Below are 43,238 nucleotides of genomic sequence, written 5' to 3' on the forward strand. Positions count from 1 at the left end.
CCAGCGCCAGCCGAGCGCGACGAGCGCCGGCACGGTGCCGATCATCACCGCCTTGTCGTAGTAATCCATGTGCGCGTGGTAGTGCACGAGCGCGTAGCCCGCGCCCGCCACGAGCGCCAGTGCGAACAGCCAGTCGAACAGCGACAGGCGCGCGAGGAACGGACGCTCGTCGAACAACGGCGACGAAACCGGCGCCTGGGCCGACGCCGCACGGGAAGAGGAAACTTGCGTGAGATCCATGATGTTACCGGGTGGAATTCTCGGAATCGGAACCGCTGCCGGCAGGCGGGCGGGCCGTCGAAGCCGCACCTGCGGGTGCGGCGTCGCGAGGTGCGGCGCGCAAGGCGACGCCGGCCGCGTCGCGCGTCTGCACGAATTCTTTCTCGAAATCGAAGGTCTTGCGGGCCGTGGACATTGCCATCACCACATTGACGCCCGAACCGGCGTCCTTCAGCCAGAACCAGAGGCGCCGCTCGCGCACGTAGAACATCGAGAAGATGCCGGCGACCAGCAGCAGGCTGCCAAGATACACCAGATTCTTGCCGGGCGCGCGCGTCAACTGAAATACCGAAGCTTGCACCTGCTTGAAGGAGTCAAGCTGCAAATAGACCGGCGATCCATACAAAAAGCTGTCGGATAGCGCATTGATCGCGTTCTGCACGAAGCGGATCGTTTCGGCGCCCTGCTGGGCGGCCGGCTCACCGGCGCGCTCGCGCGCGATCTGCCAGACTTCCCACATCGAGCCTTCGAGCATGCGCAGCAGCAGGCTCGCCGCCTTCTCCTGCTCGGCCTTCGGCACCGAGCGGTCGATGAACGTCGCCACCGCCTGGAAGCCGCCGACCGGCTGGCCGTCGGCGCCGCGGCCGACGCTGTCGTCGCTCGCGGCAAAAAGGGTCAGCACCTTCGATGCACTGGCCTGCAGGCGGGGGCGCAGCGACGCGTCGGTGCCCGGCAGCGAACGCTGCGCGAAGCGCGCGGCGGCCTCGACGCGTACGGCCGGATCCTGCAGCGCGGCGCGCAGGCGCATCCATTCGCCGATCGAATCCTGGCTGTCGGCCGGGATCCGCATGTAGCGGAACGGATCGTTCGGACTCGCGCGCACGCCGGCGAGGAACACACGCTCGCCGTTCATGTCGACGGGCAGCATGTAGTTGTTGAATTCGCGCGCCTGGCCGTCCTTGCCGCGGATCTTGTACTGCACCGACGGGCCGATGTTGTGGAGCTGCGTCGGCTTCGACGTCTTCGCGCCCGAGCCGAGCCGCTCGTCGAACGCTTCCTTCAGCGAGCTCGTCGTCGCGACGCCGCGCACGTCCGGCTTGCCGTTCGCGTCGGCCATGTTCTCGACGTTGATCGCACGGAAATCGGAGAACTCGATCGTGTCGCCGTCGGCGCCCGGCACCTGCAGCGGCGCCGAACTGCCGATCGTGCCCTTCACGGGGACGGTCGTCGCATTACCGCCCGTCATCGGGTAGGCCGTCATCTGCATCTGCGAGCCGCCGTCCTGGAAGCTCGACTGGTAGATCGACACGCCCTTGTACGTGAACGGCTTGTTGACCTCGACGCGCGCCGGGATCTTCCTGCCGGTCTCGCGATCGATCACGACGATGTCGCTCGCGAACAGCTTCGGCATGCCCGTCGTGTAGTAGTCGACGATGAACTTGTCGAGCTGGATCGAGAACGGCAGGTCCTGGATCAGCGAGCCGCTCGGCTGGTTCAGGATCGCGGTCGACACGAACTGGCCTTCGGGCACCCACGCGTAGCCGCGGAACGTCGGGTTCGACGCGGACAGGCGATGGTCGGGCGAGATCTCGCTGATCGTCGCGCTCGTGTTGACCGGGCTCTTGCCGAACATCCACATCTGGAATTTGATCGGCAGGTTGCTGTCGAGCAGGCCGCCGATACAGATCACGACGATCGCGAGGTGGGCGGAGATGTAGCCCCACTTGGTCATCGCGCCGCGCTTCGCGGAGATCAGCGTCGCGCCGTCGGTTTCTCGCACGACGTGCTTGTAGCCGGCCTTGGTGACGAACGCGGCGAGCGTCGCCGCGACGGTCGCACGCGTGCCGGAAGCCGCGTACTCGGCCTTGTGATGGAACGCGCGCAGGCTGCCTTCGCGGACTTTGTCCTTCCAGCTCTTCGCATCGGCGAGCATCTTCGGCGCGTTGCGGATCACGCACAGCGAGATCGACACGACGAGGAAGATCAGGATCAGCATGAACCACCACGCGCTGTACACGGTGTACAGGCTGAGCGAGCGGAAGATGTCCGCCCAGAACGGCCCGAACTGGTTCACGTAGTTCGGATACGGATCGTCCTGGGTCAGGACCGTGCCGATGATGCTCGCGATCGACAGCACTACCAGCAGCGCAATGGCGAAGCGCATCGAGCTCAGCAGCTCGACCGCGCGCTTCGACGCACCCTGACCCGACTTCGACTGCAACCCCGACGTGGTAACGCTCATTCAAACTCCGACTAAGGGGAAACAGCCCCCGCACTCACTATATTCGTTCGGGGGGCGCAGCCCCCCATCGCCTGCAAGCCTCTTCATCCCGGCTCGCCCCGGCGAGTGCCAACAAAAAAGGGCAAGGCGGCCGCAACGGTGCGGCGCCCCACCCTTTTCTTGTTCTGACTCCGGCCGCCCTTGGGGCGACCGGTCATGCCATTCGCGACCGGTTGGTCAACGCAGGCCCGCGATGTAATCCGCGACGGCCTTGATCTCGTTGTCCGACAGGCGCGTGGCGATCTGATGCATCGCCTCGTTGTTGTTGCGCGCGCCGGCACCCTGCTGGAACGCGGTCAACTGCGCGACCGTGTAATCGGCCCACTGCCCCGACAGACGCGGATACTGGACCGGCATCCCCTGGCCCGTCGGCCCGTGGCAGCTCGCGCAGGCAGGGACGCCCTTCTCCGCGATGCCGCCGCGATAGATCTTCTGGCCGACCGGCACGGTCGCCGCTTCGCGTGCGGTACCGAGCTTCGTCGTCTGCGACCCGTAGTACGCGGCGACGTTGCGCATGTCGTCCGCGCTCAGCGCGCTCGCGAATCCGACCATCACCGCGTTGTTGCGCACCGGCCCCTTCGCGCCCGGCTGCGCCTTGAAGTCGTTCAACTGCTTGACCAGATATTCGGGATGCTGGCCGGCCAGCTTCGGGAAACTGCCCGACGCGCTATTGCCGTCGGCGCCGTGACACGACGCGCAGACCTGCCCGGCAATCGCCTTGCCGCGATCGAGATCCGGCTTTGCCGCATCCGCCGCGTTTGCCTCCGCTACGAAACCTACGAACCCTGCTGCAACCTGAAGCACCATCAGAGACTTGCACAGTCGATTCATTCGCACACCCTGTTTCGTCTTGTGGGAATTTGAGGTTCTGCAAAAAACGACGGCGACCAGTCTACCGCAGAAGCCACATAAAAGCGCGAGGCAGGCGCCGCGTGGCCTTCGGTAAAACCGCCGTATTGTACAATATCGTGTTGAAAGCTCCCGCGCCTATCGGGGCTACCCCGCCTCCACCAAGCGGCTCGCGCCGCCCGTCCTTCCGGTTCCCATGGCCTTTCTGCTCCATCAAGCCCGCTTCTACACGACCGTCAACCATCTGCGCGACCTGCCGCCGACGGTCCAGCCGGAAATCGCGTTCGCGGGCCGCTCGAATGCCGGCAAGTCGACGGCGATCAACGTGCTGTGCAACCAGAAGCGGCTGGCCTTCGCGTCGAAGACGCCCGGCCGCACGCAGCACATCAACTACTTCTCCGTCGGCCCGGCCGCCGAGCCCGTCGCGAACCTCGTCGACCTGCCCGGCTACGGCTACGCGGAAGTGCCCGGCGCCGCCAAGGCGCACTGGGAGATGCTGCTGTCGTCCTACCTCGCGACGCGTTCGCAGCTCTGCGGCCTGATCCTGATGATGGATTCACGCCGTCCGCTGACCGATCTCGATCGCCGCATGATCGAGTGGTTCGCGCCGACCGGCAAGCCGATCCATACCCTGCTGACCAAGTGCGACAAATTGACGCGCCAGGAAAGCATCAATGCGCTGCGGACCACGCAAAAGGGGCTCGATGCGTATCGCGACCAAGGCGTCCAGGGAAAGCTGACGGTCCAGTTGTTCTCCGCGCTGAAGCGCACGGGGCTGGATGAAGCGCACGAGCTGATCGAGAGCTGGCTGCGGCCGTCGGTCGCCGACGAAAAAAGCGAGCCTGTAGCACAATGATCGGGCAACGCGCGGCCGGGATCGGCGGCGCGCACCTGACGGCGCCTGCGGATTCGGCCGGCTCATAAAAAAACCCGCCGTTGAACGGCGGGTCAAACAGCCTAATCGAAAAACGACAGGCACCCGCTCAGGGAGGAGAAGCGGGGAGTTGCACGCGAGGCGTGCCGCTCGATCGCTATCATATACCAACGCTCCCAAAAATCACCTAAGGGTTCCGTAAGGTCTTACCGCCCTGATTTCTGCCAAATCGCCATGAGCTTCCATCCGCTTCATCGTCCGCGCCGGATGCGCCGCGACGACTTCTCCCGCCGCCTGATGCGCGAAAACCGCCTGACCACCGACGACCTGATCTATCCGGTGTTCGTCGTCGAAGGCACCAACCAGCGGCAGCCGGTGCCGTCGATGCCCGGCGTCGAGCGCGTATCGGTCGATCTGCTGATGCACGTCGCCGAACAATGCGTCGAACTCGGCGTGCCCGTGCTGTCGCTGTTCCCGGCGATCGACCCGTCGGTGAAGACGCCCGACGGCCGCGAGGCAGCCAATCCGGAAGGCCTGATTCCGCGCGCGGTGCGCGAGCTGAAGAAGCGCTTCCCCGAGCTCGGCGTGCTGACCGACGTCGCACTCGATCCGTACACGAGCCACGGCCAGGACGGCGTGCTCGACGAGAACGGCTACGTGATCAACGACGACACGATCGAGATCCTGATCGATCAGGCGCGCGCGCAGGCAGAAGCCGGCGTCGACATCGTCGCGCCGTCGGACATGATGGACGGCCGTATCGGCGCGATTCGAGAAATGCTGGAAAGCGACGGCCACATCCACACGCGGATCATGGCCTACTCGGCGAAGTTCGCGTCGGCATTCTACGGTCCGTTCCGTGACGCGGTCGGCTCGGCATCCAACCTGGGCAAGGGCAACAAGATGACCTACCAGATGGACCCGGCGAACAGCGACGAAGCGCTGCGCGAAGTGCGCCTCGACATCGACGAAGGCGCCGACATGGTGATGGTCAAGCCCGGCATGCCGTATCTCGACATCGTGCGCCGCGTGAAGGACGAATTCCGCTTCCCGACCTACGTGTACCAGGTCAGCGGCGAATACGCGATGCTGAAGGCCGCTGCGATGAACGGCTGGCTCGACCACGACAAGGTCGTGCTCGAATCGCTGCTCGCGTTCAAGCGGGCGGGCGCCGACGGCGTGCTCACGTACTTCGCGCTCGACGCCGCGCGCCTGCTGAAAGCGCAGCGCTGATCGCGCGCCGGCAGGCTCGAACGCAAAACGGCGGGACACCTCGGTGTTCCGCCGTTTTTACGTTTACCGCCGATCGGGGTCGTCTAGCCCCGGGCCTTCGTCAGCTCATACCGTCGGGACGGCAGCGCGATCGAGGCTGCGCAGGAACGTCTCGGCCGCCTGGTAGCCGACGACGCGCCCGATCTCGTTGCCGCTGCGATCGAAGAAGATGATGCCCGGCGGCCCGAACAGGTTGAAGCGCTTGAGCAGCGCCTGGTCGTCCGGATTGTTCGCCGTGACGTCCGCGCGCACGAGGTGAAGCTTCGCGAGGCGCGCCTGCACACGGGCATCGGTGAACGTCAGATGCTCCATCTCCTTGCAGCTCACACACCAGTCGGCGTAGAAATCGAGCATCACGGGCTGGCCCGACGTCTTCAGCAGCGTGTCGAGCTCACCGCTCGAGCGCACCGCTGCAAACGCAGGGCCGTCCTGCGCGCCGGCTGCACCGGCCGTCCCAGCCCCGCCGGCGGCCACCGTGCGCGCGGCCAGCACGGCCAGCGGCTTCACGGGATCCGTCGAGCCGGCAGCCAGGCCGACGAGCAGTGTCGCGGCCCAGATCGCGAGCGCGGCACCCACGCCTCGGCCCAGGCGGCGCCAGATCGAAGCGGCGCCGGCATTCGGCGTGAACAGGCCGAGCGCCGCGGCGGCGATCAGCAGCCACAGTGCGGCGAGCACCATCTTCAGGCCGCCCGCCAGCACCGGCCACACGATCCACAGCGCGGCCGCAAGCAGCACGATGCCGAAGAACACCTTCACGCCGTCCATCCATGCGCCTGCGCGCGGCAGGACTGTCCCGGCACCGACGCCGACGACCAGCAGCGGTACGCCGAGCCCCAACCCCATTGCGAATAGCGCCGCACCGCCGAGCAGTGCATTGCCGGTATGCGCGATGAAGGCGAGCACCGCGAACAGCGGCGCCGTCATGCATGCGCCGACGACCAGCGCGGACAACGCACCCATCGCCGCGACCGCGACGAAGTGGCCGCCCTGGCGCGTGCTCGATGCTTCGGCCGCGCCGTTTTGCCAGCGTGCCGGCAACGCGATGTCCTTGCCTGAGATCAGCGACACCGCGAACGCAGTCAGCAGCACGCCGAACGCGCCGAGCACCCACGGGTTCTGCAGCCACGCGCCGAGGCTCTGGCCGACCAGCGCCGCGGCGATGCCGAGCACCGTGTAGACGAGCGCCATGCCGACCACATAGGTCAGCGACAGTGCGAAACCGCGTGCATGGGTCGCGCGCGTGCCCTGGCCGATGATGATCGCGGACACGATCGGAATCATCGGGTACGAGCAGGGCAGGAGGCTCAGCACGACGCCCGCGACGAAATACAGCGCGATGATCGTGAAGAAGCCGTGCCCTTCGAGCAGCGACTGCGCGAAATCGGCGCTCGTGACCTTGTCGAACCAGCTGCCCGCGGCTGCCATGTCGCCGCCGGACGACGTTGCGGCGCCGAGCGCGGCGCCGTCGACCTTCATCACGTGCTCGGCCGGCGGATAGCAGATCCCTTCGTCCGCGCACCCCTGCGACGTCACCGCGAGCTCGAACGGCCCGGCCGCCTGCTTCACCGGCACGTGGATGATGACTTCGTCGCGATAGGTCTCGACGTTCTTCTGGAACGTCTGGTCGAACTTCACGTGACCGGCCGGGAATTGCGGTTCGCCGAGCGTCGCCTGCCCGCTCTTCACCGCGAACGCGAACCGCTCGCGGTACATGTAGTAGCCGTTGGCGACCTTGAAGCGAACGTCCACCTGTCCCGGCGATTCGCTCGCGCTGAATTTGAACGCGACCGACGGATCGAGGAAATCGTCGGCCGCGCGCGCGACCGACAGGCCGCCCAGCAGCATGACCGCGAACGACACCAGGACTGCAAGGAACCGCAGCGCGCGCACGCGCACGGAAAGCGCCATACCGTTAAACATGAAATAGACGTTGAGTTTCGCTGGTCACCCACTGGCCGTACGCGGCGGATGCCGTCGTTTGCCACGAGACGATTTCGGGCGTCTCGTACGGATGATGCGCGAGAATAAATCGCTCCAGTTCGAGCGCCCGCACGGGGCTCGTCTTGAACAGCAACTGGATCTCGTCGGCCGTTTCGACCTTGCCCTGCCAGTGATAACGCGACTTGATCGCACCGAGCTCGGACACGCACGCGGCCAGCCGCGCGTCGAGCGCACCGTCGGACAGCGCCGCGGCCGTCGCCGCATCAGGCACCGTCGTCAGCATCAGCACCACTATCATCCGCGCCCTCCTGGCTGGTCTGGCGGCTCCTGCCGGCGCGGATTGCCTATCCTCGGATCACACCGGCTGCCCGTATCGTAGCGCAGCCCGCGCAATGCTGCCGGCGCCGGCCTGCGACAATCGATCGCAGCCGGCATCTCAAAAACAAAAAGGGCCAAGCAATCGCTCGGCCCTTTTCAGATACTGCAGCGTACCGGAAGCTTACTCGGCTTCTTGCACGTTTTCCGTTTCGTCGACTTCCGGACGGTCGAGCAGTTCGACCAGTGCCATCGGTGCGTTGTCGCCCACGCGGAAGCCGAACTTCAGCACGCGCAGGTAGCCGCCCGGACGGTTCGCGAAACGCGGACCGAGGACGTCGAACAGCTTCGCGACCGAGTCACGATCGCGCAGGCGGTTGAACGCCAGGCGACGGTTTGCCAGCGACGGCTTCTTGCCGAGCGTGATCAGCGGCTCGACGACTTTACGGAGTTCCTTCGCCTTCGGCAGCGTCGTCTTGATGACTTCGTGCTCGATCAGCGAGTTGGACATGTTACGGAGCATAGCCAGACGGTGGCTGCTCGTGCGGTTCAGTTTCCGCAGACCATGACGATGGCGCATTTCAGTTTCCTTGATTCAAAGTTTTGGTCCAGCTCTTCTATCGCACCTCAGAGGGTGCACGGGCCGGTAACGAAAAAAAGCAAGATGCGGATTTTAAAGGAAAATCCGCATCTTTGCCAACTACAGCAACAACCGGGCTTACTTGTCGAGACCAGCCGGCGGCCAGTTCTCGAGCTTCATGCCCAGCGTGAGACCGCGCGAAGCGAGCACTTCCTTGATCTCGTTGAGCGACTTGCGACCGAGGTTCGGCGTCTTCAGCAGCTCGTTTTCCGTGCGCTGGATCAGGTCGCCGATGTAGTAGATGTTCTCGGCCTTCAGGCAGTTCGCCGAACGAACCGTCAGTTCGAGATCGTCCACCGGACGCAGCAGGATCGGGTCGATCTGCGGAGCACGCGACGGCGCTTCGGCTGCCGTTTCCGTGCCTTCCAGCGCCGCGAACACGGACAGCTGGTCGACCAGGATGCGGGCCGATTGACGGATCGCTTCTTCCGGCGTGATCACACCGCTCGTCTCGATGTTCATCACGAGCTTGTCGAGGTCGGTACGCTGCTCGACACGTGCGCTTTCGACAGCGTAGCTCACGCGGCGAACCGGCGAGAACGATGCGTCGAGGACGATGCGGCCGATGATCTTGGCCGTGTCTTCGCCGTAGCGACGGACGTTGCCGGGCACATAGCCGCGACCCTTTTCGATCTTGATCTGAACGTCGAGCTTACCGCCCTTCGACAGGTGCGCAATCACGTGATTCGGGTTGATGACTTCGCAATCGTGGGCCAGCTCGATATCGCCGGCCGTGACAACGCCTTCACCTTCCTTGCGCAGCGTAACCGTCACTTCGTCACGGTTATGCAGCTTGAACACCACGCCCTTCAGGTTCAGCAGCAGGTTGACGACGTCTTCCTGCACGCCATCCAGCGTCGAGTACTCGTGCACCACGCCTGCGATCGTGACTTCGGTCGGCGCGTAGCCAACCATCGACGACAGCAGCACGCGGCGAAGCGCATTGCCCAAGGTATGGCCGTAACCGCGTTCGAACGGTTCCATGACCACCCTCGCGTGGTTCTCGCCCAGCGATTCCACGGCGATGATCTTGGGTTTCAGCAAACTGGTTTGCATGGGCTTTCCTTTTCAATACCCTCGGCTCGTTACACCGATAAGGCTGACCGGTAACAACCAGAAAATAAACAGCCGAGGCCCCTCCTTGCGCAACGCAATCGGGGTACCTCGGCCGTCAATCGGATTAACGCGAATACAATTCGACGATCAGGCTTTCGTTGATGTCGCCTGCGATCTCGACGCGTTCCGGCATTTGCTTGAACGTGCCTTCGAACTTCTTCGCATCGACTGCAACCCAGCTCGGCATGCCGCCTTGCTCGGCCAGCGACAGCGCTTCGACGATACGCGCTTGCTTCTTCGCCTTTTCGCGGATCGCGACGACGTCACCTGCCTTCACTTGCTGCGACGGGACGTTTGCGACGACGCCGTTCACGGTGATCGACTTGTGGCTCACCAGCTGACGCGCTTCAGCGCGGGTCGAGCCGAAGCCCATGCGATACACGACGTTGTCGAGGCGCGACTCGAGCAGTTGCAGCAGGTTTTCACCCGTGTTGCCCTTGCGGCGATCGGCTTCGGCGAAGTAGCGGCGGAACTGACGCTCCAGCACGCCGTAGATGCGCTTGACCTTCTGCTTTTCACGCAGCTGCGTACCGTAGTCGGACGTACGTGCGCCCGAGGTACGGCCGTGCTGACCCGGCTTGCTGTCGAGCTTGCACTTGTCGGCGAGCGAGCGGCGTGCGCTCTTCAGGAACAGGTCGGTGCCTTCACGGCGGGACAGCTTGGCTTTGGGGCCGATATAACGTGCCACTTTGCATTCCTTTATCAATCAGTCACGCGGATCGAAATCCGCGCTAGTCCGCTCCCTTTGGGGCGAACGGTGGGCTTAGTCAATCAAAAAAGCAACGCCCGTCGACGCTGAGCGGCGACAGGCAATGCGCTAGCACGAACGTGCCAGCACATCCTTAGATACGACGACGCTTCGGCGGGCGGCAGCCGTTGTGCGGAATCGGGGTGACGTCCGAAATCGCGGTGATCTTGATGCCGAGGCCGTGCAGTGCGCGCACTGCCGACTCACGACCCGGGCCCGGGCCCTTGATCCGCACTTCCAGATTCTTCACACCGTATTCCATCGCGACGCGGCCAGCCGACTCGGCTGCGACCTGGGCAGCGAACGGCGTCGATTTGCGCGAGCCCTTGAAGCCCTGACCGCCCGACGTCGCCCATGCCAGCGCGTTGCCTTGGCGATCGGTGATCGTGATGATCGTGTTGTTGAACGACGCGTGAACGTGAACCACGCCTTCAGCGACGTTCTTCTTAACCTTTTTGCGAACGCGTTGCGCCGCGGTATTCGAAGCCTTAGCCATTACGTTTTCCTGTAACTGTCAGTTCCGCTTACTTCTTCAGCGCTTGCGCTGCACGACGCGGACCCTTACGGGTACGTGCGTTCGTACGCGTACGCTGACCGCGCATCGGCAGGCCCTTGCGATGACGGACGCCACGGTAGCAACCGAGGTCCATCAGGCGCTTGATGTTCATCGTCACTTCACGGCGCAGATCGCCTTCGACGACAAACTTGCCCACTTCTTCACGCAGCTTTTCCAGGTCTGCGTCGGTCAGATCCTTGACCTTCTTCGAAAAATCGACGCCAGCTGCCACGCAGATGCTGCGCGAACGGGTGCGGCCGACACCAAAGATAGCCGTCAGGCCAATCTCGGTGTGCTGGTGATTCGGGATGTTAACCCCTGCGATACGAGCCATTGTTTTTCCTCAAACAAAAAGCGCAAACAAACGCGCGGTCAGCCTTGGCGCTGCTTGTGGCGCGGATCCGAGCTGCAGATCACGCGAACGACGCCTTTGCGCTTGATGATCTTGCAATTGCGGCAAATGCGCTTAACCGATGCCATCACTTTCATGATAATACCCTTTTTTCAAATCACTTCGCCCGGAACACGATCCGCGCACGAGACAGATCGTAAGGCGTCAACTCAACCGTCACCTTGTCGCCCGGCAGGATGCGGATGTAGTGCATCCGCATCTTTCCGGAAATATGCCCCAACACGACATGGCCGTTTTCCAGCTTCACACGGAAGGTCGCATTCGGGAGGTTTTCAATCACCTCGCCCTGCATCTGGATTACATCGTCTTTGGCCATAGTCCTTTCAACGCATCGGGATGTTGCCGCCCTTGAAGTTTGCCTTCTTGAGCAGTGACTCATACTGTTGCGACATAACGTACGACTGCACCTGCGCCATAAAGTCCATCGTGACGACGACAATGATCAGCAGCGACGTTCCACCAAAATAAAACGGCACGTTCCAGCGCAGCACCAGAAATTCCGGCAGCAGACACACGAAGACGATGTAGATCGCACCGGCCAGCGTCAGACGCGTGAGGATGCGGTCGATATATCGTGCGGTCTGATCGCCCGGACGGATGCCCGGAACAAACGCGCCGCTCTTCTTCAGGTTGTCCGCGGTTTCCCTGCTGTTGAACACCAGTGCGGTGTAGAAGAAGCAGAAAAACACGATCGCCAGCGTGTACAGCAGCACATAGACCGGCTGGCCCGGCTTCAGCGCTTCCGCTACGTTATGCAACGTATTGGAAATCCAGCTTCCCGTCGGCTGACCGGTACTGAACCAGCCGAGAATCGTTGCCGGGAACAGAATGATCGACGATGCAAAGATCGGCGGAATCACGCCCGACATGTTCAACTTCAACGGCAGATGCGAAGACTGCCCACCGTAGATCTTGTTGCCGACCTGGCGTTTCGCGTAGTTCACGAGGATCTTGCGCTGACCGCGTTCGATGAACACGACCAGGTAAGTCACCGCGGCAATCAGGACGACGATGATGATCGCCGAAATGATGCTCATCGAACCCGTACGCACCAGCTCGAACAACCCACCCACGGCATTCGGGAACCCTGCTGCGATCCCGCCGAAGATGATGATCGAGATACCGTTGCCCAGACCACGCTCGGTAATCTGCTCGCCGAGCCACATCAGGAACATCGTACCGGTAACCAGCGTCACGACCGTCGTCAGACGGAACAGCATGCCGGGATCGGTGACGAGGCCAGGCTGGTTTTCCAGCGCAGCCGCGATACCGAACGCCTGGAAGGTCGCGAGCACCACGGTGAAATACCGCGTGTACTGCGTGATCTTCCGTTGCCCTGCCTGCCCTTCCTTCTTCAGCGCCTCGAGTTGCGGCGATACGATCGCCAGCAACTGCATGATGATCGACGCCGAGATGTACGGCATGATCCCCAGCGCAAAGATCGTGAAGCGGGAAAGCGCGCCACCCGAGAACATGTTGAACATGCCCAGGATGCCGCCCGCCTGGCTCTGGAACAGCTTAGCCAGTTGATCCGGATCGATGCCCGGCACGGGAATGTGCGCGCCGATGCGATAGACGATCAGCGCCAGGAGCAGGAACATCGCTCGCCGGCGCAGATCGCCGAATTTCGCCGTGCTTCGACCGGGTTTTGCAAGACTCGGGCTGTTAGCCAAGTACCTTCTCCGATGAATGCAAGTGACGACGCGCTACGCGTGTCACTCGGCGAACGAACCGCCAGCCGCTTCGATCGCAGCGCGCGCACCCTTGGTGGCACCGAGACCCTTCACGACGATCTTGCGCTTCAGTTCGCCCGTCGCGATGATCTTTGCGCTCTTCGTCAGCTCGCCGACCAGGCCGGCTTGCTTCAGTGCGAGCAGATCGATCTCGTCGACCGGCAGCTTCTCGAGGTCGCCCAGGCGCACTTCACCGACGAATTCCTTCGTCAGCGACGTGAAGCCGCGCTTCGGCAGACGACGTTGCAGCGGCATCTGACCGCCTTCGAAACCGACTTTGTGGAAGCCGCCCGAACGCGATTTCTGACCCTTGTGACCACGGCCAGCCGTCTTGCCGAGGCCCGAACCGATGCCACGACCGACGCGACGCTTGGCGTGCTTGGCGCCAGCGGCCGGCTTCAGGTTATTCAATTCCATATCAACTCCTTGATCCGTAGGGCCGCTTACGCGATGACCTTAACGAGGTACGAGACCTTGTTGATCATGCCGCGGACCGCCGGCGTGTCCTGGAGCTCGCTGACCGAGTTGAGTCGGCGCAGGCCCAGGCCACGCACGGTCGCGCGGTGCGATTCGCGGGTCCCGATCAGGCTCTTAACGAGCTGAACCTTGACAGTTTTTTCAGACATGGTGACCACCCGGGCTTAGCCCAAAATATCTTCGACGGACTTGCCGCGCTTCGCCGCGATGTCTGCCGGGGTGGACTGCTTGCGCAGGCCGTCCAGCGTGGCGCGAACGAGGTTGTACGGGTTCGTCGAACCGTGGCTCTTTGCCACGACGTTCTGAACGCCCATCACGTCGAACACTGCGCGCATCGGGCCGCCAGCGATCACGCCCGTACCTGCCTTCGCCGGAGCGAGGAGGACAGCGGATGCGCCGTGCTTGCCGTGCACTTCGTGTTGCAGCGTGCCGTTCTTGAGCGGCACCTTGAACATGTTGCGGCGAGCTTGTTCCATTGCCTTCTGGACAGCGACCGGCACTTCCTTCGCCTTGCCCTTGCCCATACCGATGCGGCCATCACCGTCGCCAACCACGGTCAGTGCGGCGAAGCCGAGAATACGGCCACCCTTCACGACCTTGGTCACGCGATTGACCGAAATCATCTTTTCACGAAGGCCGTCGTCGCGCTCGTCAGCCTGAACTTTCGCTTGCATCTTTGCCATGACGAATTCCTTCCTTAGAACTTGAGCCCAGCTTCGCGAGCTGCCTCAGCCAGCGCCTTGACGCGGCCGTGGTAGCGGAAGCCCGAGCGGTCGAAGGCGACGGATTCGATGCCGGCAGCCTTTGCCTTTTCGGCAATACGCTTGCCGATCAGCGTCGCGGCATTGACGTTGCCGCCCTTGCCCGACTTGTCGGCCAGTTCTGCGCGCACTTCTGCCTCGAGCGTCGATGCGCTAGCGAGCACCTTGGTGCCGCACGGCGAGAACACTTGAGCGTAGATGTGCGTGTTCGTGCGATGCACGGCGAGACGCGCGACCTGCAGCTCAGCGATCTTGATACGCGTCTGGCGAGCGCGGCGCAGGCGAGATTGAGTCTTATCCATGATTGCGCACCCTTACTTCTTCTTCGTTTCTTTGAGGATCACAACCTCGTCGGCATAGCGCACGCCCTTGCCCTTGTAGGGCTCCGGCGGACGGTAACCGCGGACTTCCGCAGCCACTTGACCGACTTGTTGCTTGTTGATCCCCTTGATCACGATTTCGGTTTGCGTCGGGGTTTCAGCCTTGACGCCTTCCGGCATCTGGTGCACCACCGGGTGCGAGAAACCCAGCGACAGATTCAGCTTGTCGCCTTGCGCTTGCGCACGGTAACCGACGCCAACCAGCGTCAGCTTGCGCTCGAAACCCTTGGTCACGCCGTGCACGGCATTCGCGATGATCGCGCGCATCGTGCCCGACAGTGCATTTGCTTCGCGGCTTTCGTCGACCGGCGACAGATTCAGCGTGCCGTCGTTGTTCGCCACGTTCACGAGCGGATTGATCGCTTGCGTGATGGTGCCCAGCGGACCCTTGACGGTGATAGCACCGTCGGCCAGCTTGACTTCCGCGCCTTGCAGCGCGATCGGGCTCTTACCTACTCGAGACATGTTTCTCTCTCCTCGGCTTTAAGCGACGTAGCAGATGACTTCGCCGCCGACGCCGGTAGCGCGCGCCTTGCGGTCGGTCATCACGCCCTTCGGCGTCGACACGATAGCCACGCCGAGGCCGTTCATGACCTGCGGAATGTCGTTACGGCCGCGGTACACGCGCAGACCAGGCTTCGACACGCGCTCGAGGCGTTCGATGACCGGGCGACCTGCGTAGTACTTCAGCGCGATATTCAGTTCGGACTTCGCACCTTCCGCCTTCACGGCGAAATCGTCGATATAACCTTCGTCCTTGAGGACTTGCGCGATTGCAACCTTGACCTTCGACGAGGGCATCGCAACCGATACCTTCTCGACCATCTGCGCGTTGCGGATGCGAGTCAGCATATCGGCGATAGGATCACTCATGCTCATTTACGTTTCTCCTATTACCAGCTCGCCTTGGTCAGGCCAGGAATCTCGCCACGGAATGCGATTTCACGAATCTTGTTACGCGCGAGGCCGAATTTACGGAACGTGCCACGCGGACGGCCCGTGATCGCGCAGCGGTTACGCTGGCGGGTCGGGTTTGCGTTGCGGGGCAGTTGCTGCAGCTCAAGGCGTGCTTCGTAGCGCTCTTCTTCCGACTTGCTTTGGTCTTCGACGATCGCCTTCAGCGCTTCGCGCTTTGCTGCGAACTTCGCGACCAGGCGGGCGCGCTTCTTTTCACGTTCGATCAGTGCCAGTTTAGCCACGGTAACCTCAGTTTCTGAACGGGAACTTGAAGCTGGCGAGCAGAGCCTTTGCTTCGTCGTCGGTCTTCGCAGTCGTCGTGATGCTGATGTTCAGCCCACGCAGTGCGTCGATCTTGTCGTAGTCGATTTCGGGGAAAATGATCTGCTCTTTCACACCGATGTTGTAGTTGCCACGGCCATCGAAAGCACGACCCGACACACCGCGGAAATCTCGCACGCGGGGCAGGGCAACCGTCACGAAACGGTCGAGGAATTCGTACATCGCCTGGCCACGCAGCGTCACCATCGCGCCGATCGGGTAACCCTGGCGGATCTTGAAGCCTGCGATTGCCTTGCGAGCCTTCGTGACGACCGGCTTCTGGCCGGCGATCTTCGTGAGGTCGCCAACGGCGTTCTCGATGATCTTCTTGTCAGCGATCGCTTCGCCAAGACCCATGTTCAGCGTGATCTTGGTGATGCGCGGCACTTCCATGACCGACTTGTAACCGAACTTCTCGATCAGGCCGGGCACAACCTTTTCTTTGTAAAACTCTTGAAAACGAGCCATTTTTTACTCCGCTGCGTCAGGCGCTCAGTACGGCACCGGTCGTCTTCAGGAAGCGAACCTTCTTGCCTTCCTCGACCTTGATGCCAACACGCGACGCCTTGCCATTCGCGTCGACCAGTGCGACGTTCGAAATATGCAGGGGCATCGTCTTCGCTTCCACGCCGCCCGTCGTACCCTTCATCGGGTTCGGCTTCACATGCTTCTTGACGAGGTTGATACCTTCAACCGTCACATGCTCAGCACCGACAGCCAGCACGACGCCGCGCTTGCCCTTGTCCTTGCCAGTAACGACGATAACTTCGTCACCTTTGCGAATCTTGTTCATCGCGACTCCTTACAGCACTTCCGGCGCCAGCGAAACGATCTTCATGAATCGTTCGCTACGCAGCTCACGCGTCACCGGCCCGAAGATACGGGTGCCGATCGGCTCGAGCTTGTTATTCAAAAGCACAGCGGCGTTGCCGTCGAACTTGATCAGCGAGCCGTCTTGACGGCGCACGCCCTTGGCGGTGCGGACCACCACGGCGTTGTAAATTTCGCCTTTCTTCACGCGCCCGCGCGGCGTCGCCTCTTTGACGGTCACCTTGATGATGTCGCCAATGCCGGCATAACGACGCTTCGAGCCGCCGAGCACCTTGATGCACATGACTTCACGTGCACCCGTGTTGTCGGCTACTTCGAGCCGAGATTCGGTCTGGATCATGGTTTGTCTTTCCCAACTTAATCCGGATGCACCACCATGATGCATTCGGTCAGTCTTGGTCCCGTCAGCCAATCGGCTGCTTGGGTTGGAACAGCAGCGACGGCAAACGAAACCCGCCATCGCAATTCGGTGAATCTTTCGGACAGGCAGGCGCCAGTCCGCTTCCCCCACCAACTTCGCCCGCGACGGGGCTCCCATAAAGAGGGAAGACCAGGATTATAACAAATAATCCTGGTCACGCAAGCAAAAACTTTGCGATTTCAAGCACTTCGAGGAGAAGTGCCTGTTACTGCCTACTGCGCTGCCCGCTTAGATGACGCGAGCTGCTTCGACGAGGCGCGACACCGTCCAGGCCTTCGTCTTCGAAACAGGACGAGTTTCCTGGATTTCGACGAGATCGCCTTCGTTGCAGGTGTTCGCTTCATCATGCGCGTGGTACTTCTTCGAGCGCACGACATACTTGCCGTAGATCGGGTGCTTGACGCGGTGCTCGATCAGCACGGTGACGGTCTTGTCCATCTTGTTGCTGACGACCCGACCGACCAGCGTCCGCTTCAGCGAGGTTTTCACGCTATCGTTCATTTCTGGTTCGCCTTCTGAGTCATGACGGTCCGCACACGTGCGATGTCGCGACGAACCTTCTTCAGCTGGCTCGTGTTCGTGAGCTGCTGGGTCGCGAGTTGCATGCGCAGGCCGAATTGCGCCTTCAGCAGGTCCGCCAGCTCCTTGTTGAGCGCGGCCTGGTCTTTCTGGAGAAGTTCGGAAGCCTTCATGTTTTCTCCTTAGGCGCCGAGCTGGCGCACGATGAATGCCGTCTTCAGCGGCAGCTTGGCTGCAGCCAGACGGAACGCTTCGCGTGCCAGTTCTTCGGTTACGCCGTCCATTTCATAGAGCATCTTGCCCGGCTGAATCTCGGCGACGTAGTACTCCGGGTTACCCTTACCGTTACCCATACGCACTTCGGCCGGCTTCTGCGAAATCGGCTTGTCCGGGAAGATCCGGATCCAGATGCGGCCGCCACGCTTGATGTGACGCGTCATTGCACGACGTGCCGCTTCAATCTGGCGGGCGGTCAGACGACCGCGACCGATAGCCTTCAGGCCGAAGTCACCGAACGACACTGCGTTGCCGCGCGTCGCCTTGCCGGTGTTACGACCCTTCTGCTCTTTACGATACTTTCTGCGTTTCGGTTGCAGCATCGTTATTCTCCAGTCTTGCCGTCTTCGGGCTTGCCGGCGCCACGGCGCGGTGCGCCACGGCGAGCACCCGGAGCGCCGCCTTCGCCATCACGGCGCGGACGACGGTCGCCCGGACGCGCATTGCGACGCGGACGCTTGTCTTCGGCTACTTCTTCCACCACCGGTGCGTCGTTGCGGCCGAGCGTATCGCCCTTGTAGACCCACACCTTGACGCCGATGATCCCGTAAGTCGTCTTCGCTTCCGAAGTCGCGTAGTCGATATCAGCACGCAGCGTGTGAAGCGGCACGCGACCTTCGCGATACCACTCCGTACGAGCGATTTCGATACCGTTCAGACGGCCCGCGCTCATGATCTTGATGCCTTGAGCACCCAGACGCATCGCGTTCTGCATCGCACGCTTCATCGCGCGACGGAACATGATCCGGCGCTCGAGCTGTTGCGTGATCGAGTCAGCGATCAGCTGAGCATCGGTTTCCGGCTTGCGGATTTCTTCGATGTTGACGTGAACCGGAACGCCCATGCGGCGTTGCAGTTCCGTCTTCAGCTGCTCGATATCCTCGCCCTTCTTGCCGATGACCACACCCGGACGCGAGCTGTAAATCGTGATGCGCGCGTTCTTCGCCGGACGCTCGATGACGACCCGACCGACCGAAGCGTTCTTCAGCTTCTTCTTCAGGTATTCACGAACACCGATGTCTTCCTGCAGCATCGCCGCGAAATTGTTGTTGTTCGCGTACCAACGCGAAGCCCAATTGCGGCTGACAGCCAGGCGGAAGCCAGTCGGATGAATTTTCTGTCCCATCGTATGGCTCCTTAATTCCCGACCGTCACAGTGATGTGACAGGATTGCTTCTCGATGCGGTTACCGCGGCCCTTGGCGCGCGCGGTGAAACGCTTGAGCGATGCAGCCTTGTCGACGTAGATGCTCTTGATCTTGAGCTCGTCGATATCAGCGCCTTCGTTGTGCTCCGCATTCGCGATTGCCGACAGCACAACCTTCTTCACGATGCCAGCCGCCTTCTTCGGCGAGAACGTCAGAACGTTCAGCGCCTTGTCGACCGGCAAACCGCGGATCTGGTCAGCCACAAGGCGCGTTTTCTGCGCCGAGATGCGGGCACCGCGATGAATTGCTTTCACTTCCATCTTGATTGCCCCTTATTTCTTGGCCTTCTTGTCGGCTGCGTGACCCTTGAACGTACGGGTCAGTGCGAACTCGCCAAGCTTGTGGCCGACCATGTTTTCCGAGATGTACACCGGAACGTGTTGACGGCCGTTGTGAACAGCGATCGTCAGGCCGATGAAATCCGGCAGAATCGTCGAGCGACGCGACCAGGTCTTGATCGGCTTTTTGTCGCGCGAAGCTGCAGCCGCCTCAACTTTCTTCAGCAAATGGGCGTCGCAGAACGGACCTTTTTTAACAGAACGTGCCATTGCCTACTCCTTAACGCTTGTGACGGCGCTGGACGATCATCGTCGTCGTGCGCTTGTTGCTGCGGGTGCGGTAACCCTTAGCCGGCGTACCCCACGGGCTCACCGGATCGCGACCTGCAGCCGTCTTGCCCTCACCACCACCGTGCGGGTGATCAACCGGGTTCATCGCAACGCCACGCACCGTCGGGCGGATACCGCGCCAGCGGTTCGCGCCAGCCTTGCCGATCTGGCGCAGGCTATGCTCTTCGTTACCGACTTCACCGATCGTTGCACGGCACTCGATGTGCACGCGGCGGATTTCGCCCGAACGCAGACGAACCTGCGCGTAGACGCCTTCACGTGCCAGCAGCATGGCCGACGTGCCAGCCGAACGCGCCATTTGCGCGCCCTTGCCCGGCAGCATCTCGATGCAGTGGATCGTCGTACCGACCGGAATGTTGCGGATCGGCAGCGTGTTGCCTGCACGGATCGGCGCTTCCGAACCCGACATCAGCTGCTGGCCGACCGTCAGACCCTTCGGGGCGATGATGTAGCGACGCTCGCCGTCTGCGTAGAGCACCAGCGCGATGTTCGCGCTGCGGTTCGGGTCGTACTCGAGACGCTCGACCTTTGCCGGGATGCCATCCTTCGTGCGACGGAAATCGACGATACGGTAGTGCTGCTTGTGACCACCACCCTTGTGACGCGTGGTGATACGACCGTTGTTGTTACGGCCGGCGGTCGAGCTCTGCGTGTCGAGCAGTGCCGCGAACGGCTTGCCCTGGTGCAGGTTCTTGTTGACCACCTTGACCATCGCGCGGCGACCCGGCGATGTCGGCTTAACTTTAACGATTGCCATGATTACTTGGCCTCCGCTTCAAAGTTGATTTCCTGGCCGGGCTTCAGGCAGACGTATGCCTTCTTCACGTCCTTGCGGCGGCCCATCGAACGGCCAAAGCGCTTTTGCTTGCCCTTCTGAACCAGCACGTTGACGGAATCAACTTCAACCTTGAACAGCAGCTCGACAGCCGCCTTCACTTCCTGCTTCGTGGCATCCGGAGCGACTTCGAACACGACTTGCTCGTTCTTGTCGGCAACCAGCGTCGCCTTTTCCGAGATCACCGGTGCGAGCAGGACCTGCATCAAACGATGATCGTTCTTGCGAATCTCGCTCATGACAGCAACTCCTCGATCTGGGCGACCGCAGCCTTCGTGACCAGCACTTTCTTGAAGTAGATCAGCGACAGCGGGTCAGCGTAGCGCGGCTCGACAATCGCCACGTGCGGCAGGTTGCGCGAAGCCAGGTACAGGTTCTCGTCGACCGTATCCGTAATGATCAGGACGGAGTCGAGACCCATGGTCTTGAATTTTTCGGCCAGCAGCTTGGTCTTCGGCGCTTCGAGGATGATGTCCTCGACGACCGACAGACGGCCTTCACGGGCCAGCTGCGAGAAGATCGAGCAGAGACCTGCGCGATGCATCTTCTTGTTGACCTTGTGCGAGAAGTTTTCTTCCGGCGAATTCGGGAAGATACGACCACCGCCACGCCACAACGGGCTCGACGACATACCGGCACGAGCGCGGCCCGTACCCTTCTGGCGCCACGGCTTCTTCGTCGTGTGCTTGACTTGCTCACGGTCCTTCTGCGCGCGGTTACCCTGGCGAGCATTCGCCTGGTAAGCGACGACGACCTGGTGGATCAGCGCTTCGTTGTAGTCACGACCGAACACGACGTCCGATGCGTTGACCACTGCACCTTCCTGACCATTTTCGTTCAGGAGCTTGAGTTCCATTATTTCGCCCCCTTGGTCTTGACGGCCGGCGTCACGAAGACCTTGCCGCCCTTCGCGCCCGGAATCGCACCCTTCACGAGCAGCAGCTTGCGCTCTGCGTCGATACGAGCGATTTCGAGGTTCTGCACCGTCACCGTCACGTCACCCATGTGACCCGTCATGCGTTTACCCGGGAAAACACGACCCGGATCCTGCGCCATACCGATCGAGCCCGGCACGTTGTGCGAGCGCGAGTTACCGTGCGTGGCACGGCCGGAGGAGAAGTTGTAACGCTTGATCGTACCGGCGTAGCCCTTACCGATCGACACGCCTTGCACGTCGACCTTCTGGCCCACTTCGAAAAGATCAGCACCGACCACGGCGCCATTCGACAGCTCAGCTGCCTTGGCCGCGTCAATGCGGAATTCCTTGAGGATTTCACCGGCTTCGACACCGGCTTTGGCGAGATGACCTGCCAGCGGCTTCGTCACGCGCGATGCACGACGGGAGCCGAATGCAACCTGCACGGCCGTGTAGCCGTCGGTTTCAACAGTCTTGATCTGCGTCACGCGGTTGTCCGACACGTCCAGCACGGTGACGGGAATCGAATCCCCTTCAGCCGTGAAGATACGGGTCATGCCAACCTTGCGACCTACGAGTCCAAGGCTCATCATTTTCTCCATTCCCGACTGCGATTGGTCGGGGCTGATTTACAAAATGCCGGGCACGCAAGGCCCAACTTTTTTACGCGAATACGCGAAAAGCCAAGCAGTATAGCCCGACTTCCCGATTTCCGCAAGCAATACAAAGACTTAGCACCGCCCGGCGAGCCGACCGGCGCTGGAAGCCTTACTGCAGCTTGATTTCCACGTCGACGCCAGCCGGCAGGTCGAGCTTCATCAGCGCGTCAACGGTCTTGTCCGTCGGGTCGACGATGTCCATCAGGCGCTGGTGGGTGCGGATTTCGAGCTGATCGCGCGACGTCTTGTTGACGTGCGGCGAACGCAGGATGTCAAAACGCTGAATGCGCGTCGGCAGCGGCACCGGGCCACGGACGATTGCGCCAGTCCGCTTCGCGGTATCGACGATCTCGGCAGCCGATTGATCGATCAGACGATAGTCGAATGCCTTCAGGCGAATGCGGATTTTCTGTTGCTGCATGACGATTCCTTGAAAAGAGCGAGGCGATGTTGCATCGCCGGACACTAAAAGAACGTGAAACATGACGCCTGCGGGGAGCGAGACATCACGTTCCTGACGGTACTTCCACTGCTAAGCCCGCGATTCTACACGAAATTTCGAAACCGTGGCGTGCATTTCTCGGCCCGCGCAACGCGCCGCCGGAAAAACAAAACCGGGTGCCAGCGCAAGCTGGACACCCGGTTTCGACGGTACAACTGCATACCGCGGGAATCGCGGACCCCGCCGGGATCCGCGGATCGTCGATGTTACTCGATGATCTTGGCGACGACGCCGGCGCCGACGGTACGGCCGCCTTCGCGGATTGCGAAGCGCAGACCTTCTTCCATCGCGATCGGAGCGATCAGCTTCACCGTGATCGACACGTTGTCGCCCGGCATCACCATTTCCTTGTCCTTCGGCAGCTCGATCGAGCCCGTCACGTCCGTCGTACGGAAGTAGAACTGCGGACGGTAGTTGTTGAAGAACGGCGTGTGACGGCCGCCTTCGTCCTTGCTCAGCACGTACACTTCAGCCGTGAAGTGCGTGTGCGGCGTGATCGAACCCGGCTTCGCCAGAACCTGGCCACGCTCCACGTCTTCACGCTTCGTGCCGCGCAGCAGGATACCAACGTTGTCGCCTGCCTGACCTTGGTCCAGCAGCTTGCGGAACATTTCAACGCCCGTGCAGGTCGTCTTCACCGTCGGCTTGATACCGACGATTTCGATTTCCTCGCCGACCTTCACGATGCCGCGCTCGACACGACCCGTCACCACCGTACCACGGCCCGAGATCGAGAACACGTCTTCCACCGGCATCAGGAACGCGCCGTCAACCGCACGCTCCGGCGTCGGGATGTACGTGTCCAGCGCATCGGCCAGGCTCATGATCGCCACTTCGCCCAGCTCGCCCGTGTCGCCTTCCAGCGCCAGCTTTGCCGAACCCTTCACGATCGGCGTGTCGTCGCCCGGGAAGTCGTACTTCGACAGGAGTTCGCGAACTTCCATCTCGACCAGCTCGAGCAGTTCTGCGTCGTCCACCATGTCGCACTTGTTCAGGAACACGATGATGTACGGAACGCCAACCTGGCGTGCCAGCAGGATGTGCTCACGCGTCTGCGGCATCGGGCCGTCAGCTGCCGAGCAAACCAGGATCGCGCCGTCCATCTGCGCTGCGCCCGTGATCATGTTCTTCACATAGTCAGCGTGGCCCGGGCAGTCGACGTGTGCGTAGTGGCGGTTGGCCGTTTCGTACTCGACGTGTGCCGTGTTGATCGTGATGCCGCGCGCCTTTTCTTCCGGTGCCGCGTCGATCTGGTCGTATGCCTTCGCTTCGCCGCCGAACTTCTTCGTCAGAACCGTCGTGATCGCTGCCGTCAGCGTCGTCTTGCCGTGGTCAACGTGACCAATCGTACCAACGTTCACGTGCGGCTTGGTCCGCTCGAATTTACCTTTTGCCATGATTCTCTTCTTTCAAAAATTATCGATTGAGATAACGAATTACTTCGACTTCGCGCTGATGATCGCGTCAGCAACGTTGCGCGGAGCTTCAGCGTAATGCTTGAACTCCATCGTGTACGTTGCACGACCTTGCGTCAGCGAACGCAGCGACGTCGAGTAACCGAACATTTCCGACAGCGGCACTTCGGCGCGAACGATCTTGCCGCCGCCGACCATGTCTTCCATGCCCTGGACGATACCGCGACGGCCCGACAGGTCGCCCATCACGTTGCCCATGTAGTCTTCCGGCGTCTCGACTTCGACAGCCATCATCGGCTCGAGGACGACCGGGTTCGCCTTGCGCATCGCTTCCTTGAACGCCATCGAACCGGCCATGCGGAACGCGTTTTCGTTCGAGTCAACGTCGTGGTACGAACCGAACGTCAGGTGAACCTTCACGTCGACGACCGGGAAGCCAGCCAGCACGCCCGACTTCAGCGTGTCCTGGATACCCTTGTCGACCGCCGGGATGTATTCACGCGGAATCACACCACCCTTGATCTCGTCGAAGAACTCGTAGCCCTTGCCTTGTTCGTTCGGCTCGAGCGTGATGACCGCGTGACCGTACTGGCCGCGACCGCCCGACTGCTTGACGAACTTGCCGTCGACATCCTTCGCCGTCGAACGGATCGTTTCGCGGTACGCAACCTGCGGCTTGCCGACGGTTGCTTCCACGCCGAATTCACGCTTCATCCGGTCGACCAGAATTTCGAGGTGGAGCTCGCCCATGCCCGAAATGATGGTCTGGCCCGACTCTTCGTCGGTCTGCACGCGGAACGACGGATCTTCCTGAGCCAGACGGTTCAGTGCGAGGCCCATCTTTTCCTGGTCAGCCTTGGTCTTCGGCTCGACTGCCTGCGAAATCACCGGCTCCGGGAACACCATGCGCTCGAGGATGATCGGGTTCGCCGGGTCGCACAGCGTGTCGCCCGTGGTCGCTTCCTTCAGGCCGACCGCAGCAGCGATGTCGCCTGCGCGAACTTCCTTGATTTCTTCGCGCTGGTTCGCGTGCATCTGCAGAATACGACCCAGGCGTTCCTTCTTGTCCTTCGTCGAGTTCAGCAGCGTGTCGCCCGAATTCACGACGCCCGAGTACACGCGGAAGAAGATCAGCTGGCCGACGAACGGGTCGGTCATGATCTTGAACGCGAGTGCCGAGAACTTCTCGTCGTCCGACGCGCGGCGCTCTGCCGACTCGCCGTTTTCGAGTTCGCCCTTGACCGGCGGGATGTCGACCGGCGACGGCAGGAAGTCGATCACGGCGTCGAGCATACGCTGCACGCCCTTGTTCTTGAACGCGGTACCGCACAGCATCGGCTGGATTTCGCACGCGATCGTACGATCACGCAGCGCCTTGACGATGTCGGCTTCCGGCAGATCGCCTTCTTCCAGGTACTTGTTCATCAGGTCTTCGTTGGCTTCAGCAGCCGCCTCGACCATCTTTTCGCGCCATTCCTTGCAGGTTTCCGCGAGCTCGGCCGGGATGTCGACGTAGTCGAACTTCGTGCCTTGCGACGCTTCGTCCCACACGATCGCCTTCATCTTGATCAGGTCGACGACGCCCTTGAAGTTTTCTTCCGCGCCGATCGGCACCACGACCGGAACCGGGTTCGCCTTCAGGCGCAGACGGAGCTGGTCATAGACCTTGAAGAAGTTCGCGCCGGTACGGTCCATCTTGTTGACGAACGCGAGACGCGGCACCTTGTACTTGTTCGCCTGGCGCCACACCGTTTCCGACTGCGGCTGCACGCCGCCCACTGCGCAGTACACCATGCACGCGCCGTCGAGCACGCGCATCGAGCGCTCGACTTCAATCGTGAAGTCGACGTGGCCCGGGGTGTCGATGATGTTGATGCGGTGTTCCGGATAGTTGCCGCCCATGCCCTTCCAGAAGGCCGTGGTAGCAGCGGACGTGATCGTGATGCCACGCTCCTGTTCCTGCTCCATCCAGTCCATCGTGGCTGCGCCGTCGTGGACTTCACCGATCTTGTGGTTCACACCGGTGTAAAACAGAATGCGCTCGGTCGTCGTCGTTTTGCCGGCGTCGATGTGAGCGCTAATACCGATATTGCGGTAGCGCTCGATAGGAGTCTTGCGAGCCACTTTGATCCTCTACTGGGATGACACGATGCAGCCCAGCTGCATCATGCTTCAACACAAACGGGCGAGGCGCCTGAAAAGCGCACCCGCCCGGAATTTATTTCCGCTAACAGCCCAGCCAGGCGCTTAGAAACGGAAATGCGAGAACGCGCGGTTGGCTTCTGCCATGCGGTGAACTTCGTCGCGCTTCTTCATCGCGCCGCCACGGCCTTCGGCCGCTTCGGAGAGTTCACCTGCCAGGCGCAGGGCCATCGACTTCTCGCTACGCTTCTTCGCAGCCTCACGCAGCCAGCGCATCGCCAATGCCATACGACGCGACGGGCGCACTTCGACCGGAACTTGATAGTTGGCACCACCAACGCGACGGCTCTTCACTTCAACCACCGGCTTCACGTTGTTGAGCGCAACCGTGAACACTTCCAGCGGGTCCTTGCCACCCTTGGTCTGGATCTGTTCGAATGCGCCATAAACGATGCGCTCTGCGACCGACTTCTTGCCGGACAGCATCAGCATGTTCATGAACTTGGCAACATCAACGTTACCGAACTTCGGATCCGGCAACACTTCCCGCTTGGGGACTTCGCGACGACGCGGCATGATTCTTCCTTTACTTGTTCAGTTGGAGCTGGTTCCAGCTCCGCGGCCACCAACAAACCCGATCACATCTTCACGACTAACCAGCTTGGCCGGGTGACCACTTACTCGACAGCACCGGCAATCCGGCACTCCCGCCTTGACCGCCCTGCGGCGATCCCTGATCAAAAACTGCTTACTTGGCAGCCTTTGCACGCTTCGCGCCGTACTTCGAGCGCGCTTGCTTACGGTCCTTGACGCCCTGGGTATCCAGCGAGCCGCGAACCATGTGGTAACGCACACCCGGCAAGTCCTTCACACGGCCGCCGCGGATCAGCACAACCGAGTGTTCCTGCAGGTTGTGGCCTTCACCGCCGATGTACGAAATCACTTCGAAGCCGTTCGTCAGACGAACCTTGGCGACCTTACGGAGTGCCGAGTTCGGCTTCTTCGGCGTCGTCGTGTACACACGGGTGCACACGCCGCGACGCTGGGGGCAGTCCTGCAGGGCCGGGCTCTTGCTCTTCGTCGTTTCCGACTGACGGCCTTTGCGAACCAGTTGGTTGATGGTTGGCATTGTTTATTCCTGAAATTGAACAAAATCTGCACACCGATTTCGGGCAAAGCGAGAATCGGCGCACAGTTGACTTCCGAACCGGCGAATCGGGTGCGAGCTTTCGAACGCGACACGGCCCACCGAATACCGGAACCCAGCATCATATTCCGGAAATACCAACTAAGTCAACGGCTTGCGTGATTTTCCCGTCGACCGCGTGGTTTACCGGAAGGGTCGGAACACCTGTGTCAGGCCGATTCGACGACGTCGATGATCTCGTCGCCGAAGCGCTCGAGCTTGCGTACGCCCATGCCGGGAATGTGGCGCAGGTCGTCGATCGACTCCGGCGCGTTGCGCGCGATTTCCGCGAGCGTCGCGTCGTGGAAGATCACGTAGGCCGGCACGCCGTCGGTCTTGGCGGTTTCCGCGCGCCACGCACGCAGCGCATCCCACCGCGCGCGCTCGCGCGCATCCATGCCGGCCGTCGGGTCGACGCGCGTGCCGCTGCGGCCCGACGACTGCCGCGTGCGCTGCGGCTTCACGTAGCGGCGCAGCGTGACCTTCTCCTCGTTCTTCAGGACGGGCTTCGCTGCCTCGGTCAGCACGAGCGCGCCGAAGCCGCCATGATCGACGGCCAGGTAGCCGTACGCGACGAGCTGCCGGAAAATCGCGCGCCATTCGGGCTCGGACAGCGATGCGCCGATCCCGAACGTCGTGAGCTGGTCGTGGCCGCGCTGCAACACTTTCTCGGTGCGCCCGCCGCGCAGGATCTCGATCAGGTGGCTCGAGCCGAAATTGAAGCCGCTCGCGCGCTGCGCGCGGAACACGCACGACAGCGCCATCTGCGCCTCGCGCGTGGCATCCCACGATGCGGGCGGCTCGAGGCACGTATCGCAGTTGCCGCAGGGCCGGCTCTCTTCGCCGAAATAGTTCAGCAGCCGCACGCGGCGGCACGAGATCGTCTCGCACAGCCCGAGCAGCGCATCGAGCTTCGACGTCTGCACGCGCTTGTGTGCGTCGTCCGCATCAGACTCGTCGATCATCTTGCGCTGCTGGACGACGTCGCCGAGGCCGTATGCCATCCACGCATTCGCGGGCATCCCGTCGCGGCCCGCGCGGCCGGTTTCCTGGTAGTAGCCTTCGACGCTCTTCGGCAGGTCCAGGTGCGCAACGAAGCGCACGTCGGGTTTGTCGATGCCCATGCCGAACGCGATCGTCGCGCACATCACGATGCCCTCTTCCCGCTGGAACATTTCCTGGTGCTTCTGCCGCACCTCGAACTCCATTCCCGCGTGATACGGCAGCGCGCGCACGCCCTGCGCCTTCAGCCACTCGGCCGTTTCCTCGACCTTGCGGCGCGACAGGCAATAGACGACGCCGGCGTCCGTCGTGCCGTCTGCATTCGTGTGTTCGGCGCGGATGAAATCGAGCAGCTGCGAGCGCGCGTTGTCCTTCTCGACGATCCGGTAGCGGATGTTCGGGCGATCGAAGCTCGACACGAACACGCGTGCATCGTCGAGCGCGAGGCGATGGATGATCTCGTCGCGCGTGATCGCGTCGGCCGTGGCCGTCAGCGCGATGCGCGGCACCGACGGGAACCGCTCGTGCAGCACCGACAGCTGGATGTATTCCGGGCGGAAATCGTGCCCCCATTGCGACACGCAGTGCGCTTCGTCGATCGCGAACAGGCCGATCTTCGCGCGCTCGAGCAGGTCGAGGAAGCGCCCCGTCATCAACCGCTCCGGCGCGACGTACAGCAGGTCGATTTCGCCTTCGCGCAGCGCGCGCTCGGTGGCCGCGGCCTCGGTGCCCGACAGCGTCGAATTCAGGTAGGCCGCTCGTACGCCGACTTCGCGCAGCGCGGCGACCTGGTCCTGCATCAGCGCGATCAGGGGCGACACGACGATGCCGGCGCCCTGCCCGGTCTCGCGGCGCAGCAGCGCGGGGATCTGGTAGCACAGCGACTTGCCGCCGCCCGTCGGCATCAGCACGAGACAATCGCCGCCGCCGGCGACGTGCTCGACGATCTCGCCCTGCTGGCCGCGAAAGGCGGAATAACCAAAGACTTCGTCGAGAATTTCGAGGGCGCGGGACATGAATGAGAACAAGGACGGCTAAACGATGACCGCGATTTTAACAACCCGCTCGCTCGGCGCGTGGCGAATCGTGCGACGTTGGCCATTCGGTCAGGGTTCGTTCGCGTGCATGACGGGCCTGCCCCGGCTGCGCGGCCAGCGATGGCGGGCCATGCGCCGGCACTGCGCAGGCACGTCATGCACGTGAACGACGGATGAAAAAAAACCGCCCGGCAGAACCGGGCGGTTTCGGCGACAGCGAGGTGAGGCGGCTCGCGCCGCCCGCACTTACTCGGCTGCCGGGTGTTGCGGCTCTTCTGCCGGCGCGCTCGGCGTGCCGAAGTCGAATGCCTCTTCCGCTGCGATCTGGTCGAAACGCTCGCGATCCGACGATTCCTTCGCCTTGCGTGCCTTGTGGAACGCGAGACCCGTACCGGCCGGAATCAGGCGGCCGACGATCACGTTTTCCTTCAGGCCACGCAGATCGTCGCGCTTGCCCATGATCGCCGCTTCGGTCAGCACGCGGGTCGTTTCCTGGAACGATGCCGCGGAGATGAACGAGTCGGTCGACAGCGACGCCTTCGTGATACCGAGCAGCACGTTGTCGTACGAAGCCGGGCGCTTGTCCTCGGCGATCATGCGATCGTTCTCGTCCAGCATGTCGGAACGCTCGACCTGTTCGCCCGGGATGAAGCGCGTATCACCGTTGTCGGTGATCTGCACACGACGCAGCATCTGGCGAACGATCACCTCGATGTGCTTGTCGTTGATCTTCACGCCCTGCAGACGATACACGTCCTGCACTTCGTCGACGATGTAGCGCGACAGCGCCTCGATACCCTGCAGACGCAGGATGTCGTGCGGATCGGCCGGACCGTCCACGATCATTTCGCCCTTGTTGACGACCTGTGCATCGTGAACCAGAACCTGCTTTTCCTTCGCGATCAGGAACTCGTGCTGGTTGCCCTCGAGATCCGTGATGACGAGACGCTGCTTGCCCTTCGTGTCCTTGCCGAACGACGTCGTACCGGTGACTTCCGCGAGAATGCCGGCATCCTTCGGCGAACGCGCTTCGAACAGTTCCGCCACCCGCGGCAGACCGCCGGTAATGTCACGCGTCTTCTGCGCTTCGGTCGGGATACGTGCGAGCACTTCACCGACCTGCACCTGCTGGCCATCCTTCACGGTGATCAGTGCGCCAACCTGGAAGCCGATCTGCACTGCGTGCTCGGTGCCCGGAATCTTCACTTCTTCGCCGTTCGCGTCGAGCAGCTTCACCTGCGGACGCACGCTCTTCGACGCCTGCGAACCGCGACGCTTCACGTCGATCACGACCAGCGTCGACAGGCCGGTCACGTCGTCGATCTGCTTCGCGACGGTCACGCCTTCCTCGACGTTCTCGAACTTCACCGTACCACCGTACTCGGTGATGATCGGACGCGTCAGCGGATCCCACGTGGCGAGCTGCGTGCCGGCCTTGATCGTCGCGCCGTCGAGCTGCAGCAGCGTCGCGCCGTACGGCACTTTGTGACGCTCGCGCTCGCGACCGAAGTCGTCGGTGATCATCGCTTCGCCCGAACGGGAAATGACGATCTGCTCGCCCTTCGCGTTCGTGACGTAGCGCATCGTCGCCGTGAAGCGCACGATACCGTTGCTCTTCGCTTCGACCGACGAAGCCACTGCCGCACGCGATGCCGCACCACCGATGTGGAACGTACGCATCGTCAGCTGCGTGCCCGGTTCACCGATCGACTGCGCCGCGATCACGCCGACTGCTTCGCCGACGTTCACGAGCGAGCCGCGGCCGAGGTCACGGCCGTAGCAGGCTGCGCACAGGCCGTAACGCGTTTCGCAGGTCAGCGGCGTGCGCACGCGCACTTCGTCGATGCCGAGGCGTTCGATTTCCTCGACCGCCGTTTCGTCGAGCAGCATGCCCGATTCGTACACCGTTTCCTGCGTTTCCGGGTTCACGACGTCCGCGACCGCGACGCGGCCGAGGATACGGTCGCGCAGCGCTTCGACGACTTCACCGCCTTCGACCAGCGCCTTCATCGCGACGCCGTTCGACGTGCCGCAATCGTCTTCCACCACGACCAGATCCTGCGTGACGTCGACGAGACGACGCGTCAGGTAACCCGAGTTCGCGGTCTTCAGTGCCGTATCAGCCAGACCCTTACGTGCACCGTGGGTCGAGATGAAGTACTGCAACACGTTCAGACCTTCGCGGAAGTTCGCGGTAATCGGCGTCTCGATAATCGAGCCGTCCGGCTTCGCCATCAGGCCTCGCATACCGGCCAGCTGACGAATCTGAACCGCCGAACCCCGGGCGCCCGAGTCGGCCATCATGTAGATCGAGTTGAACGATTCCTGGCGCGTTTCCTTGCCGTCGCGGTCCGTCACCGGCTCCGTCGACAGCTGCTCCATCATCGCCTTGCCGACCGCTTCCGACGTTGCCGACCAGATGTCGACCACGTTGTTGTAGCGTTCCTGCGCGGTGACGAGACCCGACATGTACTGGCGGTCGTACTCCTTCACCTTCTTCGCGGCGTCGCCGACGATCGTTTCCTTCTGCGGCGGCACGAGCATGTCGTCCACGCAGATCGAAATGCCGGCGCGCGTCGCGAGACGGAAACCCGACTGCATCAGCTGGTCGGCGAACACCACCGTCGCGCGCAGACCGCACTTGCGGAACGCCGTGTTGATCAGGCGCGAGATTTCCTTCTTCTTCAGCGGCTTGTTCAGCACCGAGAACGGCAGGCCGTGCGGCAGGATCTCCGACAGGATCGCGCGGCCGACGGTCGTCGCGTACAGCGAGATCTTCGGCACGAATTCCGGCGCGCCTTCCGACGTGTCTTCGTTGCGGACCATTTCGGTGATCCGCACGTTGACGCGCGAGGCCAGCTCGACTTCCTTGTTCTCGTACGCGCGGATCACTTCCGACACGCCCGTGAACGACAGGCCTTCGCCCTTCGCGTTGACGGCTTCGCGGGTCGCGTAGTACAGACCCAGCACGATATCCTGCGACGGCACGATCGACGGATCGCCGTTGGCCGGGAACAGCACGTTGTTCGACGCCAGCATCAGCGTACGCGCTTCCATCTGCGCTTCGAGCGACAGCGGCACGTGAACGGCCATCTGGTCACCGTCGAAGTCGGCGTTGAACGCCGCGCAGACGAGCGGGTGCAGCTGAATCGCCTTGCCTTCGATCAGCACCGGCTCGAACGCCTGGATACCGAGACGGTGCAGCGTCGGCGCACGGTTCAGCATCACCGGATGCTCGCGGATCACCTCTTCGAGGATGTCCCACACCACCGGCGTCTGGTTCTCGACTTCCTTCTTCGCAGCCTTGATGGTCGTCGCGACGCCCATCACTTCCAGCTTGTTGAAGATGAACGGCTTGAACAGCTCGAGCGCCATCAGCTTCGGCAGGCCGCACTGGTGCAGCTTCAGCGTCGGGCCGACCACGATGACCGAACGGCCCGAGTAGTCGACGCGCTTGCCCAGCAGGTTCTGACGGAAACGACCGCCCTTGCCCTTGATCATGTCGGCGAGCGACTTCAGCGGACGCTTGTTCGCGCCCGTCATCGCCTTGCCGCGACGACCGTTGTCGAGCAGCGAGTCGACGGCTTCCTGCAGCATCCGCTTTTCGTTGCGGACGATGATTTCAGGTGCCTTCAGCTCGAGCAGACGCTTCAACCGATTGTTACGGTTGATCACGCGGCGATACAGGTCGTTCAGGTCCGACGTCGCGAAACGGCCGCCATCCAGCGGCACGAGCGGACGCAGTTCCGGCGGCAGCACCGGCAGCACTTCGAGAATCATCCACTCGGGCTTGATGCCCGAACGCTGGAATGCCTCGAGGACCTTCAGGCGCTTCGCGTACTTCTTGATCTTCGCTTCCGAGCCGGTGTTCTTCAGCTCGGTGCGCAGCGTCTCGACCTGCTCGTCGATGTTGATCGCGCGCAGCAGTTCACGCACGCCTTCCGCGCCCATCTCGGCACGGAATTCGTCGCCGTATTCCTCGACCTTGTTGTAGTAATCCTCTTCGGTCATGATCTGCCGCGCCTTCAGCGGCGTCATGCCCGGCTCGATCACCACGTAGGCTTCGAAGTACAGCACGCGTTCGATGTCGCGCAGCGTCATGTCGAGCACCATGCCCAGACGCGACGGCAGCGACTTCAGGAACCAGATGTGCGCGACCGGCGAGGCCAGCTCGATGTGGCCCATCCGTTCGCGACGCACCTTCGCCAGCGTCACTTCGACGCCGCACTTCTCGCAGATCACGCCGCGGTGCTTCAGACGCTTGTACTTGCCGCACAGGCACTCGTAGTCCTTGATCGGCCCGAAGATCTTCGCGCAGAAGAGACCATCGCGTTCCGGCTTGAACGTACGGTAGTTGATGGTCTCCGGCTTCTTGACTTCGCCGAACGACCACGAACGGATCTTGTCCGGCGAGGCCAGACCGATCTTGATCGCGTCGAAAACTTCTTCCTGTTGGACTTGCTTGAATAGATCGAGCAGAGCTTTCATTGCTTTCTCTCCGTAGTCCGATTAATTGCGGTCGAGATCGATATCGATACCGAGCGAGCGGATTTCCTTCACGAGCACGTTGAAGGATTCCGGCATGCCTGCATCGATCACGTGATCGCCCTTGACCAGGTTCTCATAGACCTTGGTCCGGCCGTTCACGTCGTCCGACTTCACCGTCAGCATTTCCTGCAGCACGTAGGACGCGCCGTACGCTTCGAGTGCCCACACTTCCATTTCACCGAAACGCTGGCCACCGAACTGCGCCTTACCACCCAGCGGCTGCTGCGTGACGAGCGAGTACGGACCGGTCGAACGCGCGTGCATCTTGTCGTCGACCAAGTGGTGCAGCTTCAGGTAGTGCATGTAGCCGAGCGTCACGCGACGTTCGAACATTTCACCCGTGCGGCCGTCGTACAGACGGACCTGGTTCTTCGACGGGTTCATGCCGAGCTGTTCAGCGATGTCGTCCGGGAACGCGAGGTCGAGCATCTTGCCCATTTCTTCCTCGGTCGCACCGTCGAACACCGGCGTCGCGAACGGCACGCCTTCGCGCAGGTTCTTCGCGAGTTCGAGGATCTCGTCGTCGGTGAAGCTTTCCAGATCTTCCTGGCGGCCCGACTCGTTGTAGATCTTCGTCAGGAACACGCGCAGTTCCTCGATCTTCGCCTGACGCTGCAGCATCTCGCCGATACGCCAGCCGAGACCCTTCGCGGCCCAGCCGAGGTGCACTTCCAGAACCTGGCCCACGTTCATCCGCGACGGCACGCCGAGCGGGTTCAGCACGACGTCTGCCGGACGGCCGTCAGCCATGTACGGCATGTCTTCGATCGGGACGATCTTCGACACGACACCCTTGTTACCGTGACGGCCTGCCATCTTGTCGCCAGGCTGCAGACGGCGCTTCACCGCGAGGTACACCTTGACCATCTTCAGCACGCCCGGCGGCAGTTCGTCGCCTTGCGTGAGCTTCTTGCGCTTCTCTTCGAACGCGAGGTCGAACTGGTGACGCTTTTCTTCGATCGAGTTCTTGATCGCTTCGAGCTGCGCCGCTGCTTCGTCGTCCGCGAGGCGGATGTCGAACCAGTGGTAGTGGTCGAGGTCTTCCAGGTAAGCCTGGTCGATCTTCGTACCCTTCGCGAGCTTCTTCGGACCGCCGTTCGCGACCTTGCCCACGAGCATGCGTGCGAGACGCTGGAACGCGTCGCCTTCCACGATGCGCAGCTGGTCGTTCAGGTCGAGACGATAGCGCTTCAGTTCGTCGTCGATGATCTGTTGCGCACGCTTGTCGCGCTGGATGCCTTCACGCGTGAACACCTGGACGTCGATCACGGTGCCGCTCATGCCCGACGGCACGCGCAGCGACGTGTCCTTCACGTCCGAAGCCTTCTCGCCGAAGATCGCGCGCAGCAGCTTCTCTTCCGGCGTCAGCTGGGTCTCGCCCTTCGGCGTGACCTTGCCGACCAGCACGTCGCCTGCTTCGACTTCCGCACCGATGTACACGATGCCCGATTCGTCGAGACGGCCGAGCTGGACTTCCGCCAGGTTCGAGATGTCGCGCGTGATTTCTTCCGGCCCGAGCTTCGTGTCGCGTGCAACGACGTTCAGCTCTTCGATGTGGATCGACGTGTAGCGATCGTCCGCAACGACCTTCTCCGAGATCAGGATCGAATCCTCGAAGTTGTAGCCGTTCCACGGCATGAACGCGATCAGCATGTTCTGGCCGAGCGCGAGCTCGCCCAGGTCCGTCGAGGCGCCGTCGGCCAGCACGTCGCCGCGCGAGACCTTGTCGCCCATCTTCACGATCGGACGCTGGTTGATGTTCGTGTTCTGGTTCGAACGCGTGTACTTGATCAGGTTGTAGATGTCGACACCGACTTCACCTGCGACCGCTTCTTCGTCGTTCACGCGAATCACGATACGGCCTGCGTCGACATAGTCGACGACGCCGCCACGGAACGCCTGAACCGTCGTACCCGAGTCGACCGCACAGGTGCGCTCGATACCCGTCCCGACGACCGGCTTTTCCGGACGCAGACACGGCACGGCCTGACGCTGCATGTTCGAACCCATCAGTGCACGGTTCGCGTCATCGTGCTCGAGGAACGGAATCAGCGAAGCTGCAACCGACACGATCTGCGACGGCGCGACGTCCATGTACTGGATACGGTCCGGCGTGACCATCATCGTTTCGCCGGCTTCACGCGACGACACGAGTTCGTCGATCAGCTGGCCGTTCTCGTCGATCGCGGCGTTTGCCTGCGCGATCATGTAGCGGCCTTCCTCGATCGCCGACAGGTAGTCGATCTGGTCGGTCACCTTGCTGTCCACGACCTTGCGGTACGGCGTCTCGAGGAAGCCGTATTCGTTCAGGTGCGCGTACAGTGCGAGCGAGTTGATCAGGCCGATGTTCGGACCTTCCGGCGTTTCGATCGGGCACACGCGGCCATAGTGGGTCGGGTGCACGTCGCGGACTTCGAAGCCTGCGCGTTCGCGCGTCAGACCGCCCGGGCCCAGTGCGGAAACACGGCGCTTGTGCGTGATTTCCGACAGCGGGTTGGTCTGGTCCATGAACTGCGACAGCTGCGACGAACCGAAGAACTCGCGAATCGCCGACGAAATCGGCTTCGAGTTGATCAGGTCGTGCGGCATCAGGTTTTCGCTTTCGGCCTGGCCGAGGCGTTCCTTGACCGCGCGTTCGACACGCACGAGACCGGCGCGGAACTGGTTCTCCGCCAGTTCGCCGACGCAACGCACACGACGGTTGCCGAGGTGGTCGATGTCGTCCACTTCGCCCTTGCCGTTGCGCAGCTCGACGAGGATCTTGATCGTCGCGAGGATGTCGTCGTCCTGCAGCGTCATCGGGCCGACGATCTCGTCACGGCCGACGCGGCGGTTGAACTTCATGCGGCCGACCTTCGACAGGTCGTACGCTTCTTCGCTGTAGAACAGACGGTTGAACAGTGCCTCGACCGCTTCTTCGGTCGGCGGCTCGCCCGGACGCATCATGCGGTAGATCGCGATGCGCGCGGCCGTACGATCGGTCGTTTCGTCGACACGCAGCGTCGACGAGATGTACGGGCCCTGGTCCAGGTCGTTCGTGTAGAGCGTCTGGATGTCCTTGATGCCCGCTTCGCGCAGCTTCTCGAGCACGCTTTCCGTGACTTCGTCGTTCGCGCTCGCGATCACTTCGCCGGTGTCGCCGTCGACGACGTTCTTCGCCAGCACGCGGCCGAGCAGATAGTCTTCCGGCACCGAGATGAACTTGGTCTTCGCGGCTTCGAGGTCGCGAATGTGCTTCGCGTTGATCCGCTTGTCCTTCTGGACAATGACCTTGCCATCGCGATCCGTGATGTCGAAACGCGCGACTTCACCACGCAGGCGCTCGGGCACGAACTCGAGTTGCGCGCCTTCGTCCATCAGCGTGAAGTTGTCGAACACGAAGAAGTTCGCGAGGATCTGTTCCGGCGTCAGGCCGATGGCCTTCAGCAGGATCGTGACCGGCATCTTGCGGCGACGGTCAACGCGGAAGTACAGGATGTCCTTCGGATCGAATTCGAAGTCGAGCCACGAGCCGCGGTACGGAATGATCCGTGCCGAGAACAGCAGCTTGCCCGAGCTGTGCGTCTTGCCCTTGTCGTGTTCGAAGAACACGCCCGGCGAACGGTGCAGCTGCGAGACGATGACACGCTCGGTGCCGTTGATGACGAACGAGCCCGTCGGCGTCATGAGCGGAATTTCGCCCATGTACACTTCCTGCTCCTTCACTTCCTTGACGACCGGCTTGTTCGGCGATTCCTTGTCGAGGATGACAAGGCGGACCTTCGCGCGCAGCGCGGAGCAGTACGTCAGGCCCCGCTGCTGGCATTCCTTGATGTTGAATGCCGGCGAGGACAGCGCATAGCTCACGAACTCGAGGCGCGCGAAACCGTTGTGCGAAACAATGGGAAATACCGATGTGAACGCGGCCTGCAAACCTTCAGGCTTGCGTTGCGTCGCCGGCACATCGGCTTGCAGAAACGTGCTGAATGATTCAAGCTGGGTAGCCAGCAAGAACGGAACTTGGTGAACGATGGGGCGCTTCGCGAAACTCTTGCGAATGCGCTTCTTCTCGGTGAAGGAATATTGCATACGATCTCCGAATCACGGCGGGTGCTATCGAGGCGGAATACCTGGACGTTTCAAACCCGAGTGTTCACCGACTGAGACCCGATGGCCGTTGACGGCTTGAACGAGCCGAGAAGCTTGGTGGTTGGCCGCTACCAACCGCTGGCTGACGGCAGCGGATGCCTGTGTTGCCCGCTACCCGACCAAACTTGCCTTCTGCAGTCGCTTCAGAAGACAAAGAGAACCGCCAATCGTGCGTGACCTTTCACAACGATGAGGCGGTTTTCTTTGGCTTCTGGGACCGATTATTCGGGCTCCCGAATGAGTGCCAGAATAACGATCCCACAAAGCACAAAAAGGCCGGCGGTGAAAATACCGCCAGCCTTCGCACAGCGCGTCGAAACTTACTTGACTTCGACCTTCGCGCCTGCTTCTTCCAGCTTCTTCTTGGCTTCTTCAGCAGCAGCCTTGTCGACGCCTTCCTTGACGGGCTTCGGTGCACCGTCAACCAGGTCCTTCGCTTCCTTCAGGCCCAGGCCCGTCAGTTCGCGAACGGCCTTGATGACCGAAACCTTGTTGGCGCCGGCTTCAGCCAGCACGACCGTGAATTCGGTCTTTTCTTCTGCAGCAGCAGCAGCGCCGCCGCCTGCCGGGCCAGCGACTGCCACTGCAGCTGCCGACACGCCAAACTTCTCTTCGAATGCCTTGACCAGTTCGTTCAGTTCCAGAACGGTCATCCCTTCGACTGCTGCCAGGATGTCTTCTTTTGCGATTGCCATTTGAAATACTCCTAAATTGAATTCGGATACAGCCAGCGATCAATGACGCTGATGCACGTTCGCTTACGCAGCTTCCGCTTGCTTCTTCTCGGCCAGCGCTGCCAGAGCACGCGCGAAGCCCGAAACAGGCGATTGCATAACGAACAGCAGCTTCGAGAGCAGTTCTTCGCGGCTCGGGATGCTTGCCAGCGCTTGCACGCCAGCCTTGTCCATCACCTTGCCATCGAACGAACCAGCCTTGATGATCAACTTGTCGTTGCTCTTGCCGAAGTCGTTGACGACCTTAGCAGCAGCAATTGCATCTTCCGAGATGCCGTAGATCAGCGGACCAGTCATCTGCTCTGCCAGCGGAGCAAACGGCGTACCTTCAACGGCGCGACGCGCCAGCGTGTTCTTCAACACGCGCAGGTAAACCTTTTGCTCACGCGCTTGCGCGCGCAGCTTGGTCAGATCGCCAACCGCAATTCCACGATACTCAGCCAGCACAACGGTCTGGGCCTTCGCGACTTGCGCGGAAACCTCAGCGACGACGGCTTGCTTGTCTTCTCTATTAAGCGGCACGGTTAGCCTCCAGAAACGATACGTTCGGCGCGGCCGATATGGCCAAAACCTCACGTACCTCGTTCAACAACGGCGTCCGACCTCGTTAGGAGTATTTCCACCTCACGCCGCGAATCGCTTCACGGCCTGCGGCTTCACCACTGCAAAACTTTTTCGGGTTCGCCATCTGCGTTGGCTTGAATTAAGGGATCACCTGCCTGCTGCGTCCCACCAACGGTCTTTGATAACCGGTTGCCCGCCATGCTGCACGAACAACCGCCCAAAGCCCATGTAGGCCGCTTCGCGAACGAAGCGGCCCGAATACTTTCTTACGCTGCCAGCGTAGCCTGGTCGACACGCACGCCGACGCCCATCGTGCTCGACAGTGCGATCTTGCGCAGGTACACGCCCTTGCTCGTTGCCGGCTTGGCCTTCTGCAGCGCTTCGATCAGCGCCGACAGGTTCGAACGCAGTGCGGTCGGTTCGAACGATGCACGGCCGATGGTCGCGTGGATGATACCGGCCTTGTCGACACGGAATTGCACCTGACCAGCCTTCGCGTTCTTGACGGCGGTTGCGACGTCCGGCGTGACCGTACCGACCTTCGGGTTCGGCATCAGGCCGCGCGGGCCGAGGATCTGGCCGAGCGTACCGACGATACGCATCGTGTCCGGCGAAGCGATCACGATGTCGAAGTCCATCTGGCCAGCCTTGATCTGCTCAGCCAGGTCTTCCATACCGACGATTTCCGCGCCTGCTGCACGAGCCTGCTCGGCCTTTTCGCCTTGCGCGAACACGGCAACGCGAACCGACTTGCCCGTACCGGCCGGCAGAACGACCGAACCACGAACGACCTGGTCCGACTTCTTTGCATCGATGCCGAGCTGGACCGCGACGTCGATCGACTCGTCGAACTTCGCGCTCGCGCATTCCTTCACGAGGCTCAGTGCGTCTTCGATCGCGTACAGCTTCTGACGATCAACCTTGGCGGCAAATGCCTGACGGCGCTTGGAGATCTTAGCCATTTACACGCCCTCCACAGTGATGCCCATCGAGCGTGCGCTACCAGCGATGGTGCGAACGGCTGCGTCCAGATCAGCTGCCGTAAGGTCCGGCATCTTGGTCTTTGCGATTTCTTCAGCTTGAGCGCGCGTGATCGAACCGACCTTGTCGGTGTGCGGCTTGCTCGAGCCCTTGTCCACCTTCGCCGCCTTCTTGATCAGGACGGTTGCCGGCGGCGTCTTCATCACGAACGTGAAGCTCTTGTCAGCGAATGCCGTGATGACCACCGGCACCGGCAGACCCGGCTCCATGCCTTGAGTCTGCGCGTTGAACGCCTTGCAGAACTCCATGATGTTCAGGCCGCGCTGGCCCAGTGCCGGACCGACCGGCGGCGACGGGTTGGCTTTACCTGCAGGGATCTGCAGCTTGATAAAGCCGATAATCTTCTTTGCCATTTGTGAACCTCATTGGAACGCCGGAAGGGCGTTCGGTGAGTAATAACGCGCGTTCGCCGCTGGCTACTGACGCTCCTCAACGGCCATGACGCGGGCCGTAAGCGCGAAGGTGGGCAGCCGAGGCTGCCCACCGAATCGGGATCAAACTTTTTCGACCTGGCCGAACTCGAGCTCGACCGGGGTGGATCGGCCAAAAATGGTGACCGACACACGCACGCGCGATTTTTCGTAGTTGACTTCTTCGACGGTGCCGTTGAAGTCCGTGAACGGGCCTTCCTTGACACGCACCATCTCGCCAACTTCGAACAGGGTCTTCGGGCGCGGCTTTTCGACGCCTTCCTGCATCTGCGACATGATCTTCTCGACTTCCTTCGGGGAAATCGGGGTCGGGCGGTTACGCGCACCGCCGACGAAACCGGTGACCTTCGCGGTGTTCTTCACGAGGTGCCACGTTTCGTCCGTCATTTCCATTTCCACCAGCACGTAGCCGGGGAAGAAACGACGCTCGGTCACAGCCTTGTGGCCGCCCTTGACTTCGACCACTTCTTCGGTCGGAACCAGGATCTGACCGAATTTGTCCTGCATGCCAGCACGTTCGATGCGCTCTTGAAGCGCACGTTGCACGCTCTTCTCCATACCGGAGTAGGCGTGCACGACGTACCAACGCTTTCCGCTCGGGGATGCCGGAGTATCGCTCATATCATTTCCAACCCAGAATCGCCGAGAAAATCACCCATTCGATCGATTTGTCACTCAACCAGAGGAAAATCGCCATCACGAGCACGAAACCGAACACGACGAGTGTGGTTTGCGTTGCTTCCTTGCGGGTGGGCCAAACGACCTTCCGGACTTCCTTGTACGAATCCTTGGCAAAGGCGATGAGGCTCTTGCCAGGAGCGGACATCAGTCCGACGGCCACGCCGGCGATGATACCCACCGCCAACGCGGCACCGCGGACATACCACTGCTGATTGGCCAGCCAGAAGAAGCCCACGAATCCGGCCAAGACCAGCAATACGCCCAGGGCCAGCATCAGCTTATCGCCGGAGGTATTTACAGTTTCGACGGATGGATTCGCCATAACACCTTAAAACAAATGCCACGTAGGACACGTGGCTATTTTTTGGCAGGGGCAGAGGGAATCGAACCCCCAACCTTCGGTTTTGGAGACCGACGCTCTGCCAGTTGAGCTATACCCCTAAACCATGTTGGGGCCGGCTGTTGCCAGCCCCAAAACTGTCGATCAACGAATAACTGGCTTACTCGATGATCTTGGCGACGACGCCGGCGCCGACGGTACGGCCGCCTTCGCGGATTGCGAAGCGCAGACCTTCTTCCATCGCGATCGGAGCGATCAGCTTCACCGTGATCGACACGTTGTCGCCCGGCATCACCATTTCCTTGTCCTTCGGCAGCTCGATCGAGCCCGTCACGTCCGTCGTACGGAAGTAGAACTGCGGACGGTAGTTGTTAAAGAACGGCGTGTGACGGCCGCCTTCGTCCTTGCTCAGCACGTACACTTCAGCCGTGAAGTGCGTGTGCGGCGTGATCGAACCCGGCTTCGCCAGAACCTGGCCACGCTCCACGTCTTCACGCTTCGTGCCGCGCAGCAAGATACCAACGTTGTCGCCTGCCTGACCTTGGTCCAGCAGCTTGCGGAACATTTCAACGCCCGTGCAGGTCGTCTTCACCGTCGGCTTGATACCGACGATTTCGATTTCCTCGCCGACCTTCACGATGCCGCGCTCGACACGACCCGTCACCACCGTACCACGGCCCGAGATCGAGAACACGTCTTCCACCGGCATCAGGAACGCGCCGTCAACTGCACGCTCCGGCGTCGGGATGTACGTGTCCAGCGCATCGGCCAGGCTCATGATCGCCACTTCGCCCAGCTCGCCCGTGTCGCCTTCCAGCGCCAGCTTTGCCGAACCCTTCACGATCGGCGTGTCGTCGCCCGGGAAGTCGTACTTCGACAGGAGTTCGCGAACTTCCATCTCGACCAGCTCGAGCAGTTCTGCGTCGTCCACCATGTCGCACTTGTTCAGGAACACGATGATGTACGGAACGCCAACCTGACGTGCCAGCAGGATGTGCTCACGCGTCTGCGGCATCGGGCCGTCAGCTGCCGAGCAAACCAGGATCGCGCCGTCCATCTGCGCTGCGCCCGTGATCATGTTCTTCACATAGTCAGCGTGGCCCGGGCAGTCGACGTGTGCGTAGTGGCGGTTGGCCGTTTCGTACTCGACGTGTGCCGTGTTGATCGTGATGCCGCGCGCCTTTTCTTCCGGTGCCGCGTCGATCTGGTCGTATGCCTTCGCTTCGCCGCCGAACTTCTTCGTCAGAACCGTCGTGATCGCTGCCGTCAGCGTCGTCTTGCCGTGGTCAACGTGACCAATCGTACCAACGTTCACGTGCGGCTTGGTCCGCTCGAATTTACC

The 43,238-nt window shown here is 61.7% G+C and carries 49 protein-coding genes, 1 tRNA gene and 1 pseudogene; 2 read left to right on the forward strand and 49 right to left on the reverse strand.

Annotation, left to right across the window (positions count from 1 at the left end; translation table 11 throughout):
- The 3 genes and pseudogenes from DIE03_RS36260 to DIE03_RS36270 form a co-directional block, all read right to left on the reverse strand.
- Positions 1 to 240 (reverse strand): annotated as a pseudogene (locus DIE03_RS36260) (c-type cytochrome biogenesis protein CcsB); the annotation flags it as partial.
- Positions 241 to 244: 4 nt separating this feature from the next.
- The gene (locus tag DIE03_RS36265) at positions 245 to 2,461 is read right to left on the reverse strand and encodes a cytochrome c biogenesis protein ResB (protein ID WP_124456895.1); all 2,217 of its coding nucleotides are present in this window, start codon (positions 2,459 to 2,461) and stop codon (positions 245 to 247) included.
- Between the two features lie 216 nt (positions 2,462 to 2,677).
- Complete coding sequence (locus DIE03_RS36270) at positions 2,678 to 3,331, reverse strand: cytochrome c (protein ID WP_124456896.1); 654 nt, start codon at positions 3,329 to 3,331, stop codon at positions 2,678 to 2,680.
- 214 nt (positions 3,332 to 3,545) lie between these two features.
- On the opposite strand from DIE03_RS36270, the gene yihA reads away from it, so the two are divergent.
- Together yihA and hemB are read left to right on the forward strand one after the other, a co-directional pair.
- The gene (yihA, locus tag DIE03_RS36275) at positions 3,546 to 4,205 is read left to right on the forward strand and encodes a ribosome biogenesis GTP-binding protein YihA/YsxC (RefSeq protein ID WP_069746522.1); all 660 of its coding nucleotides are present in this window, start codon (positions 3,546 to 3,548) and stop codon (positions 4,203 to 4,205) included.
- Positions 4,206 to 4,457: 252 nt separating this feature from the next.
- Positions 4,458 to 5,456: a porphobilinogen synthase gene (gene hemB, locus DIE03_RS36280; RefSeq protein ID WP_124456897.1), complete on the forward strand. Its 999-nt coding sequence runs from the start codon at positions 4,458 to 4,460 to the stop codon at positions 5,454 to 5,456.
- Between the two features lie 105 nt (positions 5,457 to 5,561).
- On the opposite strand, the gene dsbD is transcribed toward hemB, so the two are convergent.
- The 46 genes from dsbD to tuf (DIE03_RS36515) form a co-directional block, all read right to left on the reverse strand.
- Positions 5,562 to 7,415, reverse strand: a complete 1,854-nt coding sequence (gene dsbD / locus DIE03_RS36285) for a protein-disulfide reductase DsbD (RefSeq protein WP_124456898.1) — start codon at positions 7,413 to 7,415, stop codon at positions 5,562 to 5,564.
- A complete protein-coding gene (cutA, locus tag DIE03_RS36290; protein WP_034189858.1) occupies positions 7,408 to 7,734 on the reverse strand; it encodes a divalent-cation tolerance protein CutA in 327 nt (108 codons plus the stop codon). Before cutA ends, dsbD begins: the two co-directional genes overlap by 8 nt.
- Before the next feature lie 201 nt (positions 7,735 to 7,935).
- Complete coding sequence (gene rplQ, locus DIE03_RS36295; RefSeq protein WP_006477175.1) at positions 7,936 to 8,331, reverse strand: 50S ribosomal protein L17; 396 nt, start codon at positions 8,329 to 8,331, stop codon at positions 7,936 to 7,938.
- A 138-nt stretch (positions 8,332 to 8,469) separates the two neighbouring features.
- Complete coding sequence (locus DIE03_RS36300; protein ID WP_006477176.1) at positions 8,470 to 9,447, reverse strand: DNA-directed RNA polymerase subunit alpha; 978 nt, start codon at positions 9,445 to 9,447, stop codon at positions 8,470 to 8,472.
- A gap of 124 nt (positions 9,448 to 9,571) precedes the next feature.
- The gene (gene rpsD / locus DIE03_RS36305; protein WP_047899585.1) at positions 9,572 to 10,195 is read right to left on the reverse strand and encodes a 30S ribosomal protein S4; all 624 of its coding nucleotides are present in this window, start codon (positions 10,193 to 10,195) and stop codon (positions 9,572 to 9,574) included.
- A 154-nt stretch (positions 10,196 to 10,349) separates the two neighbouring features.
- Positions 10,350 to 10,751 (reverse strand): 30S ribosomal protein S11, encoded by a 402-nt coding sequence (gene rpsK / locus DIE03_RS36310; protein ID WP_004197937.1) that lies wholly within the window; start codon positions 10,749 to 10,751, stop codon positions 10,350 to 10,352.
- Between the two features lie 28 nt (positions 10,752 to 10,779).
- Entirely contained in the window at positions 10,780 to 11,145 is a 366-nt protein-coding gene (gene rpsM / locus DIE03_RS36315) for a 30S ribosomal protein S13 (protein WP_006477178.1), read from the reverse strand.
- Positions 11,146 to 11,183: 38 nt separating this feature from the next.
- Positions 11,184 to 11,300, reverse strand: coding sequence for a 50S ribosomal protein L36 (gene rpmJ, locus DIE03_RS36320; RefSeq protein ID WP_004199844.1), 117 nt, complete (start codon positions 11,298 to 11,300; stop codon positions 11,184 to 11,186).
- A 20-nt stretch (positions 11,301 to 11,320) separates the two neighbouring features.
- Entirely contained in the window at positions 11,321 to 11,539 is a 219-nt protein-coding gene (infA, locus tag DIE03_RS36325; RefSeq protein ID WP_004521905.1) for a translation initiation factor IF-1, read from the reverse strand.
- 7 nt (positions 11,540 to 11,546) lie between these two features.
- Positions 11,547 to 12,896, reverse strand: a complete 1,350-nt coding sequence (gene secY / locus DIE03_RS36330) for a preprotein translocase subunit SecY (RefSeq protein ID WP_006482915.1) — start codon at positions 12,894 to 12,896, stop codon at positions 11,547 to 11,549.
- Positions 12,897 to 12,938: 42 nt separating this feature from the next.
- Positions 12,939 to 13,373, reverse strand: coding sequence for a 50S ribosomal protein L15 (rplO, locus tag DIE03_RS36335; RefSeq protein WP_006482880.1), 435 nt, complete (start codon positions 13,371 to 13,373; stop codon positions 12,939 to 12,941).
- Between the two features lie 26 nt (positions 13,374 to 13,399).
- On the reverse strand, positions 13,400 to 13,582 hold the full coding sequence (gene rpmD, locus DIE03_RS36340; RefSeq protein WP_006400644.1) for a 50S ribosomal protein L30: 183 nt from the start codon (positions 13,580 to 13,582) through the stop codon (positions 13,400 to 13,402).
- A 15-nt stretch (positions 13,583 to 13,597) separates the two neighbouring features.
- Entirely contained in the window at positions 13,598 to 14,116 is a 519-nt protein-coding gene (gene rpsE, locus DIE03_RS36345) for a 30S ribosomal protein S5 (RefSeq protein ID WP_006752931.1), read from the reverse strand.
- A 14-nt stretch (positions 14,117 to 14,130) separates the two neighbouring features.
- Positions 14,131 to 14,496: a 50S ribosomal protein L18 gene (rplR, locus tag DIE03_RS36350; RefSeq protein ID WP_006477183.1), complete on the reverse strand. Its 366-nt coding sequence runs from the start codon at positions 14,494 to 14,496 to the stop codon at positions 14,131 to 14,133.
- A gap of 12 nt (positions 14,497 to 14,508) precedes the next feature.
- Entirely contained in the window at positions 14,509 to 15,039 is a 531-nt protein-coding gene (rplF, locus tag DIE03_RS36355; RefSeq protein ID WP_006477184.1) for a 50S ribosomal protein L6, read from the reverse strand.
- 18 nt (positions 15,040 to 15,057) lie between these two features.
- Positions 15,058 to 15,453: a 30S ribosomal protein S8 gene (gene rpsH / locus DIE03_RS36360; RefSeq protein WP_006477185.1), complete on the reverse strand. Its 396-nt coding sequence runs from the start codon at positions 15,451 to 15,453 to the stop codon at positions 15,058 to 15,060.
- A gap of 14 nt (positions 15,454 to 15,467) precedes the next feature.
- Positions 15,468 to 15,773 (reverse strand): 30S ribosomal protein S14, encoded by a 306-nt coding sequence (gene rpsN / locus DIE03_RS36365; RefSeq protein WP_006482884.1) that lies wholly within the window; start codon positions 15,771 to 15,773, stop codon positions 15,468 to 15,470.
- A 7-nt stretch (positions 15,774 to 15,780) separates the two neighbouring features.
- Complete coding sequence (gene rplE / locus DIE03_RS36370; protein ID WP_006477186.1) at positions 15,781 to 16,320, reverse strand: 50S ribosomal protein L5; 540 nt, start codon at positions 16,318 to 16,320, stop codon at positions 15,781 to 15,783.
- A gap of 16 nt (positions 16,321 to 16,336) precedes the next feature.
- A complete protein-coding gene (gene rplX, locus DIE03_RS36375) occupies positions 16,337 to 16,645 on the reverse strand; it encodes a 50S ribosomal protein L24 (protein ID WP_006477187.1) in 309 nt (102 codons plus the stop codon).
- A 9-nt stretch (positions 16,646 to 16,654) separates the two neighbouring features.
- Positions 16,655 to 17,023 carry a 50S ribosomal protein L14 gene (gene rplN / locus DIE03_RS36380; protein WP_006752929.1) on the reverse strand — a complete coding sequence of 123 codons (369 nt, stop codon included), beginning with the start codon at positions 17,021 to 17,023 and terminating at the stop codon, positions 16,655 to 16,657.
- Positions 17,024 to 17,332: 309 nt separating this feature from the next.
- Positions 17,333 to 17,605: a 30S ribosomal protein S17 gene (gene rpsQ / locus DIE03_RS36385; protein ID WP_006752928.1), complete on the reverse strand. Its 273-nt coding sequence runs from the start codon at positions 17,603 to 17,605 to the stop codon at positions 17,333 to 17,335.
- Positions 17,602 to 17,796 carry a 50S ribosomal protein L29 gene (gene rpmC / locus DIE03_RS36390; RefSeq protein ID WP_006400652.1) on the reverse strand — a complete coding sequence of 65 codons (195 nt, stop codon included), beginning with the start codon at positions 17,794 to 17,796 and terminating at the stop codon, positions 17,602 to 17,604. The genes rpsQ and rpmC overlap by 4 nt, the downstream gene beginning before the upstream one ends.
- Positions 17,797 to 17,805: 9 nt before the next feature.
- Positions 17,806 to 18,222, reverse strand: a complete 417-nt coding sequence (rplP, locus tag DIE03_RS36395; RefSeq protein ID WP_006752927.1) for a 50S ribosomal protein L16 — start codon at positions 18,220 to 18,222, stop codon at positions 17,806 to 17,808.
- Between the two features lie 2 nt (positions 18,223 to 18,224).
- Complete coding sequence (rpsC, locus tag DIE03_RS36400) at positions 18,225 to 19,025, reverse strand: 30S ribosomal protein S3 (protein WP_006482899.1); 801 nt, start codon at positions 19,023 to 19,025, stop codon at positions 18,225 to 18,227.
- Positions 19,026 to 19,036: 11 nt separating this feature from the next.
- The gene (rplV, locus tag DIE03_RS36405) at positions 19,037 to 19,366 is read right to left on the reverse strand and encodes a 50S ribosomal protein L22 (protein ID WP_004199272.1); all 330 of its coding nucleotides are present in this window, start codon (positions 19,364 to 19,366) and stop codon (positions 19,037 to 19,039) included.
- A 12-nt stretch (positions 19,367 to 19,378) separates the two neighbouring features.
- Positions 19,379 to 19,654 carry a 30S ribosomal protein S19 gene (gene rpsS, locus DIE03_RS36410; RefSeq protein WP_004199273.1) on the reverse strand — a complete coding sequence of 92 codons (276 nt, stop codon included), beginning with the start codon at positions 19,652 to 19,654 and terminating at the stop codon, positions 19,379 to 19,381.
- A 10-nt stretch (positions 19,655 to 19,664) separates the two neighbouring features.
- Positions 19,665 to 20,492: a 50S ribosomal protein L2 gene (gene rplB / locus DIE03_RS36415; RefSeq protein ID WP_124456899.1), complete on the reverse strand. Its 828-nt coding sequence runs from the start codon at positions 20,490 to 20,492 to the stop codon at positions 19,665 to 19,667.
- Positions 20,493 to 20,494: 2 nt separating this feature from the next.
- A complete protein-coding gene (gene rplW / locus DIE03_RS36420) occupies positions 20,495 to 20,809 on the reverse strand; it encodes a 50S ribosomal protein L23 (RefSeq protein WP_004199275.1) in 315 nt (104 codons plus the stop codon).
- Positions 20,806 to 21,426: a 50S ribosomal protein L4 gene (gene rplD, locus DIE03_RS36425; protein ID WP_011350675.1), complete on the reverse strand. Its 621-nt coding sequence runs from the start codon at positions 21,424 to 21,426 to the stop codon at positions 20,806 to 20,808. Before rplD ends, rplW begins: the two co-directional genes overlap by 4 nt.
- Positions 21,426 to 22,076 carry a 50S ribosomal protein L3 gene (rplC, locus tag DIE03_RS36430; RefSeq protein ID WP_006482922.1) on the reverse strand — a complete coding sequence of 217 codons (651 nt, stop codon included), beginning with the start codon at positions 22,074 to 22,076 and terminating at the stop codon, positions 21,426 to 21,428. Before rplC ends, rplD begins: the two co-directional genes overlap by 1 nt.
- A 178-nt stretch (positions 22,077 to 22,254) precedes the next feature.
- A complete protein-coding gene (gene rpsJ, locus DIE03_RS36435; protein ID WP_004199280.1) occupies positions 22,255 to 22,566 on the reverse strand; it encodes a 30S ribosomal protein S10 in 312 nt (103 codons plus the stop codon).
- A 287-nt stretch (positions 22,567 to 22,853) separates the two neighbouring features.
- Positions 22,854 to 24,044 carry an elongation factor Tu gene (gene tuf / locus DIE03_RS36440; protein ID WP_011350666.1) on the reverse strand — a complete coding sequence of 397 codons (1,191 nt, stop codon included), beginning with the start codon at positions 24,042 to 24,044 and terminating at the stop codon, positions 22,854 to 22,856.
- Positions 24,045 to 24,083: 39 nt separating this feature from the next.
- The gene (gene fusA / locus DIE03_RS36445) at positions 24,084 to 26,186 is read right to left on the reverse strand and encodes an elongation factor G (protein ID WP_124456900.1); all 2,103 of its coding nucleotides are present in this window, start codon (positions 26,184 to 26,186) and stop codon (positions 24,084 to 24,086) included.
- Positions 26,187 to 26,309: 123 nt separating this feature from the next.
- Entirely contained in the window at positions 26,310 to 26,780 is a 471-nt protein-coding gene (rpsG, locus tag DIE03_RS36450; protein ID WP_006477195.1) for a 30S ribosomal protein S7, read from the reverse strand.
- A gap of 172 nt (positions 26,781 to 26,952) precedes the next feature.
- Positions 26,953 to 27,333, reverse strand: a complete 381-nt coding sequence (gene rpsL, locus DIE03_RS36455) for a 30S ribosomal protein S12 (protein ID WP_006400662.1) — start codon at positions 27,331 to 27,333, stop codon at positions 26,953 to 26,955.
- Between the two features lie 227 nt (positions 27,334 to 27,560).
- The gene (gene recQ, locus DIE03_RS36465) at positions 27,561 to 29,408 is read right to left on the reverse strand and encodes a DNA helicase RecQ (protein WP_124456902.1); all 1,848 of its coding nucleotides are present in this window, start codon (positions 29,406 to 29,408) and stop codon (positions 27,561 to 27,563) included.
- A 267-nt stretch (positions 29,409 to 29,675) separates the two neighbouring features.
- Positions 29,676 to 33,917: a DNA-directed RNA polymerase subunit beta' gene (rpoC, locus tag DIE03_RS36470; RefSeq protein WP_124456903.1), complete on the reverse strand. Its 4,242-nt coding sequence runs from the start codon at positions 33,915 to 33,917 to the stop codon at positions 29,676 to 29,678.
- A 21-nt stretch (positions 33,918 to 33,938) separates the two neighbouring features.
- Positions 33,939 to 38,045, reverse strand: a complete 4,107-nt coding sequence (gene rpoB / locus DIE03_RS36475) for a DNA-directed RNA polymerase subunit beta (protein WP_124456904.1) — start codon at positions 38,043 to 38,045, stop codon at positions 33,939 to 33,941.
- 380 nt (positions 38,046 to 38,425) lie between these two features.
- Positions 38,426 to 38,800, reverse strand: a complete 375-nt coding sequence (gene rplL, locus DIE03_RS36480) for a 50S ribosomal protein L7/L12 (RefSeq protein ID WP_006477198.1) — start codon at positions 38,798 to 38,800, stop codon at positions 38,426 to 38,428.
- A gap of 63 nt (positions 38,801 to 38,863) precedes the next feature.
- Positions 38,864 to 39,361, reverse strand: a complete 498-nt coding sequence (gene rplJ, locus DIE03_RS36485; RefSeq protein ID WP_059232621.1) for a 50S ribosomal protein L10 — start codon at positions 39,359 to 39,361, stop codon at positions 38,864 to 38,866.
- Positions 39,362 to 39,669: 308 nt separating this feature from the next.
- Positions 39,670 to 40,365, reverse strand: coding sequence for a 50S ribosomal protein L1 (gene rplA / locus DIE03_RS36490; protein ID WP_124456905.1), 696 nt, complete (start codon positions 40,363 to 40,365; stop codon positions 39,670 to 39,672).
- The gene (gene rplK, locus DIE03_RS36495; RefSeq protein WP_006477201.1) at positions 40,366 to 40,797 is read right to left on the reverse strand and encodes a 50S ribosomal protein L11; all 432 of its coding nucleotides are present in this window, start codon (positions 40,795 to 40,797) and stop codon (positions 40,366 to 40,368) included. It abuts the gene before it with no gap.
- Between the two features lie 141 nt (positions 40,798 to 40,938).
- The gene (nusG, locus tag DIE03_RS36500; RefSeq protein WP_006400672.1) at positions 40,939 to 41,496 is read right to left on the reverse strand and encodes a transcription termination/antitermination protein NusG; all 558 of its coding nucleotides are present in this window, start codon (positions 41,494 to 41,496) and stop codon (positions 40,939 to 40,941) included.
- A 1-nt stretch (position 41,497) separates the two neighbouring features.
- On the reverse strand, positions 41,498 to 41,878 hold the full coding sequence (secE, locus tag DIE03_RS36505; RefSeq protein ID WP_006482892.1) for a preprotein translocase subunit SecE: 381 nt from the start codon (positions 41,876 to 41,878) through the stop codon (positions 41,498 to 41,500).
- Between the two features lie 43 nt (positions 41,879 to 41,921).
- A tRNA-Trp gene (locus DIE03_RS36510) sits at positions 41,922 to 41,997 on the reverse strand.
- Positions 41,998 to 42,056: 59 nt separating this feature from the next.
- On the reverse strand, positions 42,057 to 43,238 hold a 1,182-nt coding region (tuf, locus tag DIE03_RS36515; protein WP_027805213.1), incomplete at its 5' end, for an elongation factor Tu.

Origin of the sequence: Burkholderia sp. Bp8992, assembly GCF_003853705.1 — a bacterium.
Lineage (GTDB): Bacteria > Pseudomonadota > Gammaproteobacteria > Burkholderiales > Burkholderiaceae > Burkholderia.

Excerpts from the sequence above, each read along its gene's own strand:
- DIE03_RS36265 (WP_124456895.1), bottom strand. The coding sequence starts at position 2,461 with ATGAGCGTTACCACGTCGGGGTTGCAGTCGAAGTCGGGTCAGGGTGCG.
- DIE03_RS36270 (WP_124456896.1), bottom strand. The coding sequence starts at position 3,331 with ATGAATCGACTGTGCAAGTCTCTGATGGTGCTTCAGGTTGCAGCAGGG.
- yihA (WP_069746522.1), top strand. The coding sequence starts at position 3,546 with ATGGCCTTTCTGCTCCATCAAGCCCGCTTCTACACGACCGTCAACCAT.
- hemB (WP_124456897.1), top strand. The coding sequence starts at position 4,458 with ATGAGCTTCCATCCGCTTCATCGTCCGCGCCGGATGCGCCGCGACGAC.
- dsbD (WP_124456898.1), bottom strand. The coding sequence starts at position 7,415 with ATGTTTAACGGTATGGCGCTTTCCGTGCGCGTGCGCGCGCTGCGGTTC.
- cutA (WP_034189858.1), bottom strand. The coding sequence starts at position 7,734 with ATGATAGTGGTGCTGATGCTGACGACGGTGCCTGATGCGGCGACGGCC.
- rplQ (WP_006477175.1), bottom strand. The coding sequence starts at position 8,331 with ATGCGCCATCGTCATGGTCTGCGGAAACTGAACCGCACGAGCAGCCAC.
- DIE03_RS36300 (WP_006477176.1), bottom strand. The coding sequence starts at position 9,447 with ATGCAAACCAGTTTGCTGAAACCCAAGATCATCGCCGTGGAATCGCTG.
- rpsK (WP_004197937.1), bottom strand. The coding sequence starts at position 10,751 with ATGGCTAAGGCTTCGAATACCGCGGCGCAACGCGTTCGCAAAAAGGTT.
- rpsM (WP_006477178.1), bottom strand. The coding sequence starts at position 11,145 with ATGGCTCGTATCGCAGGGGTTAACATCCCGAATCACCAGCACACCGAG.
- rpmJ (WP_004199844.1), bottom strand. The coding sequence starts at position 11,300 with ATGAAAGTGATGGCATCGGTTAAGCGCATTTGCCGCAATTGCAAGATC.
- infA (WP_004521905.1), bottom strand. The coding sequence starts at position 11,539 with ATGGCCAAAGACGATGTAATCCAGATGCAGGGCGAGGTGATTGAAAAC.
- rplO (WP_006482880.1), bottom strand. The coding sequence starts at position 13,373 with ATGGAATTGAATAACCTGAAGCCGGCCGCTGGCGCCAAGCACGCCAAG.
- rpmD (WP_006400644.1), bottom strand. The coding sequence starts at position 13,582 with ATGTCTGAAAAAACTGTCAAGGTTCAGCTCGTTAAGAGCCTGATCGGG.
- rpsE (WP_006752931.1), bottom strand. The coding sequence starts at position 14,116 with ATGGCAAAGATGCAAGCGAAAGTTCAGGCTGACGAGCGCGACGACGGC.
- rplR (WP_006477183.1), bottom strand. The coding sequence starts at position 14,496 with ATGGATAAGACTCAATCTCGCCTGCGCCGCGCTCGCCAGACGCGTATC.
- rplF (WP_006477184.1), bottom strand. The coding sequence starts at position 15,039 with ATGTCTCGAGTAGGTAAGAGCCCGATCGCGCTGCAAGGCGCGGAAGTC.
- rpsH (WP_006477185.1), bottom strand. The coding sequence starts at position 15,453 with ATGAGCATGAGTGATCCTATCGCCGATATGCTGACTCGCATCCGCAAC.
- rplE (WP_006477186.1), bottom strand. The coding sequence starts at position 16,320 with ATGGCTCGTTTTCAAGAGTTTTACAAAGAAAAGGTTGTGCCCGGCCTG.
- rplX (WP_006477187.1), bottom strand. The coding sequence starts at position 16,645 with ATGAACAAGATTCGCAAAGGTGACGAAGTTATCGTCGTTACTGGCAAG.
- rplN (WP_006752929.1), bottom strand. The coding sequence starts at position 17,023 with ATGATCCAGACCGAATCTCGGCTCGAAGTAGCCGACAACACGGGTGCA.
- rpsQ (WP_006752928.1), bottom strand. The coding sequence starts at position 17,605 with ATGAACGATAGCGTGAAAACCTCGCTGAAGCGGACGCTGGTCGGTCGG.
- rpmC (WP_006400652.1), bottom strand. The coding sequence starts at position 17,796 with ATGAAGGCTTCCGAACTTCTCCAGAAAGACCAGGCCGCGCTCAACAAG.
- rplP (WP_006752927.1), bottom strand. The coding sequence starts at position 18,222 with ATGCTGCAACCGAAACGCAGAAAGTATCGTAAAGAGCAGAAGGGTCGT.
- rpsC (WP_006482899.1), bottom strand. The coding sequence starts at position 19,025 with ATGGGACAGAAAATTCATCCGACTGGCTTCCGCCTGGCTGTCAGCCGC.
- rplV (WP_004199272.1), bottom strand. The coding sequence starts at position 19,366 with ATGGAAGTGAAAGCAATTCATCGCGGTGCCCGCATCTCGGCGCAGAAA.
- rpsS (WP_004199273.1), bottom strand. The coding sequence starts at position 19,654 with ATGGCACGTTCTGTTAAAAAAGGTCCGTTCTGCGACGCCCATTTGCTG.
- rplB (WP_124456899.1), bottom strand. The coding sequence starts at position 20,492 with ATGGCAATCGTTAAAGTTAAGCCGACATCGCCGGGTCGCCGCGCGATG.
- rplW (WP_004199275.1), bottom strand. The coding sequence starts at position 20,809 with ATGAGCGAGATTCGCAAGAACGATCATCGTTTGATGCAGGTCCTGCTC.
- rplD (WP_011350675.1), bottom strand. The coding sequence starts at position 21,426 with ATGGAACTCAAGCTCCTGAACGAAAATGGTCAGGAAGGTGCAGTGGTC.
- rplC (WP_006482922.1), bottom strand. The coding sequence starts at position 22,076 with ATGAGCCTTGGACTCGTAGGTCGCAAGGTTGGCATGACCCGTATCTTC.
- rpsJ (WP_004199280.1), bottom strand. The coding sequence starts at position 22,566 with ATGCAGCAACAGAAAATCCGCATTCGCCTGAAGGCATTCGACTATCGT.
- tuf (WP_011350666.1), bottom strand. The coding sequence starts at position 24,044 with ATGGCAAAAGGTAAATTCGAGCGGACCAAGCCGCACGTGAACGTTGGT.
- rpsG (WP_006477195.1), bottom strand. The coding sequence starts at position 26,780 with ATGCCGCGTCGTCGCGAAGTCCCCAAGCGGGAAGTGTTGCCGGATCCG.
- rpsL (WP_006400662.1), bottom strand. The coding sequence starts at position 27,333 with ATGCCAACCATCAACCAACTGGTTCGCAAAGGCCGTCAGTCGGAAACG.
- recQ (WP_124456902.1), bottom strand. The coding sequence starts at position 29,408 with ATGTCCCGCGCCCTCGAAATTCTCGACGAAGTCTTTGGTTATTCCGCC.
- rpoC (WP_124456903.1), bottom strand. The coding sequence starts at position 33,917 with ATGAAAGCTCTGCTCGATCTATTCAAGCAAGTCCAACAGGAAGAAGTT.
- rpoB (WP_124456904.1), bottom strand. The coding sequence starts at position 38,045 with ATGCAATATTCCTTCACCGAGAAGAAGCGCATTCGCAAGAGTTTCGCG.
- rplL (WP_006477198.1), bottom strand. The coding sequence starts at position 38,800 with ATGGCAATCGCAAAAGAAGACATCCTGGCAGCAGTCGAAGGGATGACC.
- rplA (WP_124456905.1), bottom strand. The coding sequence starts at position 40,365 with ATGGCTAAGATCTCCAAGCGCCGTCAGGCATTTGCCGCCAAGGTTGAT.
- rplK (WP_006477201.1), bottom strand. The coding sequence starts at position 40,797 with ATGGCAAAGAAGATTATCGGCTTTATCAAGCTGCAGATCCCTGCAGGT.
- nusG (WP_006400672.1), bottom strand. The coding sequence starts at position 41,496 with ATGAGCGATACTCCGGCATCCCCGAGCGGAAAGCGTTGGTACGTCGTG.
- secE (WP_006482892.1), bottom strand. The coding sequence starts at position 41,878 with ATGGCGAATCCATCCGTCGAAACTGTAAATACCTCCGGCGATAAGCTG.